The sequence below is a fragment of the Polynucleobacter sp. JS-Polo-80-F4 genome (assembly GCF_018881965.1).
Taxonomy (GTDB): Bacteria; Pseudomonadota; Gammaproteobacteria; order Burkholderiales; family Burkholderiaceae; genus Polynucleobacter.
The window spans coordinates 594546-652216 of record NZ_JACVPI010000001.1; the positions used below are offsets into that span (position 1 = coordinate 594546).

Annotated in this window: 59 protein-coding genes, 1 tRNA gene and 1 other RNA gene (2 of these 61 cut by a window edge); 27 read left to right on the top strand and 34 right to left on the bottom strand. The window is 45.8% G+C overall.

Annotated features, from left to right (window positions below):
• Positions 1-1416 carry the 5' portion of a M48 family metalloprotease gene (locus ICN20_RS02905; RefSeq protein ID WP_216238025.1) on the bottom strand. 285 nt of this gene lie to the left of the window's left edge, so 1416 of the gene's 1701 nt are visible here — the first part of the coding sequence; it begins with the start codon at positions 1414-1416; the stop codon falls past the left edge of the window.
• A 23-nt stretch (positions 1417-1439) separates the two neighbouring features.
• Here ICN20_RS02905 and moaC point away from each other — a divergent pair, with 23 nt between their 5' ends.
• Entirely contained in the window at positions 1440-1916 is a 477-nt protein-coding gene (gene moaC / locus ICN20_RS02910) for a cyclic pyranopterin monophosphate synthase MoaC (RefSeq protein ID WP_216238026.1), read from the top strand.
• Positions 1917-1981: 65 nt separating this feature from the next.
• Here moaC and ICN20_RS02915 read toward each other — a convergent pair whose 3' ends face one another.
• From ICN20_RS02915 to ICN20_RS02955, 9 genes are all read right to left on the bottom strand, one after another.
• A complete protein-coding gene (locus ICN20_RS02915) occupies positions 1982-2509 on the bottom strand; it encodes a pilin (RefSeq protein WP_216860180.1) in 528 nt (175 codons plus the stop codon).
• A 119-nt stretch (positions 2510-2628) separates the two neighbouring features.
• Positions 2629-3336 carry a TerC family protein gene (locus tag ICN20_RS02920; protein ID WP_216240184.1) on the bottom strand — a complete coding sequence of 236 codons (708 nt, stop codon included), beginning with the start codon at positions 3334-3336 and terminating at the stop codon, positions 2629-2631.
• Between the two features lie 97 nt (positions 3337-3433).
• Positions 3434-4327 (bottom strand): succinate--CoA ligase subunit alpha, encoded by an 894-nt coding sequence (gene sucD / locus ICN20_RS02925; RefSeq protein ID WP_215347738.1) that lies wholly within the window; start codon positions 4325-4327, stop codon positions 3434-3436.
• Between the two features lie 15 nt (positions 4328-4342).
• Complete coding sequence (gene sucC, locus ICN20_RS02930; RefSeq protein ID WP_216152419.1) at positions 4343-5512, bottom strand: ADP-forming succinate--CoA ligase subunit beta; 1170 nt, start codon at positions 5510-5512, stop codon at positions 4343-4345.
• A 188-nt stretch (positions 5513-5700) separates the two neighbouring features.
• A complete protein-coding gene (gene recX / locus ICN20_RS02935; protein ID WP_216238027.1) occupies positions 5701-6222 on the bottom strand; it encodes a recombination regulator RecX in 522 nt (173 codons plus the stop codon).
• 17 nt (positions 6223-6239) lie between these two features.
• Positions 6240-7325 (bottom strand): recombinase RecA, encoded by a 1086-nt coding sequence (recA, locus tag ICN20_RS02940; RefSeq protein ID WP_370623815.1) that lies wholly within the window; start codon positions 7323-7325, stop codon positions 6240-6242.
• A gap of 114 nt (positions 7326-7439) precedes the next feature.
• Complete coding sequence (locus tag ICN20_RS02945) at positions 7440-7982, bottom strand: DUF2878 domain-containing protein (RefSeq protein WP_216238028.1); 543 nt, start codon at positions 7980-7982, stop codon at positions 7440-7442.
• 52 nt (positions 7983-8034) lie between these two features.
• Positions 8035-8111: transfer RNA gene (locus tag ICN20_RS02950), tRNA-Met, on the bottom strand.
• Positions 8112-8189: 78 nt separating this feature from the next.
• Positions 8190-8624, bottom strand: a complete 435-nt coding sequence (locus tag ICN20_RS02955) for a hypothetical protein (protein WP_216238029.1) — start codon at positions 8622-8624, stop codon at positions 8190-8192.
• A 54-nt stretch (positions 8625-8678) separates the two neighbouring features.
• Between ICN20_RS02955 and ICN20_RS02960 the strand changes: the two genes are divergently transcribed.
• Positions 8679-9002, top strand: a complete 324-nt coding sequence (locus tag ICN20_RS02960; RefSeq protein WP_216238030.1) for a DUF6150 family protein — start codon at positions 8679-8681, stop codon at positions 9000-9002.
• A gap of 28 nt (positions 9003-9030) precedes the next feature.
• The gene (locus tag ICN20_RS02965) at positions 9031-9642 is read left to right on the top strand and encodes an MOSC domain-containing protein (RefSeq protein ID WP_216238031.1); all 612 of its coding nucleotides are present in this window, start codon (positions 9031-9033) and stop codon (positions 9640-9642) included.
• Between the two features lie 52 nt (positions 9643-9694).
• Here the strand turns inward: ICN20_RS02965 and ICN20_RS02970 are convergent, their stop codons facing one another.
• Together ICN20_RS02970 and ICN20_RS02975 are read right to left on the bottom strand one after the other, a co-directional pair.
• Positions 9695-11365 (bottom strand): MFS transporter, encoded by a 1671-nt coding sequence (locus ICN20_RS02970; RefSeq protein WP_216238032.1) that lies wholly within the window; start codon positions 11363-11365, stop codon positions 9695-9697.
• A 230-nt stretch (positions 11366-11595) separates the two neighbouring features.
• Positions 11596-12225 carry a trimeric intracellular cation channel family protein gene (locus ICN20_RS02975; protein ID WP_216238033.1) on the bottom strand — a complete coding sequence of 210 codons (630 nt, stop codon included), beginning with the start codon at positions 12223-12225 and terminating at the stop codon, positions 11596-11598.
• Between the two features lie 90 nt (positions 12226-12315).
• On the opposite strand from ICN20_RS02975, the gene maiA reads away from it, so the two are divergent.
• Positions 12316-12996, top strand: a complete 681-nt coding sequence (maiA, locus tag ICN20_RS02980) for a maleylacetoacetate isomerase (RefSeq protein WP_216238034.1) — start codon at positions 12316-12318, stop codon at positions 12994-12996.
• Here maiA and ICN20_RS02985 read toward each other — a convergent pair.
• The 3 genes from ICN20_RS02985 to ICN20_RS02995 are packed head-to-tail and all read right to left on the bottom strand — an operon-like array spanning position 12967 to position 15702.
• Positions 12967-13896: an AEC family transporter gene (locus ICN20_RS02985; protein WP_216238035.1), complete on the bottom strand. Its 930-nt coding sequence runs from the start codon at positions 13894-13896 to the stop codon at positions 12967-12969. The genes maiA and ICN20_RS02985 overlap by 30 nt on opposite strands.
• Positions 13897-13923: 27 nt before the next feature.
• Positions 13924-14448, bottom strand: a complete 525-nt coding sequence (locus ICN20_RS02990) for a gamma carbonic anhydrase family protein (RefSeq protein WP_216238036.1) — start codon at positions 14446-14448, stop codon at positions 13924-13926.
• A 51-nt stretch (positions 14449-14499) separates the two neighbouring features.
• Positions 14500-15702, bottom strand: coding sequence for an ammonium transporter (locus ICN20_RS02995; RefSeq protein WP_216238037.1), 1203 nt, complete (start codon positions 15700-15702; stop codon positions 14500-14502).
• A gap of 135 nt (positions 15703-15837) precedes the next feature.
• Between ICN20_RS02995 and ICN20_RS03000 the strand changes: the two genes are divergently transcribed.
• Entirely contained in the window at positions 15838-16200 is a 363-nt protein-coding gene (locus ICN20_RS03000) for a Rap1a/Tai family immunity protein (RefSeq protein ID WP_216238038.1), read from the top strand.
• Positions 16201-16247: 47 nt separating this feature from the next.
• Positions 16248-16535 (top strand): glycine zipper domain-containing protein, encoded by a 288-nt coding sequence (locus ICN20_RS03005; RefSeq protein WP_215360261.1) that lies wholly within the window; start codon positions 16248-16250, stop codon positions 16533-16535.
• 55 nt (positions 16536-16590) lie between these two features.
• Here ICN20_RS03005 and ICN20_RS03010 read toward each other — a convergent pair whose 3' ends face one another.
• Positions 16591-16980 carry an OsmC family protein gene (locus ICN20_RS03010; RefSeq protein WP_216238039.1) on the bottom strand — a complete coding sequence of 130 codons (390 nt, stop codon included), beginning with the start codon at positions 16978-16980 and terminating at the stop codon, positions 16591-16593.
• A gap of 47 nt (positions 16981-17027) precedes the next feature.
• A complete protein-coding gene (locus ICN20_RS03015; protein WP_216238040.1) occupies positions 17028-17438 on the bottom strand; it encodes a rhodanese-like domain-containing protein in 411 nt (136 codons plus the stop codon).
• 58 nt (positions 17439-17496) lie between these two features.
• On the opposite strand from ICN20_RS03015, the gene ICN20_RS03020 reads away from it, so the two are divergent.
• The 9 genes from ICN20_RS03020 to ICN20_RS03060 all read left to right on the top strand — a co-directional run bounded on the left by ICN20_RS03020 (position 17497) and on the right by ICN20_RS03060 (position 27484).
• On the top strand, positions 17497-18759 hold the full coding sequence (locus ICN20_RS03020; protein WP_216238041.1) for a putative Na+/H+ antiporter: 1263 nt from the start codon (positions 17497-17499) through the stop codon (positions 18757-18759).
• A 76-nt stretch (positions 18760-18835) separates the two neighbouring features.
• Positions 18836-20182: a tRNA (N6-isopentenyl adenosine(37)-C2)-methylthiotransferase MiaB gene (gene miaB, locus ICN20_RS03025; RefSeq protein ID WP_216238042.1), complete on the top strand. Its 1347-nt coding sequence runs from the start codon at positions 18836-18838 to the stop codon at positions 20180-20182.
• The gene (gene ybeY, locus ICN20_RS03030; RefSeq protein ID WP_216238043.1) at positions 20172-20645 is read left to right on the top strand and encodes an rRNA maturation RNase YbeY; all 474 of its coding nucleotides are present in this window, start codon (positions 20172-20174) and stop codon (positions 20643-20645) included. The genes miaB and ybeY overlap by 11 nt, the downstream gene beginning before the upstream one ends.
• 30 nt (positions 20646-20675) lie before the next feature.
• Positions 20676-21515: an HlyC/CorC family transporter gene (locus tag ICN20_RS03035; protein ID WP_216238044.1), complete on the top strand. Its 840-nt coding sequence runs from the start codon at positions 20676-20678 to the stop codon at positions 21513-21515.
• Between the two features lie 38 nt (positions 21516-21553).
• Positions 21554-23056 (top strand): apolipoprotein N-acyltransferase, encoded by a 1503-nt coding sequence (gene lnt / locus ICN20_RS03040; RefSeq protein ID WP_216238045.1) that lies wholly within the window; start codon positions 21554-21556, stop codon positions 23054-23056.
• A gap of 60 nt (positions 23057-23116) precedes the next feature.
• The gene (gene glyQ / locus ICN20_RS03045; RefSeq protein ID WP_068319536.1) at positions 23117-24007 is read left to right on the top strand and encodes a glycine--tRNA ligase subunit alpha; all 891 of its coding nucleotides are present in this window, start codon (positions 23117-23119) and stop codon (positions 24005-24007) included.
• Positions 24008-24034: 27 nt separating this feature from the next.
• Entirely contained in the window at positions 24035-26173 is a 2139-nt protein-coding gene (gene glyS / locus ICN20_RS03050) for a glycine--tRNA ligase subunit beta (RefSeq protein WP_216238046.1), read from the top strand.
• Entirely contained in the window at positions 26170-26742 is a 573-nt protein-coding gene (gmhB, locus tag ICN20_RS03055; protein WP_216238047.1) for a D-glycero-beta-D-manno-heptose 1,7-bisphosphate 7-phosphatase, read from the top strand. Before glyS ends, gmhB begins: the two co-directional genes overlap by 4 nt.
• Positions 26743-26749: 7 nt before the next feature.
• Complete coding sequence (locus ICN20_RS03060; protein ID WP_216238048.1) at positions 26750-27484, top strand: 1-acyl-sn-glycerol-3-phosphate acyltransferase; 735 nt, start codon at positions 26750-26752, stop codon at positions 27482-27484.
• Position 27485: 1 nt separating this feature from the next.
• On the opposite strand, the gene rsmA is transcribed toward ICN20_RS03060, so the two are convergent.
• From rsmA to ICN20_RS03080, 4 genes are read right to left on the bottom strand one after another with little or no spacing between them, the layout of a single operon-like run.
• Positions 27486-28262: a 16S rRNA (adenine(1518)-N(6)/adenine(1519)-N(6))-dimethyltransferase RsmA gene (gene rsmA, locus ICN20_RS03065; protein WP_216238049.1), complete on the bottom strand. Its 777-nt coding sequence runs from the start codon at positions 28260-28262 to the stop codon at positions 27486-27488.
• Positions 28263-28265: 3 nt separating this feature from the next.
• Complete coding sequence (pdxA, locus tag ICN20_RS03070) at positions 28266-29273, bottom strand: 4-hydroxythreonine-4-phosphate dehydrogenase PdxA (protein WP_216240186.1); 1008 nt, start codon at positions 29271-29273, stop codon at positions 28266-28268.
• Positions 29248-30693, bottom strand: coding sequence for a peptidylprolyl isomerase (locus tag ICN20_RS03075; protein WP_255534622.1), 1446 nt, complete (start codon positions 30691-30693; stop codon positions 29248-29250). Before ICN20_RS03075 ends, pdxA begins: the two co-directional genes overlap by 26 nt.
• A gap of 8 nt (positions 30694-30701) precedes the next feature.
• Positions 30702-33224: an LPS-assembly protein LptD gene (locus tag ICN20_RS03080; protein WP_216238051.1), complete on the bottom strand. Its 2523-nt coding sequence runs from the start codon at positions 33222-33224 to the stop codon at positions 30702-30704.
• Positions 33225-33257: 33 nt separating this feature from the next.
• On the opposite strand from ICN20_RS03080, the gene ICN20_RS03085 reads away from it, so the two are divergent.
• The 10 genes from ICN20_RS03085 to ruvB all read left to right on the top strand — a co-directional run bounded on the left by ICN20_RS03085 (position 33258) and on the right by ruvB (position 42866).
• Positions 33258-34259 carry an aminoglycoside phosphotransferase family protein gene (locus ICN20_RS03085; RefSeq protein WP_216238052.1) on the top strand — a complete coding sequence of 334 codons (1002 nt, stop codon included), beginning with the start codon at positions 33258-33260 and terminating at the stop codon, positions 34257-34259.
• A gap of 13 nt (positions 34260-34272) precedes the next feature.
• Entirely contained in the window at positions 34273-34989 is a 717-nt protein-coding gene (gene murU, locus ICN20_RS03090) for an N-acetylmuramate alpha-1-phosphate uridylyltransferase MurU (protein WP_216238053.1), read from the top strand.
• Positions 34982-36349 (top strand): Xaa-Pro aminopeptidase, encoded by a 1368-nt coding sequence (gene pepP, locus ICN20_RS03095; RefSeq protein WP_216238054.1) that lies wholly within the window; start codon positions 34982-34984, stop codon positions 36347-36349. The genes murU and pepP overlap by 8 nt, the downstream gene beginning before the upstream one ends.
• 15 nt (positions 36350-36364) lie before the next feature.
• Entirely contained in the window at positions 36365-37522 is a 1158-nt protein-coding gene (locus ICN20_RS03100) for an FAD-dependent monooxygenase (RefSeq protein ID WP_216238055.1), read from the top strand.
• 129 nt (positions 37523-37651) lie between these two features.
• Entirely contained in the window at positions 37652-38668 is a 1017-nt protein-coding gene (gene dusB / locus ICN20_RS03105; protein WP_216238056.1) for a tRNA dihydrouridine synthase DusB, read from the top strand.
• Positions 38669-38739: 71 nt separating this feature from the next.
• The gene (locus tag ICN20_RS03110) at positions 38740-38979 is read left to right on the top strand and encodes a helix-turn-helix domain-containing protein (protein ID WP_216238057.1); all 240 of its coding nucleotides are present in this window, start codon (positions 38740-38742) and stop codon (positions 38977-38979) included.
• A 55-nt stretch (positions 38980-39034) separates the two neighbouring features.
• Positions 39035-40615: a bifunctional phosphoribosylaminoimidazolecarboxamide formyltransferase/IMP cyclohydrolase gene (gene purH, locus ICN20_RS03115; protein ID WP_216238058.1), complete on the top strand. Its 1581-nt coding sequence runs from the start codon at positions 39035-39037 to the stop codon at positions 40613-40615.
• Between the two features lie 32 nt (positions 40616-40647).
• A complete protein-coding gene (ruvC, locus tag ICN20_RS03120; RefSeq protein ID WP_216238059.1) occupies positions 40648-41169 on the top strand; it encodes a crossover junction endodeoxyribonuclease RuvC in 522 nt (173 codons plus the stop codon).
• Between the two features lie 26 nt (positions 41170-41195).
• Positions 41196-41777 (top strand): Holliday junction branch migration protein RuvA, encoded by a 582-nt coding sequence (gene ruvA, locus ICN20_RS03125; protein ID WP_216238060.1) that lies wholly within the window; start codon positions 41196-41198, stop codon positions 41775-41777.
• Between the two features lie 18 nt (positions 41778-41795).
• Positions 41796-42866 carry a Holliday junction branch migration DNA helicase RuvB gene (gene ruvB, locus ICN20_RS03130; protein WP_216238061.1) on the top strand — a complete coding sequence of 357 codons (1071 nt, stop codon included), beginning with the start codon at positions 41796-41798 and terminating at the stop codon, positions 42864-42866.
• Here ruvB and tyrS read toward each other — a convergent pair.
• Positions 42863-44095, bottom strand: coding sequence for a tyrosine--tRNA ligase (gene tyrS / locus ICN20_RS03135; RefSeq protein ID WP_216238062.1), 1233 nt, complete (start codon positions 44093-44095; stop codon positions 42863-42865). The two genes, ruvB and tyrS, sit on opposite strands and share 4 nt — an antisense overlap.
• 76 nt (positions 44096-44171) lie before the next feature.
• On the opposite strand from tyrS, the gene ICN20_RS03140 reads away from it, so the two are divergent.
• Positions 44172-45299: an anhydro-N-acetylmuramic acid kinase gene (locus tag ICN20_RS03140; RefSeq protein ID WP_216238063.1), complete on the top strand. Its 1128-nt coding sequence runs from the start codon at positions 44172-44174 to the stop codon at positions 45297-45299.
• 26 nt (positions 45300-45325) lie between these two features.
• On the opposite strand, the gene erpA is transcribed toward ICN20_RS03140, so the two are convergent.
• The 4 genes from erpA to rplM form a co-directional block, all read right to left on the bottom strand.
• Positions 45326-45700, bottom strand: a complete 375-nt coding sequence (gene erpA, locus ICN20_RS03145; protein ID WP_068319574.1) for an iron-sulfur cluster insertion protein ErpA — start codon at positions 45698-45700, stop codon at positions 45326-45328.
• Between the two features lie 80 nt (positions 45701-45780).
• Positions 45781-46839 (bottom strand): N-acetyl-gamma-glutamyl-phosphate reductase, encoded by a 1059-nt coding sequence (gene argC, locus ICN20_RS03150; RefSeq protein ID WP_216238064.1) that lies wholly within the window; start codon positions 46837-46839, stop codon positions 45781-45783.
• 120 nt (positions 46840-46959) lie between these two features.
• Entirely contained in the window at positions 46960-47361 is a 402-nt protein-coding gene (rpsI, locus tag ICN20_RS03155) for a 30S ribosomal protein S9 (RefSeq protein ID WP_072582726.1), read from the bottom strand.
• Between the two features lie 9 nt (positions 47362-47370).
• A complete protein-coding gene (gene rplM, locus ICN20_RS03160; protein WP_011903721.1) occupies positions 47371-47799 on the bottom strand; it encodes a 50S ribosomal protein L13 in 429 nt (142 codons plus the stop codon).
• Positions 47800-48210: 411 nt separating this feature from the next.
• Between rplM and ICN20_RS03165 the strand changes: the two genes are divergently transcribed.
• Positions 48211-48633, top strand: a complete 423-nt coding sequence (locus ICN20_RS03165; protein ID WP_216238065.1) for an OsmC family protein — start codon at positions 48211-48213, stop codon at positions 48631-48633.
• Here ICN20_RS03165 and rnpB read toward each other — a convergent pair.
• The 8 genes from rnpB to ubiB form a co-directional block, all read right to left on the bottom strand.
• Positions 48634-48940, bottom strand: an RNA gene (rnpB, locus tag ICN20_RS03170) — RNase P RNA component class A.
• Between the two features lie 59 nt (positions 48941-48999).
• Positions 49000-50058 carry a dihydroorotase gene (pyrC, locus tag ICN20_RS03175; protein WP_216238066.1) on the bottom strand — a complete coding sequence of 353 codons (1059 nt, stop codon included), beginning with the start codon at positions 50056-50058 and terminating at the stop codon, positions 49000-49002.
• 1 nt (position 50059) lies between these two features.
• Positions 50060-51385 carry a glycerate kinase gene (locus ICN20_RS03180; RefSeq protein WP_255534625.1) on the bottom strand — a complete coding sequence of 442 codons (1326 nt, stop codon included), beginning with the start codon at positions 51383-51385 and terminating at the stop codon, positions 50060-50062.
• 36 nt (positions 51386-51421) lie between these two features.
• Positions 51422-53245 (bottom strand): ABC transporter ATP-binding protein/permease, encoded by a 1824-nt coding sequence (locus ICN20_RS03185; protein ID WP_216238067.1) that lies wholly within the window; start codon positions 53243-53245, stop codon positions 51422-51424.
• A 37-nt stretch (positions 53246-53282) separates the two neighbouring features.
• Positions 53283-53726, bottom strand: coding sequence for a dihydroneopterin triphosphate diphosphatase (gene nudB, locus ICN20_RS03190; RefSeq protein ID WP_216238068.1), 444 nt, complete (start codon positions 53724-53726; stop codon positions 53283-53285).
• Positions 53727-53748: 22 nt separating this feature from the next.
• Positions 53749-55548 carry an aspartate--tRNA ligase gene (gene aspS / locus ICN20_RS03195; RefSeq protein ID WP_216238069.1) on the bottom strand — a complete coding sequence of 600 codons (1800 nt, stop codon included), beginning with the start codon at positions 55546-55548 and terminating at the stop codon, positions 53749-53751.
• 16 nt (positions 55549-55564) lie between these two features.
• On the bottom strand, positions 55565-56218 hold the full coding sequence (locus ICN20_RS03200) for a DUF502 domain-containing protein (protein ID WP_216238070.1): 654 nt from the start codon (positions 56216-56218) through the stop codon (positions 55565-55567).
• A 52-nt stretch (positions 56219-56270) separates the two neighbouring features.
• On the bottom strand, positions 56271-57671 hold the 3' portion of the coding sequence (ubiB, locus tag ICN20_RS03205; protein WP_216238071.1) for a ubiquinone biosynthesis regulatory protein kinase UbiB. 186 nt of this gene lie beyond the right edge of the window; 1401 of the gene's 1587 nt are visible here — the last part of the coding sequence; the start codon falls outside the window, past its right edge — the gene reads right to left on this strand; its stop codon occupies positions 56271-56273.

Genomic DNA, 57671 nt, shown 5'->3' on the forward strand with positions numbered 1-57671 from the left:
TGTAATAGCATCATTAGTGCGGCCTAGCTTTAGTTCGGCATTAATCATGGCAGCGCCAGCGGCATAAGACTGGGGGTAGGCTCGCAAAGTAGCCTGGGCTATTTGTAACGCCTCTTCTCCTTTGCCTTTTGCCAATGCCAGTTCAGAGGCGGTGATATCCAGAGAAAGACTTTGTCTTTGGACTGGAGATCCAGGGGCACTTGCCTTCTGAGCTAGATTACGCGCTTGCTGCAAATCAATCTCTGCCTGGTCAATTTTTCCCTGGCGTTGCGCTATCAACGCAAGTCCGTAGAAACCTTCTAATTGCTTACCGATAGATTGCTGCTTACTGTAGCTCTCAAAAGTATTTTTCAAGTCATACATTCCACTAGAGGTACCTGATTGCTCCATGCGAGCTCGAGCTTTTATGAAATAAAACTCGACAGAGGTTGGGACATTACGCGACCCCACGGTCCTCGCTCTATCTTGCATATCCGCAATACGATCTGTTGTTAAGGGGTGGGTTCGAACATAGCCAGGCACCCCTTTATCCATGATCCCGGTAGCCTTTTGTAGGCGCTGGAAGAATCCTGGTGCACCATTTACATCGTATCCACTTGCATCCAGAATCTGAAATCCAATACGATCTGCTTCACGCTCCGCATCACGGGAATATGAGAGCTGGTTGTTGACTGCAACCGCTTGACCGCCCTGCATTAGACCGGCGGCGGCAGAAGGATTGCGGGAAGCTGCTAAAGCACCCAGGACCATACCTGCCAAAGCAATCATCATATTGGTAGTTTGCTTATCCATCTGACGTGCCAAATGCCGTTGCAATACGTGACCCGTCTCATGCCCCATTACTGAGGCAACCTCGGAATCAGAATCAGCACTCACAATCAGACCTGTATGAAAGCCAATAAATCCGCCAGGTAATGCAAACGCATTAATACTGCTATCTTTTACAGCGAAGACTTCAAAGTTATAAGCGCCACTTCCCTGCTCATTTGCGCCCCCAAGTTGCAACTTTTTAGCAGCCTGCAAAAGGCGACGTTCCATTTGATTTAAAAAATCATAGAGCGGTAAGTCATTCGAATAATCAGGATCTGGACGAATCTGGCGCATGATCATTTCGCCATACTTACGTTCATCCATTCTACTTAAGGCATCTCCGCCGGGATCACCCATGTCAGGCAAAATAATCGTTGGCTGACTCTGCATAGAGCTGCGTGTAGGCGCATTAGCGGGACGTGCATCGGGCGACTGCATTGCCCTGCCGATATTCTGAATAGCGGCTGAATTACCCTCCACAGATACATCCCCAGCGGGGGTGGCTGCATAAGCAGGAAATCCAGAGCAAGTCAGCCCGACCATCAGCTGAATGGCTAAAGCACGGTGCAATAAAGAGGTTTTTGTAACGGACTTTATATCTTGCATCTCTATATGGTAAAACTTATCCCATGAACAAACTAACTCATTTTGATGCGAGCGGGCAAGCCCACATGGTAAACGTTGGCGATAAGCCTAACACCCATCGCATAGCGATCGCCACTGGCAAAATCACCATGCTTCCCGAAACCTTCAAAATGGTAGGCGCAGGCACCCACAAAAAGGGTGATGTCCTGGGTATTGCCCGAATTGCAGGCATTCAGGCATCTAAAAGAACATCGGATCTAATTCCTTTATGCCATCCGTTGGCGCTGACTCACGTTAGCTTGGAATTCCAAACCAATTCTCCAGAAAGTAGCATTACCTGCCGAGTTAGAGCAGAAACTACAGGGCCGACTGGTGTCGAAATGGAAGCCCTCACCGCAGTCCAAGTAGCCCTACTCACAATTTACGACATGTGCAAAGCAGTGGACAGAGGAATGGTAATGGGTGATGTGCGGCTGCTAGAGAAGAGTGGCGGGAAGTCTGGAGAATGGAAGCAATCCTAAAGACCTCTAAATTCTTCAATAAAAAAGCTGCTTCATGGGCAGCTTTTTTATTGAAGACTAATTAATTACTTCACTATCCTGCACTCAGATGGCAATAACTGAGGAATTAAATTTGTCTCAGTAGACCTGCATGACCATCCACCTGCCCATGCTGCCCCTTCTGGTTTGGATAAATCAATAGGCCTAGGAGAATTGGCATCAGGCTCGTTTGTTGGCACCAAATGAAGTGTGTTTTTGCCTTCAGGCGCAACGCTCACCTGATAGTCAATCGCGATAGCGCCTGATGTGGTGATTTCAATTAACTTCACGCTACGAGTAGGAGTAAATGTAAAAGATCCATGCGTCGCTTCATCCATGGGGACGGTTCCACGACTTGCAAAAGCCTCCGTCACCGCAAGCTTGGCACTAGAGGATAAATTCATACCCTCAACCACCCGACTTCTGGCTATATAGTCCTGATACTGCGGCACTGCCACAGCAACCAAGATACCAATGATGGCCACAACGACCATCACCTCAATCAAGGTAAAGCCAGACTCTTGATTCACTTTCATATTTTGAGTGCCCTGAATATCCGTATCAATCTTGTGCATATCTTCTAATCCCCCAGTTGAAATACTCGATCATCCAATTTTTCGCAGACAGTCACAAGGAAGCGAGCAATAAAAAAGCCGGCATGTTCAGCCGGCTTTTCTGATTTGATGCGAAGAAATTACGCAGCTTCTTTATGGTTCTGCTTCTTTTTGAGATATGTGCCAACCAAAAGCACGATGGCAACCCCAATGCCCTCAAAAATCATGTGTGCATCTTCAAATGCTGCCTGCATAGAGTCCTTGATTGCTGGATCTTCAACCAACATGCCGCCTGCAAGTAGACCCAATAAACCGGCACCCAAAGTAATAATGATAGGGAAGCGATCCATTACCTTTAAGAGCAAAGCACTACCAAAAATAATCAACGGAATAGATAAACCCAAGCCAACGATGAGTAGTACCAAGCGAGTTTCTTCTGGTCCCTTTTGAGCAGCAGCCGCTACTGCTAAAACGTTGTCTAGACTCATTACTAAGTCAGCGACCAAGATCGTACGAATCGCACCCCAGATATTTGGATGGGCATGCATATCTTCTTCTTCACCACTATCCGCCAAAAGCTGAACACCGATATAAAGAAGCAATATGGCGCCGACAATCTTGAGATATGGCAGGGTCAATAACTGAACTGCAGTAATTGTAAGAACTACGCGCAAGATAATTGCCGCAGCACTACCCCAAAAAATAGCTTTTTTCTGCTGCACTGGCGGCAAGTTACGTGATGCGAGCGCAATCACAACTGCGTTATCACCCGACAACAAAATATTCGCAACAATAATTGATAAAAGAGCGGCCCAAAATGCTGGTCCTGAAAATACTGATAAATCCATCATGTCTCCTACGTTTTTTATGTTTTATTTTATTTTTACTAATACTTAATACTAAAAAAGGATGCTGTGTTAACAGCATCCTTTTCCTTGTCGCTATTTACAACATGGCTTTCAACAAAGCAGCCATTTCTGATGGGTTCTTTGTTACTTTGAAACCACACTCTTCCATAACGGCAAGTTTGGCATCTGCAGTATCAGCACCACCAGAGATCAAGGCACCTGCGTGACCCATACGCTTACCTGGAGGCGCTGTAACGCCGGCAATAAAGCCAACTACTGGCTTTTTCATATTGTCTTTGCACCAGCGAGCAGCTTCAGCCTCATCTGGACCACCGATTTCGCCAATCATGATCACAGCATCAGTCTCTGGATCTTCATTGAACATTCTCATGATGTCGATGTGCTTTAAGCCGTTGATCGGGTCGCCACCAATACCAACCGCTGTGGACTGACCTAAACCAATGGATGTCAACTGACCAACTGCTTCATAAGTCAATGTACCGGAACGGCTAACAACGCCAATACGGCCTTTCTTATGAATATGACCAGGCATGATGCCGATCTTGATTTCATCTGGAGTAATGATGCCTGGACAGTTAGGGCCTAACAATAAAGTCTTCTTGCCGCCAGCCGCTTCTTTAGCATGCATCTTGTTGCGCACTTCAAGCATGTCACGTACTGGAATGCCCTCAGTAATACAGATCACGAAGTCGAGGTCAGCTTCAACAGCTTCCCAAATCGCAGCAGCCGCACCAGGAGGCGGAACATAAATTACAGAAGTAGTTGCGCCAGTTTGCTGAGCAGCCTCTTTAACAGTTCCGTAAATTGGAATGTTAAAAATAGACTCGCCAGCTTTTTTAGGATTTACACCAGCAACAAAACAGTTTTTGCCGTTTGCATATTCCTGACATTTTTCAGTGTGGAACTGACCTGTCTTACCAGTAATACCTTGAGTAATGACTTTGGTGTTTTTATTGATCAAAATAGACATATCGAAATTCCTGAATTATTTGTTTTTGGCAACAGCAGCGACTACCTTGGTAGCAGCTTCAGCCATTGAATCGGCGCTAATAATTGGCAAACCAGAGTCAGCAAGAATCTTTTTACCTAACTCTTCGTTTGTGCCCTTCATACGCACAACCAAAGGTACTGTGAGGTTTACTGCTTTACATGCAGTAACAACACCGTCAGCAATCACGTCACAGCGCATAATGCCGCCGAAGATGTTCACCAGAATTGCTTCGACGCTCTTGTTTTTCAACATGATCTTGAATGCTTCAGTAACTTTTTCTGCTGTAGCACCACCACCAACGTCCAAGAAGTTTGCTGGCTCGCCGCCGAACAACTTAATAGTGTCCATGGTCGCCATTGCTAGACCTGCACCGTTCACTAAACAGCCAATATTGCCGTCCAATGAGATATAGGCTAGATCAAATTTTGATGCTTCGATTTCAGCAGCATCTTCTTCGTCGATATCGCGATAAGCAACGATTTCTGGATGACGGAACAATGCATTGGGATCAAAGTTGAACTTCGCGTCCAAAGCCTTGATCTTGCCGTTACCTTCAAGAATCAATGGGTTGATTTCGACTAATGAAGCATCGGTATCCCAATAAGTCTTGTACAGATTTTTAAATACATCACGCGCCATCGGAATAGACGCTTCAGGAACGCCAATGCCTTTAGCAACGATATCGCAATCTGCGTCTGTCAAGCCAATCATTGGATCAACAAATACTTTGATAATTTTTTCTGGATGAGATTCAGCAACTTCCTCAATATCCATGCCGCCTTCGCTGGAAGCCATGATCACATTCTTTTGTGTGCCACGGTCTGTAACGATACTGAAGTAGTACTCTTTTTTAATGTCAGCGCCATCTTCAATTAAGAGACGATTTACTTTTTGACCTTCTGGTCCAGTCTGATGCGTCTTGAGCTGCATGCCCAAAATTTCAGAAGCGTATTTCTTCACTTCATCCATGCTTCTAGCCAATTTCACGCCACCGCCTTTACCGCGACCACCAGCATGAATCTGTGCCTTGACAACCCATACAGGGCCACCGAGTTTTTCAGCAGCTTTCACAGCCTCATCAACACTGAATGCAGGAATGCCGTTAGGAACTGGCACATTAAATTGGCGAAGAAGTTCTTTGCCTTGGTACTCGTGAATTTTCATAATTACTCCGAAACGGTATCTTTTTTAGCAAGCATTGAGGATTAGTAAAACCGATGTTGCCTTAATCCCATGCTTACTCTAGAAATAGCTAAATTAGCCAAATTTGAATAAATGTGAACGGCTTGACCGACTCCTTAAGTCTATCATGCTGCAACGCCGCAAATTGCCTTTGCTGATCCGTAATTGCCCTAATCAGGACTCTGGCCACCGATCACCTTTGCGACCACTTCCGAGCCAAAACCCTTAGAAGCCAAAAATCGATACTGCCTAGCTTTCTCCTTTTGGTCCTGAGGTCGCACCCCGTATTTTCTAGTCCAAAGATCAAAGGCGCGCTGAAATTCAGTCTCTTTGAGGACCCCAAGAAGCTTGGCCGACTGCTTGGCGTCAACTCCCGCCCTATCGAGCTCATCGGCAATCTTTCGCATTCCGTAGCGCTCACTCCTGCGGCGAACGAGCGCTTCGGCAAAGCGCTCGTCCGATAACCAACCGCGAGCCTCAAAATCATCCAAAACAGCTTCAATTTGAGAATGCCTAGATTCCGGAGTTTGCTCCGCCTGCTCGCCGCCTAACTTACTCCACCTAGCCTCTGATTCAGCGAGCTTGGTAGCCAAGCCTTTGCGGCTATATTCCCGCTGCGACAAAAGGCGCAAAGCCCGAGCTTTGAGACTCGGGCTTTGTTTGACCTTCTTATTGCTACTTAATTCTGACATTGAATTATTCAACGCGGTTATTCGACTTCTTCTTCCTCGCTCAGCACATCAGTCACTACTGCTGAACCAGATTTAACACCTAATTTCTCACGAATTCTTGCTTCGATATCTTTAGCAATAGCAGGGTTCTCTTTCAAGAACTCACGGACATTATCTTTACCTTGACCAATACGATCACCGTTATAGCTATACCAAGAGCCTGACTTTTCAACGAGGTCAGCTTCAACACCCATATCAATAATTTCGCCTTCTCTAGAAATACCGGCACCGTACATGATGTCGAAAATCGCTTCGCGGAACGGAGGAGAAACTTTGTTCTTCACAACCTTCACACGGGTCTCATTACCAACGACCTCATCACCTTTTTTGATACTACCGATACGTCGGATATCTAAACGCATAGAAGCGTAGAACTTCAGAGCGTTACCACCAGTAGTAGTTTCTGGGGAACCAAACATCACACCAATCTTCATGCGAATCTGGTTAATGAAGATCACAGTAGTGTTGGTGCGCTTGATGGCACCAGTCAACTTACGCAAAGCTTGACTCATTAAACGAGCCTGTAAGCCCGGTAAAGAGTCGCCCATATCGCCTTCGATCTCAGCTCTTGGAACCAAAGCGGCAACTGAGTCAATGACGATTAGGTCAATCGAACCTGAACGCACTAATGCATCAGCGATTTCTAAAGCTTGCTCACCAGTGTCTGGTTGAGAGATCAATAAATTATTTACATCAACGCCAAGGCGTGATGCGTACTGCACATCCAAAGCGTGCTCTGCGTCGATAAACGCACAAGTACCGCCAAGCTTTTGCATTTCTGCAATTGCATGCAATGTCAAAGTAGTTTTTCCAGAAGATTCTGGTCCGTAGATTTCAATCACACGACCACGTGCAAGACCGCCAACTCCAAGAGCGATATCTAAACCGAGTGAACCACTGGATACCACCTGAATATCTTGACTAATTTCAGCATCGCCCAATCTCATGATTGAACCTTTGCCAAACTGTTTCTCAATTTGCGCCAGCGCTGCTGTGAGTGCTTTTTGCTTGTCTCCGCTCATTCCTTCAAATTCTGAAGAGGCTGATTGCTTTTTGTTATCCAAGGCCATTTTTAATTCCCTTTTCACTGTGTACTGGGCTTTTTCCCGAAGTTTTATCTACTGTGTAACAACTTAGGAGTTACTGTATATAAAAACAGTGGTCTTTGCAAGCGACTTTTAAACTGAATTTACAGATTCTTTACTAGGCTGGGCTTGATTAGCTCGGTCCCAGTAGAAAAAGAGGGGTATAGCCACCGCCCAGACCACTCCCACGAGAATAAAGCCGGTGATTTCGCTGCCAGGGACCCAAGATCCAGCCCCCATCCGAATACCTGCCTCGTAGGACATGGGGCCGGCAACACCCCCTAAAACAGCCCCTAAAACAGGTCTGCCGCGCAACCAAGTCAAGGAACCATTAACAGTAGTGGCAACCAGTACCCATAGGACCCACATCCAGAGCGGTGATAAAAACGGTGCAGGCCAATCATCCCGAAAATCGAGATAACCCAAATGCATGATGAGAGTGTCGGCCACCAAGCCAAAGATGAAGGCCTTGAACAAAAGACTGATTTCTGTTTTTGGTGTGGGTGAGCGCCAGGCGTGGAAGGCAATATAGGCCAGAGTGGCCACTACCGCCCAAAGCACTTGTTTATTGGCCGCGCCCAGCACACAGGCAAACCAACCAAGCTGGAAAATAACAAAGTTCCAAAATTTAGCCATCCCCAGCACCCTAAGAAAAAGGCCACTGCCGAGGGGCAATGGCCTTTAGATTTGGTGGCGAATCAGGGATTTGAACCCCGGACCTGCGGATTATGATTCCGTCGCTCTAACCAGCTGAGCTAATTCGCCGAACTCGCTATTGTAAATGATCAGAACCTATCTGTCTAAAGGAAACGGGGTTGCCACCCCCAAGCCCCAATTGAGCCCTCATTTAATCTGGAACGTACTAAGCGCCTCATCCCGGCCATAAAGCACATTAAATTCAATTTTCTTGGCTAAAAAGAGCTTTTTGAGTACTTCGTCCTTATTTTCAAAAACAATGGCTGTTTGCTCGGGGTAGCGGGAAAAGGGATCACTATTGACATCTACGGGCACCCCATCAATTTTGATTTGCTTAATGGAGCGCTTATAAAACTTATCAGGGCGTATAAAAATAAGGCGCTTTACATACTTATCCAATACGAGCTTTTGACCCTGCTCATTAGTCTTGTAGTAATAGATCAATTCTTCTTTGCCATTAGTTGTCATGTCACGCTCTTCGTCCCACTTGGCATAAACGCTCTGACTCACCATGACAGCAGAAATGAGCAGCGCCAATTGACTAAGTGCGACAACTATTTTCTTTTGAGAGAATTTCATCATGCATTCATATTATCCCAAGCCACAAGCAAAATGCAGAAGGCGTAATATTCCCAAATGATCAATCCATTTTTCTCGCGCCTTTTTATCTCAATATTATTGAGTCTCTGCACACCTCTTTGCGCCTCAGCAGCCCAAATCTTCGTCACCAATTACCCGTCAGAAGCCAATGCCAAAGTCTTCGTCACCAAATATCAATCAGAAGCTAATTGCATTGTGTACGACACACAATACCCCAGCGATAACGAGCCTGGTGTTTGGTTCTATACCAAATACAAAAGTGATGCACGTGCCGTGATTTACTACACCCAATACAAGTCCGAAGCTGACCTCATTGTGTACTTCACCAAGTACAAGAGTGATGCACGCTGCCGTTACTAATCAATATTTATAAGTCCCTCTCTATCCTATGAGACTTCTGTCAATATCAGCCGGTAAGGTAGCGCCTTTATTTGGCAATCATCATCCTGACTACAAGTCAGTTGCCTCTGCCATTCGCAAGAAAGTGGTGAGCGATCTAGAAAATCCTACTCCGGCTGAAATTACTATGCTTGGCGTTAAAGGCGATGAACAAGCAGACCTATCGGTACATGGCGGCATTGAAAAGGCAGTTTATGTTTATCCAGCAGAGCACTATCCCTTTTGGAATCAGCTGCTCACTCGCGAAACCAAGAAGCCAGTCGACCTTCAACATGGCGCCATCGGCGAGAACTTCACAATCGAAGGATTACTGGAAACAGAAGTATTTATTGGAGATCGACTGCAAATCGGAGAATTGGAATTTGCGGTTGTCAAACTCCGTGAGCCCTGCTTTAAATTTAATGCCGCTGTTGGCTACAAAGGTGCAAGCAAGGCAATGCTGCAATCTGGCTTTAGTGGTTGGTATTTGCGTGTTTTAAAAAGTGGGTTACTAAGTGCCGGCGGCGCAATTACTTTAATTCCAGGTGCAAGAGAAACCTCTATCGCCCAGCAAAATCAAAAGCTTTTAAATAATCGCAATCAAAAAGATTTGTGGGAATAAAAAAACCCGACCATTTCTGATCGGGTTTCTTATTTAATGCAGACAAAAAGACTTAGTCTTTTGCGTAGATATCTACGTCTTTGGTTTCTTTAACAAACAGTGTACCGATTACCAATGTCATCGCAGCGATGATGATTGGGTACCAGAGACCGTAGTAAATATTACCGTTTTGCGCTACCAAGGCGAAGGAGATCGTTGGCAACAAGCCACCGAACCAACCGTTACCAATATGGTATGGCAATGACATAGAGGTGTAACGAATGCGGGTTGGGAACATCTCAACCAACATCGCAGCAATTGGGCCATAAACCATGGTTACCAATAGCACCAAAATTACCAAGATACCAAGAACTGCAGGGTAGTTAATTGCAGCAGGATCAGCCTTTACAGGGTAACCAGCAGCATTCAACGCCTCACGAATTGCTTTCTTAAACTCAGCATCTTTTGCCTTAGCATCAGCAGGCTCAAGACCCTTAGCAGTGTAGCCAGTGATTTCTGTATCACCAATCTTCACAACCGCTGTACCACCTGCAGGACCAGCAATAGTGCTGTAGCTAGCAGAGTTTGAAGCCATCACTTGCTTTGCAATATCGCAAGAACTTGTGAACTTCGCTGTACCTGTTGGGTTGAACTGGAATGTACATTCATTCACATCAGCAGTAATTGTTGCTGGTGCAGTTGCCATCGCTTTTTCTAACGCTGGGTTAGCAAAGTGGGTTAAGCCATTGAACAAGGAAACTGGTGTGTTAGGGATGTACAAAATAATAGCAATCAACAAACCACCCATGATGATCACTTTACGGCCAATCTTGTCAGACCATGCACCGAAAATAACGAAGAATGGTGTACCAATTACCAATGAAGCAGCAATCAATAAGTTTGCAGACTTTGGATCCACCTTCAACACTTGTGTCAGGTAGAACAAAGCGTAGAACTGACCTGTGTACCAAACCACTGCCTGACCTGCAACCAGACCAAACAATGCCAAGATAACAATCTTCAAGTTCTTCCATTGACCGAATGACTCTGTCAAAGGTGCTTTAGACAATTTGCCTTCTTCTTTCATCTTCTTGAAAGCTGGTGATTCATTCATGGACAAACGAATCCATACAGAAATACCAAGCAATGCGATAGAAGCGATGAAAGGAACGCGCCAGCCCCAAACATCAAAGTCTGGACCAGTGAATTCACGTGTGAACAAAATCACGAGCAAGGAGAGGAACAAGCCAAGAGTAGCTGTTGTCTGAATCCACGCCGTGTATGCACCACGCTTACCATTAGGAGCATGTTCTGCAACATAAGTAGCAGCACCACCGTACTCACCACCCAAAGCTAAACCTTGAAGCATACGTAATGCGATCAAGATAACTGGGGCAGCAACGCCGATAGTTGCGTAGTTAGGCAGGATACCTACGATGAAGGTCGCACCGCCCATCAATAAGATGGTTACTAGGAAGGTGTACTTACGACCAATCAAATCGCCTAAGCGACCGAATACCAATGCGCCGAATGGGCGAACGATAAAACCAGCAGCAAAAGCTAACAAAGCGAAAATGAAGGCAGAGCCAGCATCTAAGCCTGAGAAAAACTGCTTGGCAATAACGGCAGCCAAAGAACCGTAAAGATAAAAGTCGTACCACTCAAAGACTGTACCTAATGAGGAAGCAAAAATAACTTTGCGCTCTTCAGGGGTCATTGGGGCTGCTTTAGTTGATGTTGACATCAGTAGCTCCTAACTATTTTTATTAAATAAAAAACAACGGATTGATTATGCTTTGAAAAAATTCAAAGAAATCCACTAGTTAGGGTAATTCCCCATCAAATAGGATCGGGGTTTTCCCGAGAAATGAGAAAACTAGAGGCAATTTCACAACAAGGACTAGCCCAGCGTCTAATGCGAGATCAGCGCCCTTATATAGTGGGCATAAAAACCCCTGCCACGAAAATGGGAAATTAGCGCGTTTTAGTAATAAACATTTTGGGTACGCGCAGATCCCAATAAATAGCTGCTGCGCGTAGTCCAAAAATTCCGAGCATGCAAATCACGGAGCCCTCAACTACATACTGAGGTAAGAAGTTCAATATCAGAACATAGGCACAACATCCCAGAGTTACTGGTATCGCATAAAGCTCATGCGACATGATGAGTGTTTTTCTGCCAGCCAGAACATCGCGCAATAATCCGCCACCGATTGCAGTAACAACACCCAAAATAACTGGCGCTACTGGTAGGCCATAACCCATACTCCACGCTTTATCAGCGCCTTGAATAGCAAAGAGTGCGGCACCAAAACCATCGATATACAGCATCCAGCGATAAATTTGTGGTTGAGTAAAGAAAGACTCTGCGAAGAAAGTGATGACACTTGCAGCAAGTGCAAGCCATACGTAAATTTGATTCTCAGACCAAAAAATTGGGGCCTCCAAAATGATGTCTCGAATCGTGCCGCCGCCAATAGCCGTAATCAGCCCGAGCACTAAAACACCAAAGAGATCTACGCCACGATCTGCAATCGCCAAGACTCCTGTCACCGCAAAGGCCATAGTGGCGATGATGCCAATCCAGAAATTAATATCTTCCATAGCATTGAGTCTAATGCACTTTGTATGAACGAAGACTTGAATAACCATCCTCAATATACTGTTAGCCATGAGATTAAATAAGGTGTTGATATGACCCCCAAGCTTTATAGCTTTTGGCGTAGCTCTGCCGCATTTCGTGTGCGTATTGCCCTCAACCTAAAAGACATGGATTACGAAGTCATTCCGGTGCATCTAAGTAAAAATGGTGGCGAGCAAATTGGAGAGGCTTACAGCAGTAAAAATCCGAATCGCCTAGTTCCCTTATTTGAGGATAGCGACAAAAGAATTCATCAATCCTTAGCAATCATTGAGTATCTAGAAGAAGTTGCCCCAGAACCAGCGCTCTTGCCAAAAAATGTAATTGATCGGGCATGGGTACGCGCAATTGCAATGGATATTGCCAGTGATATTCATCCCATCAATAATGTGCGGGTTTTAAGATACCTAATTAAAAAGTTAGGCATTAGTAATGAGGCGAAAGATGAGTGGTACCAGCATTGGGTCAACTTAGGATTAGAGGGTATTGAAAAGCAGTTAAGCCTTGATCGTCGAGTGGGAAAATTTTCCTTTGGCGATCAACCAGGCCTAATTGATGTTTGCTTAGTACCCCAGCTTTTTAATGCGCTTAGCGCAAAAGTAGATGTGCGCCCATTTCCCACTCTCATGCGAATATTTCATGAGTGCATGCAATTGCCTGCTTTTATTGATGCTTCCTGGGAAAAACAAATTGATGCAGAGGGATTAAACCCCGTTGCTCCACCACAGAAATAATGAGAGGGTGAGCAATGAACTCACCGTCGTAATTAATACCACTCTGGAAATAACGCTGCCGTCAGCTTTGTAATACTGTGCCAACATAAAAGGTCCTGTGCCAGTGGGAAGCGCACTCAAAATCACAATTGCGCTCACCCAAAGTCCCGGCAAATCCAAAATTGGTACTGCAATAATCCAGGCAATGATTGGCTGAACAATCAGTTTTGCCAAACTGATGCCCCAAGCCTGAGCTGGGGTAGCAGTGCTTTTTTGCATCAGAAATAAACCAATCGATACCAGTGCACATGGTGTCGATGCGGCAGCCAAGAATGCAATCACTTGCGCAATCGGATCATACAAAGTCAAGCCGCTAGCTGCCCACACTAAACCAGCAACAGGGGCAATTAATAATGGATTGGTACAAAGCGATTTGATGACGCTCCACACAATCTCATGCGATTTCTTGTGTGACAAGATGCCAATTTCAATGAGCACTGTCGCTAAAGCAAACATCACAAACACAATAAAGGTAGAAATAATGGCGGGAGCTAAACCATCTTGGCCAAGAGCGAGCACGCACAATGGGATACCCATATAACCAGTATTTGAATAAGAGGCGCTAAGACCATCAAAGCTGGCTGCTGCTAAATCTCGATTACATAGCCAGCTAATGAAAAGCACTACTGCAAACACAATCAAACAACTGAGAAAAAAGGCGGCGATGAAACCAGGCTGCCAAAGTGTTTCCCAACCGCTATTGGCGGCAAAGTTAAATAGTTGTGCAGGCAAGGCCAACCAAACAACAAAACGATTTAGCTCAATAGAAGCATTAATACCTAACTTACCGGTGCGCCCACCAATATAGCCAATCAAGATCAGCAAGAAGACTGGGAGAACTACATTAAATACGTAGAGCAAAATATTTAACCGGCAACAGTTTGAAGGTTAGGAAATTTTCTTCAGCGTCTTGACATAACGCTGTGCATTTTTGACATAACGTCCAGAGATCTCGTGGATACCAGCAATTTGCTCTGAGGTCAGCTCTTTAACTGCCTTGGCAGGCGTCCCCAAAATCATGGAGCCATCTGGAAATTCTTTTCCTTCAGTAACAAGCGCGCCCGCACCAACTAGAGAGTTTTTTCCAATCTTGGCACCATTCAAAATGACTGCGCCAATACCAATCAAACTACCGTCTCCAATCTGGCAACCATGCAACATCACTTGATGACCTACAGTGACATGCTTACCAATGATGAGTGGGAAACCCGGGTCTGTGTGCAGAACAGAAGCATCTTGCACATTACTGCCTTCCCCAATTTGAATGAGATCGTTATCGCCGCGGATAACTACCTTGGGCCAGATACTCGCATCTTGATGGAGCTCCACTTTGCCGATCACTTCTGCACTCTCGGCAACCCAAGCACCCTCAGCCAATTGCGGGGCATTTCCGTCTAGTTCAAATATAGCCATGACTCATTATAGGTATGAATCAGGCTATAGATAAACAACAAGATTAATGAATTACCAGTTAGGCTCGCGATCAGGCGTAGAAGAAATGCGGTGCACACTTAAGTCAGCGCCTTCAAATTCTTCTTCTTGCGACATCCGAATACCCAAGACAGCCTTCAAAGCGCCATACACAATAAAACCACCGACTAGCGCAATCCCAACGCCCAGAGCGCTACCAATCAACTGACCAGTAAAAGTAATGCCACCGATTCCGCCCAGCGCCTTGGTTCCAAAGATGCCTGCCGCTAATCCACCCCAGAGACCACATAAACCATGCAAAGGCCACACGCCAAGAACATCATCAATCTTCCAACGGTTTTGGACCAAGGTGAACATGTAAACAAACAAAGCACCAGCAACCAAGCCAACAAACAAAGCACCTAATGGATGCATCAAGTCTGAGCCTGCGCACACAGCCACCAAACCAGCAAGCGGGCCGTTGTAAGTAAAACCAGGATCGTTGCGACCAACTACCCAAGCCGCCAATGTTCCACCAACCATGGCCATCAATGAGTTCATCGCAACTAAGCCACTGATCTTGTCGATGGTTTGCGCACTCATCACATTGAAGCCAAACCAACCTACCGCCAAAATCCAAGCACCTAAAGCTAAGAAAGGAATGCTTGAAGGTGGGTGAGCAGAGATTTGACCTTCTTTTGTATAGCGACCACGACGAGCACCCAACAGAATGACTGCAGGCAAGGCAATCCAACCACCTACCGCATGAACCACTATCGATCCAGCAAAGTCATGAAACTCTTCACCTGTAAATTCTTTGATCCAAGCTTGAATACCATAATGCTGATTCCAAGCAATACCTTCAAAGAAGGGGTACACAAAACCGACCAACACAAAAGTAGCAATCAGCTGCGGATTAAATTTAGCGCGCTCTGCAATGCCGCCAGAAATAATTGCAGGGATAGCTGCAGCAAAAGTCAGTAAGAAGAAAAACTTCACCAACTCATAACCATTCTTCTCTGCCAGAAACTCTGCACCAGAGAAAAAGTTCACACCATAAGCAATGCTGTAACCAATGAAGAAGTACGCAATCGTTGAGACTGCAAAATCCACCAAGATTTTGACCAAAGCATTTACTTGGTTTTTCTTGCGTACGGTTCCTAGCTCTAAGAATGCAAATCCTGCGTGCATAGCCAGAACCATAATGGCGCCGAGCAAGATGAATAATGCATCGCTACCTGACTTCAAAGTTTCCATGAAATTTCCCCTCTTATTTTTTGCATCATTATGGGGAATTAAAAAGCCAAAAAAGGGCATATTGCACTTTTTTAGTGCATATATAAGCATTTAGATGGTTTATTATCACTTTTACATACACCTAAGGGAGAACCCATGAAAAAATTCCTCATTGCATTAGCCGCTTTAGCTTCATTTTCCGGCCTTGCCCAATCACAAGAAACCATCAAAGTATTGAGCACTGAAGAACTCGCGAACGTTTGCAAGCTCCCTGCAAGCCCAGAATCACGTAGCTTTTGTATTGGCTTTACAACTGCTGTGTATGAAACCTATTTAGCTACACGTCACCCGCAACGCGCAAAGCCATTTATTTGCGTTAAGCAACCAGCGCCAGCGCGCGATGAAGTTATTGGCGATTTTGTGAAATTTGCACAAAGCAATCCGCAAGTTGCTGACAAGCCGGCATCCGGTGTTTTCTTGGGCTTCTTAGCATCACGCTTCCCTTGCGCCAGAAAATAATCTAAGCAACTTAGCTAAAACAATACTCATTTAAAGGATCAGTTGAGATGAAAAAAATTATCGCAATTACTGCAGCAACTTTAGCAATCGCTGGTTGCTCAAATATGAGCAACACAGAACAACGCACACTTTCAGGCGCAGGCATTGGCGCAGCAGCTGGTGCTGTTGGCACTGCAATCTTCCACGGCAATCCTATCTGGGGTGCAGTTGGTGGTGCGGCTGTTGGCGCAGCATCTGGCTATGTCTATGATGCATACAAGAAAAATGAAGGCGCAAATTACAACGCTGGCTATAACGCTGGAAAAAATAATCAGCCAGCGCAAGCACCAAACTAAGCTTCATCACTTGGCCCAATAAGGCCGTAACGCAGCAACACGAACCCAGCTCGTATTAATTTACCAGCTGGGTTTTTATTTGGATTTGACCCGCTAAGGCTTTGTGTATTGGGCACTTATCTGCAATCTCTAGCAGGCGCTCTTTTTCTTCTGCGCTTAAATTTCCTTGCAGCTGAATCTCACGAGAGAACGTTTCAACATCATCAGCCCTCTCAATAGCTACAGTCACAATCGCATTCTCTAATTTCATTTCCTTACGACCTGCGTACATCTTTAAAGTCATCGATGTACAAGCAGCCAAAGCGGCGCCAAGATACTCATGGGGGCTAGGGCCAGTGCCAGAGCCGCCTTTAGAAACTTCTGCATCCGCTAAAAAATGCAAATCACCAGCAGTCAATTTCTGCTGAAGTGGGCCTTGGCCAAACTGCGAGACTACTTTTCTCATAATGATCCTAAAAAAATTATTTCAATGGCTTAAATGACAGGGTGACTTTAACCGGAATGGGATTTGCCTGCTTTTTCTGAAGTGGGTAATTGCGCTTTTTTCCATGCACTAAAGCCTCCTTGCAAATGACAAATATTGGGCACACCCATTCTCTGCAAGGTTTGCGTGGCTAATGCCGAACGCCATGCGGAGGCGCAATATAAGACCAATCTTTTCCCTTCACCAAAGACAGGCTTGTAATAAGGACTATCCGGATCAACCCAAAACTCCAACATTCCCCTAGGAGCATGCAATGCATTGGGAATCATGCCCTCTCGCTCTAATTCACGAACATCACGAATATCCACAAAAACCACATTTGAGTCGGTTAATAATTCCTGTGCCTTTTCCACCGATAGCGTCTCAATTTCAGACATTGCCACCTGAATGAGCTCTTGATATCCAATCTTCAATTTCATCAAAATCTCCTAAATTAACAATGCCAAAATGTTCTCAGGCACCTGCTACCATTCTGCTATGAACTTTACCCCCACAGAACTTGTCGCAAGCTTTATTTTTGCAATTGCTGTTTTGCATACCTTTTGCACGGGCTATTTTGAATCCATCGCTAAAAAATCGCCACGACATGCCGGCCTATGGCACCTCCTTGGCGAAGTAGAGATTGTTTTTGGTTTTTGGGCAGCCATCTTGGTCATTTTTATTTCTTTTTTCGATGACTTAAGTACTGCCAAAGATTTTTTAAATAAACGCAATTACACAGAACCACTTTTTGTCTTTGCCATCATGATTGTGGCTGGTACCAAGCCTGTTCTTTCTTTTTCTACCCAAATTTTGCATGCGCTAGCCAATGTTCTGCAAAAGGTATTCCGCATCCGAAGCGCTCCCGCCTTGTATTTTTTAACCCTTGGGGCTACGCCACTCCTAGGCTCTTTAATTACCGAGCCTGCAGCGATGACTCTGGCTGCTTTTTTATTACGTGACTTAGTTTATCGCCATCAATGCTCTAAAGCACTTCTGTTTGGAACCCTGGGAGTTTTATTTGTAAACATTTCTATTGGGGGCACACTCACCAACTTTGCGGCTCCGCCTGTACTCATGGTGGCTTCCACCTGGGGGTGGAGTTCAGCATTTATGTTTAGTAACTTTGGCCTAGAGTCATGTATTGCGATTTTCATCAACGCACTTGCAGCAACTCTTCTATTTCATCGTCAACTGATTGAACCGAATGACAATAACAAGGAAGTCAAGATTCCATTGGCAGTGATCTTGATGCATTTGTTATTCTTGTTTGGAGTAGTTTTCTTTGCACACGATCCAGTCATTTTTATGTGGATTCTGCTGTTCTTTATTGGATACACCACAGCCTATCCTAAATATCAAAGTCCCCTGATTCTGAAAGAGGCGCTCTTAGTTGGATTCTTCTTGGGTGGCTTAGTTGTATTAGGTGCTTTGCAAGGCTGGTGGCTTCAGCCTATTCTTGAAATGATGAGTCCGACGGCAGTCTTTTATGGCAGCCTTGTTCTCACTGCTTTCACTGACAATGCTGCGCTCACCTATCTAGGCTCGCTAGTGACCGGAACATCACCAGAGTTCAAATTGGCCCTAGTGGGTGGTGCAGTTGCGGGTGGCGGCCTAACAGTGATTGCCAATGCCCCTAACCCAGCAGGTATTGCAATCTTACGCAGCTACTTTCCCGGACACACGGTTTCAGCGCTGTATTTACTAGTTGCAGCTATTCCACCCACAATCGTGGCTATTCTGGCTTACAGGCTTATATAAGTACAACATCGGCCCGAGCACGCCTTAGGCAGTAAAATCTGAGCTTCGCCCCCAGCTATAAACCTGAGAACGGCATATGAAAAAGCTCTATATCAAAACCTTTGGCTGTCAAATGAACGAGTACGACTCGGGAAAAATGGCAGACCTCCTCCATGCTGATGAAGGCATGGTCATGACAGATCGACCTGAAGATGCCGATGTCGTCCTTCTGAATACCTGCTCCATACGTGAAAAAGCCGAAGACAAAGTATTTTCCGATCTTGGTCGATTACGCGAGCTCAAGAAAAAAAATCCTGACTTACTTATTGGAGTTGGTGGATGCGTAGCTAGTCAAGAAGGCCAGCAGATTGTCAGTCGAGCTCCTTATGTTGATGTCGTGTTTGGACCTCAGACACTCCATCGCCTATCTGATCTCATTGCAGAGCGACGCAAAACCGGCATCTCACAAGTAGATATCTCTTTTCCAGAGATTGAAAAGTTTGATCATCTGCCAGTCTCACGCCAAACCCGTGGTTCGGCTTATGTTTCGATTATGGAAGGTTGCTCCAAATATTGCAGCTATTGTGTTGTGCCCTACACACGTGGTGAAGAAGTCTCGAGACCGTTTGATGATGTTCTTACTGAAGTAGCTGGACTTGCCAGCAAAGGTGTAAAAGAAATTGTTCTGCTTGGTCAAAACGTCAATGCCTATTTAGGCAAGATGGGTGACACCGAAGAGATTGCTGACTTTGCTTTACTCATTGAATATATTGCTGAAATTCCTGGGGTTGAGCGCATTCGCTTTACAACTAGTCATCCCAAAGAATTTACGCAACGTCTCATCGATGTATACGCCAAAGTGCCTAAGCTTGTGAGTCACCTGCATCTGCCCGTACAGCACGGTTCAGACACCATGCTATCTGCGATGAAGCGTGGCTATACAGCCTTAGAATTCAAAAGCATTATCCGCAAGATGCGTGCCGTTCGACCTGATCTAACCTTATCGAGTGATTTCATAGTGGGCTTCCCAGGTGAAACTGAGGCTGACTTTGAAAAGTTACTCAAGATGGTGAAAGAGTTGAATTTTGATAACAGCTTTTGCTTTATCTTTAGCCCGCGCCCAGGAACACCCGCAGCCAATCTCTCCGATGACACGCCCCATGAAGTCAAGCTGAAGCGCCTCCAGACTTTATTAGCGCTAGTTGAAGAACAAGCGAATGCAATTAGTCAAAAAATGTTGGGCAATACGGAAAAAGTATTAATCGAAGGCCTCGCAAAGGATGGTATTAATTTACAGGGCCGAGCTGAAAACAATCGCGTGATTCATTTCGCAGCACCTGATCAAGATATTGAAAATCTTATCGGTCAGATGGTGGATATTCGCATCACGGAGGTACTCAATTACACCCTCAGAGGTGAAATGGTAGAGACACATGTCCACTAAAGACCTAAAGACTCCTCTCAAACTGACAATTGATCTGCAGTATGCGAGCCCTGCGATTGAATCCGCCGTTAGTAATGCAGCCTCCTCCGCCCTCATTAAGAAATGGGTTAAGAGTGCTACGCCCTTTAGTGGCTTGATTACCCTTCGCTTTGTTAATGCATCAGAAGGTAAAAAGTTGAATATGGCTTTTCGTAAAAAAGATTACGCCACCAACGTCCTCACTTTTCCTTATGAGCTTTCAAAAAAAGTTTTGGTGGCCGATATTATTTTTTGCCTACCAGTACTTCAAAAAGAAGCCAGGGAACAAGGTAAGCCATTGAAAGCCCATCTGGCCCATTTGATTGTGCACGGCTGTCTTCATGCCCAAGGGCTCGATCATGAAGTTTCGCGTGATGCCAAAAAAATGGAGTCGCTGGAAATCCAAATTCTCCAAGAATTGGGCTTTACTAACCCCTATTCTTGATTTGCCATATTTCTAAGCTATTCTTGCTATATGCCTGACCCCAATAAATCCCTTTTAGACCGCTTGGCTGACTTTTTAAGTCCGGGGCCAACAGAACCCAGTGAACGACGTCAAGAACTGATTGAAACCCTGCGCGAGGCTCAATCTGAAGGGTTAATTGATGCCGATGCTCTCTCAATGATTGAAGGGGTTTTTCAAGTCGGGCAATTATGTGCCCGCGATATCCTTGTGCCTCGCGCCCAAATTGACTGGATTGATATTGGTCGGTCACTTCCTGAAATTATTCAAAGTGTGATCACAGCGGCGCACTCGCGCTTTCCGGTATTTGAAGGCAGCAAAGATAATGTCATTGGTATTTTGTTGGCTAAAGATTTATTGCGTCACGCCACTGAGAAAGACTTTCAAGTGCGAGATTGGTTACGACCAGCCGTCTTTATTCCAGAATCTAAACGTCTCAGCGTCTTATTGCGTGACTTTAAAGATAATCGCAATCACTTAGCTATAGTGGTAGATGAATACAGTGGCGTAGCTGGAATTATTACTATCGAAGATGTGCTTGAACAAATCGTGGGCGATATTGAAGATGAGCATGATGTTGATGAAGAGGCTGACAACCTGATTGCTCTGGATAATGGTGATATCCGCGTGAAGGGCATTACTGAGCTCGAACAATTTAATGAAACACTTGGCACCCATTTTGAAGTTGAAGATATCGAAACAGTTGCAGGCCTGGTTATTCAACACTTAGGCCGCGTCCCCAAGATGGGTGAACTGATTGAGATTGATGGCATTGAATTTGAAATACAGCGCGCCGATCCAAGACAAATTCATATTCTGCTTGCGCGGCAAACCAATAAAAAACCAGACTGAGATTTATATTGTTTGATCAGCACTCTTATCGTCCGCGTATGAGCGTCAAAATCTTTTCAGTCTTTATTTTGTTTGCATTAGGGGCCGCCCTTGCCGCTATTGCCGAACTTCCTTATGGCGGCTGGATTCAAATTCCTGTTTTAAGTCTTCTCTGGTGGCGCCTTGATTCCCAATATCCAGCATCCCTAAAAAAACAATTCGCCCTGGGCCTCTCATTTGGCATTGGCTATTTTATTGTTGGTCTTTGGTGGCTTTATATTAGCCTGCATGATGTTGGTGGCATGAATGCACTTCTTGCTTGTATGGGTGTATTTCTTCTATCAGCGTATGTAGCCATTTATTTTTCTTTAGCTACATTAGCAATTCCGCTCTTTAAAAAGAATCGCTTATCCGGCCTGCTTTTAGCGTCAAGCTGGGTGCTTGCAGAATTTCTGCGTGGCTATATCTTTACTGGATTTCCATGGATGGGTTTTGCAGAAACCCAATTTAATGGCCCCTTTGCTCCTATAGCCCCTTTCTTTGGTGGACTAGCTTGTACCTTTTTAGCGGTATGGGCTTCCTGGGAAATTTATCAACTTCGCAAGCACGTAGTTTTTAGCCTCTTTTTAATTGCAATTGCAATTACTGCCTCACAACTTGCTGGTTTATTTACATTCACAAAACCCACTGGAGAGCCTATTAGTGTTCGGCTCATTCAAGGCAATTTTGAGCAAAGTCTAAAATTTAATCCCCAGGCTATTGGTCGACAGATTGATTTCTACGCAGGTGAAATCACTAAAGAAGCAGCCAATCTCATCATCATTCCTGAGACCGCTTTTCCATGGCCACTTCCTAATTTGCCGATAGGCTTATTTGATTACTTGCAAAACTTTTCTAATAAAAGTAGTAGCAATCTCCTGCTTGGCTTAATTGGTGAAGTACCTGGAGAAGCCGGCATGCAGTACTCAAATCGCGCAACTGGACTCTCTCCCGATGCGGCACCCTATCAATACGATAAAGCCCATCTCGTTCCCTTCGGAGAATTCATCCCTCCAGGCTTTCAGTGGTTCGTCAAAGCATTTCATGTGCCTATGAGTGACTTTGCTAGAGGAAGATTGGATCAAGCACCATTTACGATTGTGCGTAAGGACCAAGACGATATTCATGCCGCCATCACAATTTGCTATGAAGATGTCTTTGGTGGCGAACTGACATCTCGTATTCAACACAGTGATAAGTCAGTCAACTTGCTCATCAATATGACCAATCTTGCTTGGTTTGGTGAATCTCAAGCATCTAGCCAGCAACTGAGACTTTCGCAACTGAGATCTTTAGAAACTGGTTTGCCCGCATTGCGTGCAACCAATACAGGTATTACTTCGGTTCTCGGCCCCAATGGCCAAGTGCTCAAAGCACTCCCAGAATTTACCCAAGCTACGCTCACCACTCAAGTACAAGCCTATTCTGGCAAAACACCTTATGTAATTTGGGGCAATTTACCGATTTTGGGTATTTCTTGCCTACTCTTGCTCTGGGGCTTGATTCGTTACAGACGTTTTTAAGCATTTTTTAACTCTTGAGTGCCCCAGCCATGTAAAATCAATGGCTTAGCCAGGTTAATCATGCTTACTTTTCAGCAAATCATTCTCAAACTTCAAGATTATTGGGACCAACAAGGTTGTGCCCTATTGCAACCTATCGACCTCGAGGTTGGTGCCGGTACATCCCATACTGCAACCTTCCTTCGTGCAATTGGTCCTGAGCCATGGAAAGCAGCCTATGTGCAGCCATCCCGCCGACCAAAAGATGGTCGTTATGGCGAGAACCCAAATCGTTTGCAGCACTACTACCAATATCAGGTAGTACTAAAGCCTGCCCCAGAAAATATTCTGGATTTATATTTAGGCTCCTTGGCTGCTTTAGGCCTAGACCTCAAAGAAAATGATGTTCGCTTTGTAGAAGATGACTGGGAAAACCCAACGCTAGGTGCTTGGGGTCTTGGTTGGGAAGTTTGGCTTAACGGTATGGAAGTCACTCAGTTCACTTACTTCCAGCAAGTAGGTGGCTTAGATTGCAAACCGGTTCTTGGTGAGATCACCTACGGTATTGAACGTTTGGCAATGTATATCCAAAACTGCTCCAACGTATATGACTTGGTTTGGGCTGACGGCATTTCTTATGGTGATGTATATCACCAGAACGAAGTTGAGCAATCTTGCTACAACTTTGAACACTCCAATACTGATTTATTGTTTGCTAACTTTACAAACTATGAAAGTGAAGCCAAGCGCTTGATGGAAGTTCCATTAGCATTACCCGCTTACGAAATGGTTCTAAAAGCAGCCCACACGTTTAACCTGTTGGATGCTCGTGGCGCCATCTCGGTTACTGAGCGTGCAGCCTATATCGGCCGCATTCGCAATCTTTCTCGCGCGGTTGCTCAAGCCTACTTTGAGTCCAGAGAAAAGCTGGGCTTTCCAATGTGTCAACGTCAAGCTAAAGCTCAGGCTTAAGCACATCGAGATTTCCGCATTCCATCTATGAGTACATCCAATTCAAACCCCCAATCAGCAACATTATTGATTGAGGTATTTACCGAAGAGCTACCGCCAAAGTCATTACGTCGCTTAGGCGATGCGTTTAGCGAAGGTATCTTTGCAGCCCTCAAATCTGCAGGCTTAGCCTCCGATTCATCTACAGTAACTGGTTTTGCTACGCCACGCAGATTAGCGGTTCAAGTCAGCAATGTATTGGATCAAGCGCCGGACTTTCCTGTACGTGAAAAATTACTTCCTACCAGCATTGCATTTGATGCTGAAGGTAAAGCCACTCCACCCCTACTCAAAAAATTAGGTGCACTTGGGTATGGAGATGTTGATCTTGCCACCTTAGAAAAATCGGGCGAAGGCAAGAATGAAGCTCTGTATCTCAATGTAATTGCTAAAGGCGCTGCCCTTGAGCAAACAGCACAAACTGCCCTTGAGCAAACATTAAATAAGCTGCCCATTGCAAAAATGATGCACTATCAAGTGCTACAGAAGAGTGGTCAATTGGCTGACGTTCAATTTGCTCGTCCAGCTCACCGCATCATTGCACTTCACGGTGGAAATACCCTAAACATCAGCGCCTTAGGTATCGATGCAGCCAATCAAACCGAGGGGCATCGCTTCCTGGCTCCCGGCAATGTCACGATCAGCAGCGCTGATCAGTATGAGGCAGACCTGCAATCCAAGGCAAAGATTATTCCTAGTTTTAATCAACGTCGCGCGCAGATTGAAGCAGCGCTATTAAAAGCTGCTGGAGATGATTTGGTGTTGATGCCAGATAGTCTTGTAGATGAAGTAACAGCCCTCGTTGAGTGGCCTGCTATCTACGAGTGTCATTTTGATCAAGAGTTCTTGGAAGTGCCTCAAGAATGCTTGATTTTGACAATGCAAACCAATCAAAAGTATTTTGCATTAACTGATAAACAGGGGAAATTACGCAATCGCTTTTTGATTGTTTCTAATATTGAAACTAATAAACCAGATGCCATCATTTCTGGTAATGAACGCGTTGTGCGCCCACGTCTATCTGATGCACGCTTCTTCTTTCAACAAGATCAAAAACGTCCACTAGCCTCCCGCGTAGCAGATTTAGGCAAGGTGGTGTATCACAATCAACTAGGCAATCAACTGGATCGCACTAAGCGTGTTCAAGGCCTTGCAGTAGGCATTGCTAAGAAACTAGGCGCCGATGAAAAGCTCGCTTCACGTGCAGCGGAAATTGCCAAAACAGACTTGTTAACCGATATGGTTGGTGAGTTTCCAGAATTACAGGGAATCATGGGGCGCTATTACGCGAACCACGATGGTGAGAATGCAGATGTCGCTAACGCCTGTAGCGAACACTATATGCCGCGCTTTGCAGGCGATACTCTCCCGCAAACTCAAACCGGCACAATCTTAGCGATTGCTGACAAACTGGAAACCTTGGTTGGCATCTGGGGTGTTGGACTTGCCCCTACTGGCGATAAAGACCCCTACGCATTACGCCGCCATGCCTTAGGTATTTGTCGCTTACTCTTAGAAAAAAATCTTTCACTCAATTTACCGCAATTAATTGAGTTAGCTCGCGCACAATTCCCGCAAGCCGATGTACAAGAAAAAGCAAAAGCTGCAGACATCTACGCTTTCATTATTGATCGCCTGCGCGCTTATTTGCGCGACCAGTCCGTTGCTGGCAAAGCCTTTACTAGTGCGGAAATTGATGCCGTCCTGAGCCAAGACCCAGCGCAAATTAATGACTTAATTGAGCGTCTGACTGCCTTACGTGAATTTAATGCTCTCGCAGAAGCAGCCCAACTCGCTGCTGCCAATAAACGCATTAGCAATATCTTGAAAAAGACGACCACTGCTATTCCTGCGGCATGTTCAGCCAAATTACTACAAATTCCAGCAGAGGCCGCATTGCATCAAGCATTAGAAGCGGTCACCCCGGCACTCAATACAGCTTATGAAAAACGTCAATTTGTTGAACTCCTAAGAGCGCTTGTCGCCTTGAGTGGACCTATTGATCAATTCTTTGCCGATGTGATGGTCATGGATCCCAATCCCGAGCTACGCGATAACCGCTTAGCCCTCCTGCAACAACTTCACCAGAAAATGAATCTCGTTGCCGATCTCGGCAAATTAGCATGAGCACCAGCTCCTCTAAATTAATCATTCTTGATCGCGATGGCGTGATCAACGAAGATAGCGATGATTATGTGAAGTCAGTTGACGAATGGATCCCCCTTCCTGGAAGTCTGGAAGCCATTGCCTTACTCAATCAAGCGGGCTATCACATTGCAATAGCAACCAATCAATCCGGTCTCTCAAGGGGCTACTTCACTATCAGTGACTTGCATGCCATGCATAGCAAGATGGATACCCTGCTTAAGCCATTGGGCGGCCGTATCGATAGCATCTTTTTTTGCCCTCATCAGGATGCGCATCAGTGTGATTGCCGTAAGCCTGCCCCTGGCATGATGAAAGAAATTGCTTTGCGCTACAAGAAGACGGATAGCGCAAAGCCGCTGACAGGTGTTCCTATAGTGGGTGATTCTTTGCGCGACCTCGAGGCTGGGGTATCTTTGGGCGCCACGCCACATCTAGTGTTAACCGGCAAGGGAGAAAAAACCCTCGAAAAAGGAAAACTTCCAGAGGGTACACAAATTCATGCTGATCTTTTGGCATTTGCAAATGCACTTTTAGAAAATAAGGTCTAGACCAATCGTGAAATTGATTCGCTCCATCCTCTTTGCCCTATTTTTAGTGATATTCACGCCTATTTGGTCCGTGCTATGCATGTTGGCCTTTCCATTCCTAAGCCCAGAAAACCGCTACACCTTTATTGGACTCTGGAACAAAATCGTGATTGCCCTACTAAAGCCACTGTGCGGGATTCATTATGAAATCCGCGGCATGGAAAACATGCAAGCAGTACTTAATGAGCGCATCATCATTCTCAGCAAACATCAGTCTGCTTACGAAACCATTGCATATATTGCATTGCTACCCAAACAACTCTGCTTTGTCTTTAAGCGCGAATTACTCTGGATCCCATTTTTTGGCTGGGCCTTAGCTTTGCTGAAGATGATCCACATTAATCGCTCCAATAAGCAAACTGCAGCCCATTCTGTAGCCACCCAAGGCCGTAAACGCTTAAGTGAGGGGAAGTGGATCATGCTCTTTCCGGAAGGAACCAGAACACCTATCGGCTCAAATAAGCCCTATCGCAAAGGTGGAGCTCGACTTGCTAGTGCGACTGATGCCTTAGTGATTCCGATTGCGCACAATGCTGGCCGCTGCTGGCCAAAGAATAGCTTCATCAAGGAGCCCGGCACAGTCATTTTCTCAATTGGACCAGCAATTAGTTCCGCGAATAAGTCAGCGGAAGAGCTTCAGAAAGAAGTAGAGGGTTGGATTGAAGCTGAAATGCGGGTGATTGACCCTAGCGCTTACAAATAAATTACGAGGCGAGAACTTTCGCCCACTCGATATAGCGATCAACAGAAATATCTTGAGCTCTTGCTTTGAGCTCTGTCTCAGTCAAGTTCAATCGATCTGCAAAAGCATTCAAGTTAGTACGTAACATTTTTCTTCTTTGAGAAAAAGCTGCAGCAACCACTTTCTCCAAAGAGCTCCATTGCGCATTAGATAAAGCGAAGTCTCTTCTCGGAATCATTCGTACAACAGCTGAGTTCACTTTGGGCTGAGGATCAAATGCTTCTGGCGGAACCTCTAATACCAGCTCCATGTCGTATCGAGCCTGAAGCATCACAGATAGGCGACTGAATTCAGAGCCTCCCGCCTTTGCTACCATCCGCTCCACTACCTCTGCTTGCAACATAAACACCTGCTCATCAATATGACTTGCAGCCGATACCAAATGAAACAATAGTGGTGAGGAGATGTTGTAGGGCAAATTACCGACCACCTTACATAAGCCTTGCTTGGCAGCGCGATTCTGAGCCCATGCCAAAAAATCAAATTTGAGCGCATCCCCTTCGATGACTGTGAGGCCCTTGAGGTTTTTCTCATTCCAAAAAGCCACCAAATCTCGGTCAATCTCCAAAAGGTCTAAGTGATCAAGATTACTTAGCAAGGGGAGCGTTAATGCACCAAGGCCAGGGCCAATCTCAATAACATGCATATCTGAACTGGGATTGATAAGCGCAACAATGGAATAGATTATTCCGTTGTCCTGCAGAAAATTTTGGCCAAAGCGTTTACGTGCGCGATGCATTTACTAGCCTTGCTTTCGTTGATTAAGCGCTAACTCATAAGCTAGGCACAAAGCCTCAAGCATGCTACCCGAGTCGGCAATACCTTTACCAGCAATATCCAAAGCAGTTCCATGATCTACGGAAGTACGGATGATAGGCAATCCCAAAGTGACGTTTACCCCATTACCAAATGTAACAAATTTAAATGGTGCCAAACCTTGATCGTGATACATGGCGATGAAAGCATCTACTTGCGCAACAGATTCAGGATCAAACATCGTATCGCCTGGATAAGGGCCAGAAACGTGAATTCCCATCTGTTTGGCGGCTTCGATTGCAGGCGAAATAATGTCAATTTCTTCGCAGCCTAAATACCCAGACTCTCCTGCATGAGGATTTAAGCCTGCCACCCGAATGAGGGGCTTGGCGATTCCAAATTTTGTCTGCAAATCTTGGTTAACGATTTGAATTATTTCCAATATCAAGTCATAGCTCAGCGCTTGCGAAACATTCTTCAGGGGAAGATGCGTGGTAGCGAGAGCAACGCGTAAATCTCTAGGTGCCTTAAGTCCTAAGAAGCCACTAGGCAATGGTGCGCATAACATCATCACCACACGGGGAACCTTGCAACGCTGTGCAAGATACTCCGTATGTCCTGTAAAGGGGGTCCCAGCATCATTAATAATGCTTTTCTGAAGTGGGGCAGTCACCATCGCATCAAAGCGCCCTTGAAGGCAGCCATCAATCGCTTGATCTAGTAAGTGAATAACGTAATGCGCATTATTCGAATCCAGAGCCCCCAAGACTACAGGTGCCCCAAGCCCAACAGACTGAATCTGCAATCGACTGGACAAATCTGGGCTGAGATTTTTTGGCAGCGCCAATAAATGATCATTGCCTAGCAATGTGACTTGAGCATCAGAATGCTTACGTAGAAACTCCAACGAAGCCGCTAAAGAAACTTCTGGTCCGATACCGGCTGGTTCGCCGGTACTTACAACGAGATTAACGAGGTGCGCTGGTTGCTGCATCATCCACGTTCAGAATTTTGACAGTTGCGTTATCACGCAGTTCACGCATCCACTCTTGATAAGCTTGATCGAACTTTCTTTCGCGTATTGCTGCTCGTGCAAATTGACGTTGCTTCTCAACAGTAAGTTGACCTTCGCGACGATCCAATACCTGTATCAAATGCCAACCAAACTCAGTTTTAACGGGGTTACTCACTTCACCAATTTGCAAGCGATTCATTGCCTGTTCGAACTCTGGGACTAAATCTCCAGGACTCATCCAACCCAATTCACCACCATTGGGTGCTGACCCATCTTCAGAGTATTTTTTTGCAAGCTCTGCAAAATCAGCAGTTTTGACGCGCACTTGATCCCGATAGCCTTGTAAGCGCCTCTCAGCATCCTGGTCGCTCAAGCCAGCACGACTTCTGAGCAAAATATGGCGAGATAAGGTTTGCGTAATAGGAATATTTTGGGGGGTCGTTGAGCCAGAATCTGCAGCGGTAGCTTGTTGAGGTGACGGACTCGCCCCTGCAGCACGTCGATCTAAAACCTTGAGCACATGGTATCCGGCCGGGCTCTTCACAACAGTACTAGCAACTTGCCCACCACCAGTATTACGAACAGCCTCATAAAACAACTGCGGTAAACGGTCAGGAGTGCGGTAGCCCAAATCTTGAAACTTAATTTTTGGATTGTCTTTAGCGGCCATTGCCCCTAATTGCAAGAAATCAACATCGCCACGGGCATCACGCAATAAAGCATCGGCCTTCTTCTTGGCTTCAGCTTGAGCACCAGCTCCTGCAGCTACATCCACGGGAATAAAGATTTGAGCTACGTCAATCTCCTCTGGCTCACCTTTAGCAGCTGGAGATGATCTTGGTGCCCCACCAGAATTCATGGCTCTAGTACGTTCGGCAATGAAGTTATCTATTTCAGCATCAGATATCTTTAACTTACCCTCAACCTCGCGCTCTCGATAGCGACTGACGATGACATCGTCGCGCAACATCTCTTTGTAGCGCTCAAATGTACTTCCAGTAGCGATTACTTTAGCTTTGAATTCTGCATAACTTAATTTGTTCTTAGCAGCAATGTCACCAATAATTTTGTCTAACTCTTTATTGGTAACTCTGACCCCTTCTTGATCGGCATTTTGTAGTTGAATTTTTTCTAAAATCAAACGGTCCAAAATTACCTGGCGTACCGACCCATCTTCAGGTAGTTTTACGCCTTGTTTTTTAAGTGCAGCAATTCGGTCATCAATTTCCTTACGCGTTACATATCCTGTATTGACCACTGCTGCGACACCATCAATATTCCGAATCTTACTTTCTGCAGTTGCAGTTGTCTTTGCTGAATCTTGAGCAAATGAGGTGTTCGCAAATAGCCCAAAGCCAAGGAAAATGGCGGAAATACTAATTTGTTTAAAGCGATTCATACAAAGCATTATTGATAGTTCTCGTATGTTGAAGGTGGTATAGGCTTAGAGGTAGGCATATATCCAGGAACATTTAGCTTCATGATATCAACTGGATTGCTTCCAGCGCTACCAAAGCCCTTAAATTCCACTTGGAAGAGTACCTGGGTGGTGGTTATTTGGGAAGTATTCAAAACTTGAGAATAAGCCCCTCGGAAGGTCCAGCAATCTCTGCTCCATTCGAGGGCTACCAAGGTATTCAAGGTCTTAGTAGTCAAGGCATCGTAGCCCCAGCGGCCTAAAACAGAAATTTCCCGTGTAATTGGCCATTGACCAGAGATATTGTATTGATCTGTTGTGGTGGATGCAGGCACGAATGCTTGGTTATTTTGAATTGATGCCTGCACTGGCGGTGACCAAACATTGCGATAGCCGAAATTTAAACTTCTACCTTGAGTCGGACGCCAACTACCACCAACAGTGGTTTGCACAAAACGATTAAGCTGAGTGTTGTACTGACCGAAAACATCTGCACTGAAATTACCAAGCAGACGCACAGAGCCTGAGCCCAAAGTATCTGAATAAGTTGTGGGATTCAAAATTGTGCCGTTCAAACCAACCCGCTGTCCAGTGAACTGCTGCTTTTGAGCAAGGGTCACATTAGCGCGCTCCGCTCCGGTATTGGCCTCAATCATGCGACTTGTTAAACCAAGCGTGGCAGCATTGGCATCTGCAATACGGTCGTTACCAATAAAAGTATTTTCACTAAAGATTTGGGAAACGCCAAAGCCCGCATCCGCCGTATCAAATATTGGCGTCTGCGCCTGACTCTGATAAGGCGTGTAAACATAAAAAGCGCGAGGCTCCATAGTTAGCAACATATCGCGACCAAAGAAACCTTTTAATTCTGAGGCATCTCTTTCGAAGGCTAATGCAGAATCCAAGCTAAAGGTTGGAATGGTGAATCCTTGTGCAACTGGCGCTCCACCTGTTACGAATGGAGTGGCGTTATACATGTTTGATTGAAAACTGACTTTTGGCGTGATGTAGTAGCCTGGGGTCACTTGCGGTAAAGCCATAGCGCCTTTAACAACCGTCCTGTCCGCTTGGCTATAAACACCTGGGGCAGTAGACGATAAGTTTCCAGCAATGTTGTAAGAGAACCTTGTGTAATCAGCAGAAAAAGTGGTTGCCGGCCCTGTTGGCAAGGTAACGTACTTGCCACTAGTATCTGCGACTGCTGGAGTTAGTCGATTGTTATATGAGGCGGTAATGTTTGGCAATACGTTGTATGGCGCCTGAACTATATTAGTAGGATCCGGTTGCAAAGTTTGAAATGTTAATGCCCGGGCTGACACCATCCAATTGCTTAAACTTCCTGTCAGCCCTTTAGTAGTACCCACCTCCTGACGAAACTGACTTGTGACAGCCCCTGCGATACTCTGCGAAAAATCAGTTGGATATAAATTATCTGAAACACGAGCTAGGTTTGCATAACCTGACCATGAGCCTGGCATTGGAATACCGCCAGGGCCTGTGCCCCCACTAAACACTTGTCGTTGTTGCCAGTCATATTTCCAGCGACTAGTACCGGTTTTTTTATCGTACGACATATATTCACCCATCGCAGTTCCAGAATAGAGGGTATCCAAGAAGCGATATTGAGCGCCAAGCATTGCACCGCGATGATTCATATAGCGAGGCAATAAAAGTAGGTCACGATTAGGGGCAATATTGACATAGTACGGCTGCGTAATATCAAGGCCGTTATTAGAGTTGTAACCAACTACTGGGGCAAGTAAGCCCGTACGACGTTGTCCACCAGTGGGCGCTGTGAAATAAGGAACATATGCAATGGGTACATCGAAGAAGCGCATTACACCGTGCGTTCCAACCATTTCTTTTTGTTCATTATCAATTTCTATAGTACTGGCTGAAAAATACCAATCCATATTTTGCGGAGTACATGTGGTGTAGGTGGCTTTATCAAACACAAAGACATCAGCATTTTCAATCGTTAATTTTTTTGCAGTGCCATTGCCGCCGTTGTCTCTTAATTCATAGGCGGCTGGTTCCATGGAACCTTCGCGCGCATCCACTTTAAAAGTTCCCTTAGGCCCTTTAAAAGTTACATTTCCCTTGGAGAGCTCCGCATTCCCCAATAAATCAGCAACGTCAGTGTCGGGGTTATAAGTAATTTCATCTGCCTTAATAACGCCACCGTTACGACGAATTTGGGCTCGTCCTTTTAAATGCATATCGCGATCAACGACTCCATTAATGGAATCGCTTGAAGTAAAGGTTAAGGCCTCTCCATCATTAATGGGTTTGCCAACCCGAAGCTGATCATCCAACTTTAAAACAGTAACATTACCTCTATCTGGCATCAAAACGGTATTGGAATTAGCTTGTGCATTTGCAGGCAAAGGAGCGGGCGCTTGAGCACGTCCGCAGAGGGCAAATTGAAGCAATGCAACCCCCATCATTACGCGCAGGGTTACATGCAAAAAAAGAGGGGCGCAAAGGCCGGCGCGACGGCGATAATGACTCATAGATCCAGACCCGCCTTATTATACGAATCGACCATGACTGACTCACGCTTAAACACCCTCCGCAACTGGCTAAAAGCCCTGGAAGCTAGCTGGCAATTAGATCTCGACTCCCTGGCGCCAGCCTCAGCTGATGCCAGCTTTCGGCGCTATTTCCGAATTGAGTCCAAAAAGCCCAATTTTGGGACTTTGATCGTCATGGATGCCCCACCCCAACATGAGCCACTGGACGAGTTCATTAAGGTCGATTTATTACTCTCAGAGGCAGGCTTAAATGTGCCAAAAATCCTCGAGCAAAACCTTGCTGAAGGCTTCTTGCTATTAAATGATTTAGGGACCAAAACCTACCTTGCTGAACTCAATAACGAGTCAGCCGATCATCTCTATCAAGATGCAACACATGCATTGGTTCTGATGCAATTGGCGAGCAAGCCAAATGTGTTGCCAAATTATGATGAAGCATTATTACAGCGTGAGTTAGATTTATTTCCTGAATGGTATTTAAAGAAACATCTCAATACTGAACTAAACGAACAACAAATAGAGCAATTAAAAAAATCGTTTGAGCTCATTATCGAAAATAATTTAGCCCAAGCTAGAGTCTATGTTCATCGTGATTACCATTCTCGCAACTTAATGGTGACTGGAAACAATAATCCTGGAGTCATTGACTTTCAGGACGCGGTATACGGGCCTATTACTTATGATGCCTCTTCATTGTGGCGTGATGCTTACATAGCATGGCCAGAAGAACGCGTCATTGATTGGGTGATTAAGTTTTGGGAAGAGGGCCGTAAGGCCGGCCTGCCAATGCCAAATGATTTTGGACAGTTCTATCGAGATTTTGAATGGATGGGCTTACAACGCCATCTTAAGGTTCTAGGTATATTTGCAAGACTCTTTCATCGCGATGGTAAAGATGGTTACCTTAAGGACATTCCACTTGTTTTGGAATATGCGATTGCAACAGCGAATCGCTATATTGAATTAAAACCGTTAGCCAGAATTCTAGAATCCACGCGCACCAATAAAGAATGATTAGTAACTCCTGATGAGTAAAAGCGATCTGATTCCTTGTTTTTTGCTTGCTGCTGGCAGAGGTGAGCGCATGCGCCCCCTTACGGATGATTTACCGAAGCCCCTACTCTGTATTCAGAATAAATCTTTATTAGCATGGCATTTAGAAGCATTAGCAAGGGCTCGTATTCAAGATGTCGTTATTAACCATGCTTGGTTAGGCGAAAAAATTGAGGGGGCCCTAGGGAATGGTCAGCAATTTGGTCTTCGCATTCAATATTCCCCTGAGGGAAGTGCACTGGAGACGGCCGGTGGAATTTGTAAGGCGCTACCCATCATTGCGCCAGACGACTACCTCTTGGTCATTAATGGCGATGTATTTAGCCCGAACTTACCGATTACCCAGCTTTTAGAAACCGTATCCAAAATGCGCATGGACCCCAGTAAGCCCTTGGCTCACTTATTGATGGTCCCAAACCCTATCCAGCATCCCGAAGGAGATTTTTACCTCCAAGGCACTGCAGTTAACAACACCGAGTCCATTGGAGCAGAAAAACTCACCTTCTCTGGAATTGGGATTTATCACAAAGACCTCTTCAAAGACCTAGAATTTGGAGTCCCAGCCAAGCTCGCGCCCCTATTGAGAGCTGCGATGGCACAAAATAAAGTGTCTGGTGAAAAATATCTCGGTCCATGGCACGATGTAGGCACACCACAACGCTTACAAGAGCTTAATGCAGCATATGAATAAAACGAACATTTATCAGCTTCGTAGAACCAAATTAGCAGAACAAATCCTTGCCAAAACTGGCGGAGGAATTGCCATCATCTCAACAGCTCCTGAGCTTGCTCGTAATCGTGACAGTGAATTTCCTTATCGCCACGATAGTGACTTTTATTACTTGACTGGTTTTGAAGAGCCTGGCGCAACACTGGTGATGAAAGTTACAGGCAATGGTAAAAATTGCCAGCTTCAATCCCACTTGTTTTGCAGACCCAAAGATCCAGAGCGTGAAATCTGGGATGGCATTCGCCTTGGGCCAGAAGCAGCACCAGAAGCTTTGGGGATTGAATATGCGCACAGCAATAAAGAACTAGACCAAAAACTCAGTGACTTGTTAGCCGATGAAGATGCAGTGTATATACGCCTTGCTGAAAGCGCTGAAGCCGATAGGCGTTTGCGTCACTGGATGAAACAAGTAAGAGCACAAGCACGCTCTGGAATAAACCCACCATCAGAGTTTCATGATGTGGAGGCGCTGATTCATGAAATGCGTTTATTCAAGGATGCGCAAGAGATTGACATCATGCGTCGCGCTGCAGCCATCTCTGCTCGCGCCCATATCCGCGCTATGCAAGTCTGTAAACCCGGTATGCGTGAATATCATCTTGAAGCCGAATTACTTCATGAGTTCCGTAACAGTGGTTCGCAAAGCGTTGCCTATAACAGCATTGTTGCTGGTGGTGCAAATTCTTGCATTCTTCACTATCGTGCCGGCTCGACTGAATTACGCAGTGGTGAGCTTTGCCTGATTGATGCCGGTTGCGAACTTGATGGTTATGCTTCAGATATCACGAGAACCTTTCCAGTTAACGGAAAATTTACTGGACCACAACGTGCCCTATATGACATCACCTTAGCTGCGCAAGAGGCCGCGATAGCAATGACTCGGCCTGGCAATACATTTATGCAGCCGCATGAGGCAGCACTGAAAGTGCTTACTCAAGGTCTTCTAGATGAAAAGCTTCTCAAACTCACAGAGCTAGGTTCTTTGGAAAATGCCATCGAGACTGGAGCCTATCGTCGCTTCTATATGCACCGTACTTCTCACTGGTTAGGTATGGATGTACATGATGTAGGTTCTTATCGTGAAGCTAGCCAGGATGCAACCGGCGAAGAAAAGCCATGGCGCATTCTCAAGAGCGGCATGGTGATTACGGTGGAGCCCGGCCTCTATGTCAGGCCCGCAAACGACGTAGACGAGAAGTTCTGGAATATCGGTATTCGCATAGAAGATGATGCTGTTATTAGTGATTCAGGATGTGAGTTAATTTCTCGTGGCGCGCCTGTCAAAGCAGATGAGATTGAAGCGCTCATGAAAAACGCATAGAGATATACAAATAAAATGAGTGTATCTACTTGCGATATCTTGATTCAGGGCGGCGGTCCAGTTGGACTTGCTTGCGCTGCATGGACCTTGCAGAAATTCCCTGAAGCAAAGCTTGTTTTGCTTGATCGTAACTCCAGCAATGATGATGATTTAGTAAGTGCCGATAGTAGGGGCATTGCTCTCTCGCACGGTAGCAAGCTTTTGCTTGATACGATTAACGCTTGGCCAAAAGACTTTGCCCAAATTCATCGCGTGCATGTTTCGCAGGCGGGTCGCTTTGGCCGCGCACTCATGACGCGAGAAGAGCTCAAGCAAGATGCATTAGGACACATCATTCGTTATCGCGATATTCACATCACCCTGCGCCAAGCCCTACGAGTCATTCAAGCGAAGTGCCCTAATTTTGTTTGGGAGCATATACAAAAGGATACTCAAGAGAGTCAGATCCAGGCCAAATGTATTGTGCATGCTGAAGGTGGTTTATTTAAGACACAAGATTGGGTCGAGTCTGGCAAAGACTATGGCCAGTCAGCCCTTGTAGGCTTAGTTGAGGTTGAAAATGCGGAACCTCATCAAGCTTGGGAACGCTTTACTAGCGAAGGCCCCTTGGCAGTTTTGCCAAGCCACTACGGCTCTAATATTTTGAATCTGGTTTGGTGCGGCTCACCAGAATCATCGCAACGTCGTCTGGAACTTAGTGATGACAATTTCTTAATTGAACTGCAGGCAGAATTTGGTTCGCGTATTGGACGTTTTCTAAAAATTCAAGATCGTCGCTTGTATGAGCTTGGTTTGAACTATCGCAAAGAAATTACCAACGGTAATGAAGTTTGGATTGGCAATGCTGCGCAAACTTTGCATCCAGTAGCGGGCCAAGGTTTGAATCTGGGTTTGCGTGATGCTTTTTTACTTGCAGAGAAGTTAGTTGAGGTGTTTTCTGGATCCATAGAGGAACACTCTCCAGCAAACATACACAATGCACTTCAAAGTTATGCCCAAAGTCGCAAGGTTGATAGAACAACCACTATTGGTCTTACCGACTTCATGGCTAGAGTATTTACCTCCAATCTAGCCCCAATTGTGATGGCTCGTGGATTGGCTTTATCGGCCCTCCAGTGGCTTCCGCCTGTCAAAACAGCCTTAGCTCGCCAGATGATGTTTGGTAGGCGCTAAAGCCCTTAAATCACGCTCAAAATTTAAGCATTCTCCGTTTGATCTGTAATAAGCAATCTGCCTAAAAAATAGGCAAATAAAGGCCTGAATGTGCTAAAGTGTCATGCTTTCCGCCCAAGCACCCTTTAGATGAATATCGGCCCTCACATCCTCGCAAATAAGTTATTTGTAGCCCCTATGGCTGGGGTAACGGACCGCCCATTTAGACAGCTTTGCAAGAAGTTGGGTGCAGGTTATGCCGTCTCTGAAATGGTGGCCTCCAATGCCCTGCTTTGGAAAAGTGAAAAGACTCAGCGTCGCGCCAACCATGTTGGTGAATTCAAACCCATTGCAGTCCAAATCGCAGGAGCTGATCCAGCGATGATGGCAGCTGCAGCAAAAATCAACGTCGATCACGGCGCCCAGATTATTGATATCAATATGGGTTGCCCAGCAAAGAAAGTTTGCAATGTTGCAGCTGGCTCCGCATTACTGCGCGATGAGCCTTTAGTGCAGCAAATCCTAGAAGCAGTTGTAAATGCTGTTGGAATTGGACCAGATGCAGTACCGGTGACTTTAAAGATTCGGACAGGCTGGGATCGCGAGCACAAGAATGCCATTGAGATTGCGCGTCTTGCAGAAAAATCCGGCATCTCCATGCTTACCGTTCATGGTCGCACTAGGGCTGACCTATATCACGGTGAGGCGGAGTATGAAACGATTACCGCAGTAAAAAATAATGTACACATCCCAGTAGTGGCTAACGGCGATATCACCAGCCCAGAAAAAGCAGAGCAAGTTTTAAAGATCACTGGTGCTGATGCCATCATGATTGGTCGCGCCGCTCAAGGCCGTCCTTGGATCTTTCGTGAGATCAATCACTATCTCGAAACGGGTGGCAAGCTACCAACCCCGGAGATCAATGAGATTCAGTCCATCATGAATGCACACCTCTTGGATCACTATGAATTCTATGGTGAGCATATTGGCCTGCGTACTGCCCGCAAACATATTGGCTGGTACTGCAAGGGCTTGCGTGATTCACATGCTTTTCGCCAGCGCATGAATACCGCCGACGACTGTAAGACCCAACTTCAAATGGTCAATGACTTTTTTGACGAAATGAAATCCCATTCTGACCGCTTGTTATTTTTGGAAGCGGCATAGTTCTGACTTAATTGAGCTGCCTAGTTTTATTTTCTTGTTTTATTTTATAGTTTTTGTATTGATAGATTGTTATGACCAATAAGCACCCGATTACCGAATGTATTGAAACCCAATTGCAGGGTTACCTGCAGGATCTAAAAGGAACAGCGCCGACTGATATTTATCAAATGGTATTGGCTGTGGTTGAAAAACCGATGCTGGAATTAGTAATGCAGCATGCCAAGCAAAACCAATCGTTAGCAGCTCAATATCTGGGCATCAATCGCAATACTCTGCATAAGAAGCTTGTTGAGCATCAACTGCTGAAGTAATCACAAACATCACTAATAATAACAAAGCCATTTTTTAAATTAATCTTCGAAAACTATGATCCGTACAGCCCTCCTCTCCGTCTCCGATAAAAATGGCATCGTGCCTTTTGCTAAAGCCCTCCATGAGCAAGGCATTAAGCTCATTTCTACTGGTGGCACAGCAAAACTCTTGGCTGAAAACAATCTGCCAGTAGTTGAGGTTTCTTCTTTAACGAAATTTCCTGAGATGTTGGATGGTCGCGTAAAAACCCTCCACCCAATGGTGCATGGCGGCCTGTTGGCTCGTAGAGATTTTCCAGAGCATATGGCAGCCCTGAAAGAACATGGCATCGACACAATCGATATGCTCGTCATTAACCTATACCCCTTCAATGAAACAGTTGCTAAAGAAAGCTGCTCATTTGAAGATGCCGTTGAGAACATTGATATTGGTGGGCCAGCAATGTTGCGTGCTGCCGCAAAGAATCATCAAGACGTTACTGTATTGATTTCACCAGAAGATTACGCTCCCGTATTAGATGAAATGAAAGCCAATAACAATGTGGTTTCTTACAAGACCAATTTAGCTTTGGCGAAAAAAGTATTTGCACATACCGCTCAATACGATGGTGCGATTGCTAACTATCTCTCAGCCTTAGGTGATGACTTAGATCACAAAGCCCGCTCTGCTTATCCAGAAACATTACATCTCGCCTTTGAGAAGGTGCAAGAGATGCGTTATGGCGAGAACCCACACCAATCTGCAGCGTTCTACAAAGATATCTATCCAGTAGACGGCGCGCTAGCCAATTACAAACAGTTACAAGGGAAAGAGCTTTCCTATAACAATATTGCGGATGCTGATTCTGCCTGGGAATGCGTTAAGAGTTTTACTGGGAATGCCGGTGGCGCTGCAGCTTGCGTCATCATCAAGCACGCGAACCCTTGTGGCGTTGCTGTTGGTGCTACAGCGCTTGAGGCTTATCAAAAAGCCTTTAAGACTGACCCTAGTTCAGCGTTTGGCGGCATTATTGCTTTTAACGTTCCCTGTGACGGTGCTGCAGCTGAAGCTATCTCCAAGCAATTCGTAGAAGTATTGATTGCCCCTAGTTTTAGTGATGAAGCTAAAGCGATCTTTGCTGCGAAACAAAATGTACGTCTACTAGAGATTCCACTGGGTACCGCCTTTAATACTTTTGATTTCAAGCGTGTTGGCGGTGGCTTGCTCGTGCAATCTCCTGATGCTAAAAATGTTCTCGAGAGTGAAATGCGCGTTGTCAGCAAGCGTCTGCCAACTCCAAGCGAGATGCACGACATGATGTTTGCATGGCGTGTTGCCAAGTTTGTTAAATCCAATGCGATTGTCTACTGCGCAAATGGTATGACACTCGGAATCGGCGCTGGCCAAATGAGCCGCGTAGACTCCGCACGTATGGCCAGCATCAAGGCTGAGAACGCTGGCTTAAGTCTTCAGGGTTCAGCAGTAGCAAGTGATGCATTCTTTCCGTTCCGCGATGGCCTAGATGTCGTTGTGAATGGTGGCGCAAGCTGCGCAATTCAACCAGGCGGTAGCATGCGTGATGATGAAATCATTGCTGCAGCAAATGAACATGGCATTGCCATGATCTTTACCGGCACACGTCACTTCCGTCACTAAGCAATAGAAGAAGACGGAAATAAAAAGCTGCTATGCGCTGGATAGGAATCGACCCAGGTTTACGGATCACCGGTTTTGGTGTTATCGATGTCGATGGCCAAAAACTGACTTACGTAGCCTCGGGGACGATTGAAAGTGGCGATCCAGCCAAAGGCTTGCCTGAGCGCTTAGGCGCTCTCTATGCAGGCGTTAAAGAGGTTCTAGAGACCTATCGCCCAGAGTCTGCGGCGATTGAAGAGGTCTTCTTAAACGTCAACCCTCGTTCCACGCTAATGTTGGGTCAGGCACGGGGTGCTGTCATTGCTGCCCTAGTATCTGAAAAACTCCCTGTGGCAGAGTACAGCGCCTTAAGAGTGAAGCAGTCCATTGTTGGCACTGGTAGAGCAGCCAAGCCTCAGGTCCAGGAAATGGTAAAGCGCCTACTTAAACTTAATCGCGCACCAGGAACAGACGCGTCTGATGCCTTAGGGGTAGCCATCTGCGCTGCGCATCATGCCCAGATTCCGAAAGCAATTACCGCTACTCTTGTACCCAAAAAGAGTAGCAAGAAATAACAATACAAACAGGTTAAGATCTTTACATGATTGGTCGCATTCAAGGTACTCTCGTTTCAGTTCATCCTCCTCGTCTCTTGGTCGATTGCCAAGGTATTGGTTATGAAGTTGATGTACCGATGAGCACTTTGTATCAATTGCCACAAGCAGGTCAAAAGATCACCTTACTCACGCACTTCCAAGTTCGCGAAGATGCACAACAACTCTTTGGATTTGCAACTGAGACTGAGCGTGAGGCATTTAGACAGCTCATCAAGATTAGTGGTGTTGGTTCCCGCACAGCTTTAGCAGTACTTTCTGGGATGAGTGTCAATGAGCTGGCCCAAGCCATTGCACTTCAAGAAGCAGGACGCCTCACCCAAGTACCTGGAATTGGCAAGAAAACTGCTGAACGTCTCTGTCTAGAGCTCAAAGGCAAGCTAGCTCCAGACCTTGGTATTGCTGGTGGCAAACCACAAGCGATTGAAGCGAGCAGCGAAGTATTGCAAGCACTCTTGGCATTAGGCTATTCAGAGAAAGAAGCCCTTCTCGCCCTCAAGCAAATCCCTCCCGACACCTCGGTATCCGATGGTATCCGCATGGGATTGAAGTACCTTTCTAAGCCATAAAACCACTACACTTGCAGCATGGCAATACATACAGACGACCTCAGCTCAATTCCTGAAGATTTACCGGAGAATAACGACCGCATTGTGAGTGGTTCAGCCGGCAATGCCGAAGCCGTCTTTGAGAGAGCCCTCCGTCCTAAACAACTCGATGAGTACGTTGGCCAAACTAAAGCGCGTGCTCAATTAGAGATTTTTATTAGCGCTACCAGAGCGCGCCAAGAAGCCCTAGATCACGTCCTATTGTTTGGGCCTCCCGGTCTTGGTAAAACCACTTTAGCCCACATTATTGCCAGAGAGCTTGGTGTGAACTTACGTCAAACCAGTGGCCCCGTCCTTGACAGGCCAGGTGATCTTGCTGCCTTGCTCACCAATTTAGAAGAAAACGATGTTCTCTTTATTGATGAGATTCATCGCTTATCTCCAGTTGTAGAAGAAATTTTGTACCCAGCACTTGAAGACTACAGCCTAGACATTATGATCGGCGAAGGTCCTGCAGCACGCAGTGTAAAAATTGATCTCAAGCCTTTCACACTCATTGGTGCAACTACTCGCGCCGGTATGCTGACCAACCCATTGCGCGATCGCTTTGGCATTGTGGCCAGACTTGAGTTCTACACCACAGAAGAACTCACCAAAATCATTAATCGCTCTGCCAGCTTACTCAAGGCTGATATTGATCCAGAAGGGTCAGTTGAAATTGCAAAGCGCGCTCGTGGCACGCCTCGTATTGCTAACCGCTTACTCCGCCGAGTACGTGACTACGCAGAAGTCAAAGGTAATGGGACGATTACTAAAGCTATGGCGGATGCTGCGCTCAAGATGCTGGATGTGGATCCGAGCGGCTTTGATGTGATGGATAGAAAACTTTTAGAAGCCATCTTGCACAAGTTTGATGGTGGCCCAGTAGGTATTGATAACTTGGCAGCAGCTATCGGTGAAGAGCGCGACACGATTGAAGATGTTCTTGAGCCATACCTAATTCAACAAGGCTATCTACAAAGAACCTCAAGAGGCAGAGTGGCAACCCGCCAAGCTTATGAGCACTTTGGATTAACACCGCCAAGCGGCAGTACTAGCTTAGATATTTAAGCTAGGGTCACTTTCGCAAACTTACGTTTACCTACTTGTACTACGTAAGTTCCAGCCTCAACCTTTAATTGTTTATCAGCAACGGTTGCGCCATCAATCTTTACGCCGTTTTGCTCAATATTGCGCATCGCTTCAGATGTCGATGGGGCAAGACCTGCGGCCTTCAATAAATTCGCGATTGCCATAGGGGCGCCAGAGAGGGTCAGCTCCGGAATGTCATCAGGTACACCGCCCTTAGCGCGATGGTTAAAGTCTTCTAAAGCTTTTTCTGCAGCGGCTTGCGAGTGAAAGCGTGCAACGATTTCTTGCGCGAGCAGGACTTTGCAATCTTTTGGATTACGCCCGGCAGCAACTTCTTGCTTCATCAAATCAATCTCAGCCATTGGCCTAAATGACAGCAATGTGAAGTAATCCCACATCAAATCGTCAGAGATGCTCAAGAGTTTGCCAAACATATCACCCGCTGGCTCGCTGATGCCAATGTAATTACCTTTGGACTTACTCATCTTCTCAACACCATCCAGACCAACAAGGAGTGGCATTGTCAAAATACATTGAGGCTCTTGGCCATACTCGCGTTGGAGTTCACGGCCAACCAGAAGATTGAACTTCTGATCTGTACCGCCAAGCTCTAAGTCACTCTTGAGTGCAACAGAGTCATAGCCCTGCATCAATGGGTATAAAAACTCATGAATCGAAATCGGCACACCATTGCGATAGCGCTTAGTAAAGTCATCACGCTCTAACATACGAGCAACAGTATGTTTAGCAGCTAACTGAATCATTCCGCGCGCGCCCAATGGATCACACCATTCACTGTTGTAACGTACTTCAGTTTTAGAGGGATCGAGGACCATGCTCGCTTGGCGATAGTATGTTTCTGCGTTGACAGCAATCTCTTCTGCGGTCAATGGAGGACGGGTAGCATTACGGCCTGATGGATCACCAATCATGCTGGTGAAGTCGCCGATCAAGAAAATAACGGTATGGCCTAAATCCTGTAGCTGACGCAACTTATTCAAAACAACGGTATGACCCAGATGAATATCAGGAGCCGTAGGATCTAAACCTAACTTAATCCGCAGTGGCGTCTTAGTAGCCTGGCTGCGAGCAAGTTTCTGAACCCAATCTGCCTCAACCAATAGCTCATCACAGCCACGTTTGGTGACTTCGAGCGCTGCAAAGACTTCAGGGGTCAAAGGATATTTTTGTTCTGGTTTAGCCGTCATGCTGATTCGGATTGCTGATTCAGTTAAATTAGTAGTTAAATTGCTAAAGCATAATTGTCGCATTCCTGAGAGCTACATGAACAAACCCCATTCCCTCTATATCGGCCTGATGTCTGGTACCAGCCTAGACGGGATAGATGCCGTTCTAGCCAAGATAGGACCCAATGGAGAAACTGGCGCCTTAGACGCTGTTAGCACCCCTTTCTCACCAGAGCTTCGTAAAGCCTTATCTGAGCTCCAAAGCCCTGGTCCAAATGAGCTCCATCGGGAAAAACAAGCAGGTAATGCCTTGGCCTTGGCTTATGCAGAAGCCATCCATCAATTGCTCAAGAAAACTAAGCTCCAGCCCTCAGATATCACCGCCATCGGAGCACATGGTCAGACCATTCGCCACCAACCCCATTTGGGTGACATGGCATACACACATCAAACCCTGAATTCTGCTCTCTTGGCGGAAAAGACTGGGATCGATGTTATTGCTGACTTTAGAAGTCGGGATCTCGCTGCTGGTGGACATGGTGCACCTTTAGTTCCAGCCTTTCATGCACAGCAGTTTGTGGAAGATCAAAATTTAGCCATTCTCAATATTGGTGGCATCGCCAATCTCACCTTACTTCCTAAGAGTGGCGAAGTCACTGGTTTTGATTGTGGTCCAGGCAATATGCTGATGGACGCCTGGATACATGAACATCAAGGCAATACATTTGATGAGAATGGTGCCTGGGCTTTACAAGGCAAAGTGAATGAAACATTGCTGACAAAAATGTTAACCGATTCTTTCTTTACTAAAGCCCCACCCAAGAGTACCGGCAGAGATGACTTTCATCTTCAATGGTTGCAAGAAAAATTAGGTAGTGAAAACTATCTTTGTGAAGATGTACAAGCTACCTTGCTTCATCTAACAGCGCACACAGCCTTAGAGTCTTTGGCACGCTATGCCCCGCAAACCCAGAAGCTGATTGTCTGTGGTGGTGGTGCCCGAAATAATGCTTTGATGAATTTATTTAAAGCGAAGTCGGATCATTTCTTCAAACAGCCATTAGAAATTACGACTAGTGATTCTGCCGGCATTGATCCGCAACTTGTGGAAGGTCTTGCCTTTGCATGGCTTGCGTGGGCTCATAAAGAAAAACGGCCAGCAAATTTGCCAGCCGTTACGGGAGCGAGGGGTCCTAGAATTCTAGGTGCCTGCTATCCTGCCTAATTAAATATTAATTAAATTCTTTTTAATTAAGCAGAGAAAGAAGATCCGCAACCACAAGTAGTTTGCGCATTTGGATTCTTAATCACAAACTGTGATCCATTGATGTCTTCTTTGTAATCAATCTCAGCACCAACTAAATATTGGAAGCTCATTGAATCTACTAATAAAGTAACGCCGTTCTTTTCAAAGAGGGTGTCATCTTCATTTACAGCATCATCAAATGTGAAGCCGTACTGAAATCCAGAGCAACCGCCACCTTGCACGAATACGCGCAACTTCAATTCTGGGTTACCTTCTTCAGCAATCAAGTCTGCCACTTTCGCAGCAGCGCTATCCGTGAACACCAATGGGGTTGGTGGCTCGGCTAAATCTTGTGCAGGTTGTGTAGCTAATTCAGTCATGATTTACTCCCAATTCAAAAGGCAATAGCTTATTTTAGGCTTTTAATGGCCAGTTTGCTGAAGGGGTATTCCTTATGAAATTAAGGAGATACAGCAATCTGGGTAAGGCCTGTAGTCTCCGGGAAGCCAAACATGAGGTTCATGCACTGGACTCCCTGACCTGAAGCACCCTTTACCAAGTTGTCTTCCACCACCAAAATAACTAAAGTGTCACCACCGCCTGGACGATGAATCGCAATCCGGATGCCATTGCTACCCCGTACAGAGCGTGTTTCTGGGTGACTACCTGCCGGCATCACATCCACAAAAGACTCATCTTTGTAGAAGTCCTCATAAAGCTTTTGGTAATCCACCTCTATACCTGCGTCAGTCAAACGCACATACAAGGTCGAATGAATACCTCTAATCATCGGCGTTAAATGCGGCACAAAGGTTAGCCCAATTTGATCATGGCCAGCAATTGCTTTTAAGCCCTGCTCGATCTCAGGAAGATGACGGTGGCCTTTGACGCTATACGCCTTGAAGTTATCACTTGCCTCAGATAAGAGCGTACCAATTTCTGCTTTACGTCCAGCACCGGAAGTTCCTGACTTCGAGTCAGAAATAATATGGCTACCATCGATCAGTTGCTTACCACCAGTTGATTTAGGCGTCAGCAATGGTGCAAGACCAAGCTGCACTGAAGTTGGGTAGCAACCTGCTAAACCAACTACGCGCGCCTTCTTGATGGCATCACGATTGATCTCTGGCAAGCCATAAACTGCCTCAGCCAAAATTTCTGGGCAGCTATGTTCCATGCCATACCATTTGGCAAATTCTTTCACATCTTTAAGGCGGAAGTCTGCGGCAAGATCCAAAATCTTGACGTTGTTAGCCAGTAATTCTTTTGCTTGCGCCATGGCAACGCCATGTGGGGTTGCAAAGAACACAACATCGCATTCATTTAGCTTGGCCTCATCAGGCGTTGTAAATTTCAGAGAAACACGGCCACGTAAAGATGGGAACATGTCAGCAACTGGCATGCCAGCTTCTGTACGAGAAGTAATTGCAGTGAGCTCTACCTCAGGATGCTGTGCTAATAAACGCAACAGCTCCACTCCGGTATATCCAGTGCCACCTACGATGCCAACTTTAATCATGCCATTCTCCAAAATACTGACCGTGAGAAGTTTCTTTTAAAACTCCTGAATACCTCAATTGTAGAAACAAAAAGGGCCGCTTGCGCGACCCTTTCGATAAAACTTGAGCGACTGAAAGAATTAGCGCTTGCTGAACTGCTTACGACGACGCGCGCCGTGCAGACCAACCTTTTTACGCTCAACTTCACGAGCATCGCGAGTTACCAAGCCTGCTTTAGACAGGGCTGGCTTCAAAGCGTTGTCGTAGTCGATCAATGCACGAGTAACACCGTGACGAACTGCGCCAGCTTGGCCAGTTTCACCGCCACCAGAAACGTTTACTTTGATATCAAAGGTCGTTAAGTGGGCTGTGAGAGCCAAAGGCTGACGAGCGATCATGCGTGATGTTTCACGAGCAAAATATGCATCGATAGGCTTACCATTAACAATGATTTCGCCTTTGCCAGATTTAATAAATACACGCGCCACAGAACTCTTGCGACGACCAGTACCGTAATTCCAATTTCCGTAATTAATAGCCATTTGGTTTCCTTAAATCTCTAACGCTTTTGGCTGTTGAGCCGCATGCGGATGATTGGCGTCGCCGTAGACTTTTAATTTCTTAATCATGGCGTAGCCTAGTGGGCCTTTTGGCAACATACCCTTCACAGCCTTCTCCAAAGCGCGACCTGGGAAACGGTCTTGCATCTTGTCGAAGTTAGTCGAGCTAATACCACCTGGGTATCCGCTGTGACGGTAATAAATTTTGTTCAAGCCTTTTGTGCCTGTGACACGGAGCTTAGAAGAATTGATAACGACAATAAAGTCGCCAGTATCAACGTGTGGGGTGTATTCAGGCTTGTGCTTGCCGCGTAGACGGAGTGCCACTTCACTGGCGACACGACCGAGGACTTTGTCCGTAGCGTCAATCACGAACCATTCATGCACTACCTCATGGGATTTTGCAGAAAAAGTTTTCATGATTTCTCAAATTGTTATGGTCAAAAAAAATTACCCCAACCAAACTACGTCCACCTTGGCCCTGCTTATGTTTGCAAGCTCGCAGATTCTGCAATTTAACTGGTACAACAAATTACCGCTGACCGGCTCGGTAATTCAGTAAAGCCTTGAATTGTAACCTAAAAAAAACCCAGGAACGAGTCCTGGGTTGGAATCCACCTATGTTTGGGTGGAGGAGACACTGGGAGGTAAGTCGCAGTCTTATACAAGACTGACTACCAATGTGGTTATTCTACACAAGGATCATGGTGCAACGCAAGAATATTGACCGAAATCAATATATTTATGTTGCTGTGCAGCAACTTAATTTCCCTTAGAATAGGTAAACTATTGATAATATTGATTAATTTATTAAGTTAGGGGTCACTAATAATGGAATGTCGAGTAAGTTGGTTGGGTAATGGCGGAATGGCTTTTTCTGCAGAAACAGGCAGCGGCCACCTCGTGAACATGGATGGCGCCCCTGAAGCGGGTGGCAGAAACCTCGCCCCAAGACCAATGGAGCTCCTTTTAGCTGGCGCAGGTGGTTGCTCAGCCTTTGATGTGGTTTTAATCCTACAGAGGGCCCGTCAGGCCATTAGCGGCTGTGAAGTGGCACTCCAAGCCGAAAGAGCCACGGAAGACCCTAAAGTCTTCACCAAGATCAATTTGCACTTCATTGTTAAGGGCAAAGGTCTAGACCAGGCAAAGGTAGATCGCGCCGTTAAGCTCTCTCATGAAAAGTATTGCTCAGCGACCACCATGTTGGCTAAAACCGCAGAACTGACTTACAGCGTCGAAATCATTTCAGAATAAGTGCAGAGTCAATCGATAAGCCGGATTCTGTCGCCTAGATTTGCATCTAGGGGCAATCATTCCTCTAGGCCGTTAGTTACCTAACGGCTCAAGCTCCCTACCCGCAGACTCAGCGGGACGCCTCATCGCCTGCTTACTTGGGATTGCTCCAGGTGGAGGTTACCGCGTTTCACCGTAACTAAATACGCTCGTCTCTGTGGCCCTATTCCTCACGTCGCCGTGGATGGCCGTTAGCCATCACCCTTCCCTATGGAGTCCGGACTTTCCTCCCCCTCAATAAAGAGGCGGCGATTGCCCAATTGACTCTGCGACTGCAGTCTAACGCAGTCAGGAGAATTTGGCTAAGAAACGAATGATTTGAGTTTTTTAAACGAGTGACCAGGCGATGGTTTCGCCGGCACGCAATGGAACAATAGTGGCATCACCCAATGGCAATTCAGCAGGGATATTTTGCGGCTGCTTTACCAAAGTAATTGTTTTGGTATTACGTGGCAATGAATAAAAGTCTGGGCCAAAGAAACTAGCAAAGCCTTCTAGCTTATCTAACTTGTCAACACTCTCAAATGCTTCAGCATATAAACCTAAGGCATTAAAGGCGCTATAGCAACCAGCACAACCGCAGACAGCCTCCTTGGCACCCTTAGCATGCGGCGCACTGTCAGTACCCAAAAAGAAGCGAGAGTTACCACTAGTAGCAGCCTCTAATAAAGCAACACGATGCTCTTCACGCTTTAAAACTGGCAAGCAATAATTATGCGGACGAATACCACCGGCAAAAATCGCATTGCGATTCATCAATAAATGTTGTGGGGTAATCGTTGCTGCAATGGTATTTTTTCCACCCGTCACTGCATCACGCACATAGTGAGCAGCTTGTTTAGTGGTGATGTGCTCGAACACAATCTTGAGCTCCGGAAATTTTTTGCGTAAGGGCTCTAATACTGCATCAATAAATACTGCCTCACGATCAAAGATATCGATATCCGCATGCGTCACTTCACCGTGCACAAGCAAGGGCATTCCGACTGCTTGCATCGCTTCTAATGCAGCATAGCAATGCTTGAGGTCACTGACACCTGCATCACTATTGGTCGTTGCTCCTGCAGGATATAGCTTAAAACCGACAATGCCTGCGGCCTTGGCCTTGCGCACTTCATCGGCAGAGGTATTGTCGGTGAGATACAGCGTCATCAAAGGTGTAAAGCTAGTTATGCCTAAAGTATTCAGGTTTGCCTGAATACGCTCTTGATAAGCCTTAGCTAAATCTACTGTTGTAACAGGGGGCTTCAGGTTTGGCATGATGATGGCACGTGCAAATTGACGCGCAGTATCTGCCAGAACATCTTTCATCACTTCACCATCACGAATATGTAAATGCCAATCGTCTGGTTGAATCAATTGAATTTGAGTAGGGCTATTGGACATATTATTTTTCTAGCAAGATGATGCGGAAATCATTCACATTAGTAAGTGTAGGGCCAGTTTCCACTAAAGCGCCTAATTCTGCAAAAAAGCCATAACAATCATGTGCCAATAAGAACGGCTCTGCTGCAAGACCTCTGATTTGACTGGCTTCACGCACGCCTTCATCAAACCAAGCTCCCGCATTTTTTTCACTACCATCAATTCCATCGGTATCGGCTGCAAGAGCTGCAATATTGGACAAATCAGAACTAGCGGTAAATAGGGAGAGTAAATATTCGCTACAGCGGCCACCACGTCCTTTAATACCCGCCGGAATAGTGACAGTGCATTCACCACCAGAAATCAAGGCGAGCGGTTTATCAAACCCCTTCGCCAAATAGTCACGAACTAAGGCAGCCTGTTCAATACCAACCTCTCGCGCCTCTCCAGTAATCGTATCGCCCAAAATAATGGGTTCGTAACCTTGAGTGCGAATGTAGTCGGCAGAAGCCTCTAAGCTTCTGTAAGCAGTTGCAATCACATGATTCACTACTTGCGCATCCACCAAATCAGCATCTTTCAGAGTCTCAGGCTTTTCTCCAGCCAAACCTTGCTTGAGATGATTTAATACTGCCCCCGGAATAGAAGGCTCATCTAAATCATATTTTTCTAAAATATGGAGTGCGTCTAAATAGGTAGAGTAATCAGCAGCGCAGGGACCGCTAGCGATATCTGCAGGCGAATCTCCTGTGACATCAGAAATTAATAGCGCCTCTACTCGTGCGCCACGCGCAATCGCAACCCTAGCTAGGTTGCCGCCTAAGATTGCAGATAAATGTTTACGTACTACATTCATTTCTTCAATAGGTGCCCCACTTCGTAAGAGTGCCTCTGTGGTCCTACGCATGTCATCAATAGAAATACCTTCTTGCGGCAAGGTAAGCAAGCTTGAGCCTCCACCAGATACCAAAGCAATCAATACGTCACCCTGCTTCAGGGTGTTTGTTAGCGCTAAGACTTCTTTAGCTCCATCCATACCGGCCTGATCAGGCACCGGATGCCCTGCTTCAACAATTTTGATATGACTTGTTGGCGAGTTGTGCCCGTAACGCGTAAGCACAACCCCATCTAATTTCACTTGCGGCCAATACGCCTTTGCATAAGCCTCTAACGCGCTAGCCATTGAAGCACTGGCCTTACCTGCACCCACAATCAAACATCTTGCCTTAGGCTCCTGCCCCTTTGGAAATATCTTTGCTAAGTATTGAGGAACAATGACTTGCGGATCCGCCACAGCAACTGCAGCAGCAAAAGCATTTTTAAGCATTGTTTCTGTATTTACTGACATAGAGGGCGAAGAAATAATCTGAGTGATCAAGCTATTCTAATCAAGGGCGGCACGTTCTTGCATTTGCCACATTTCAGCATATTTACCTTGATGCGCAAGCAGCTCCATATGGGTCCCTCGCTCAACAATCTGTCCGTGATCCATGACCAATATTTGATCCGCATGAATAATGGTTGAAAGACGATGGGCAATGATGAGGGTTGTACGATTCTTAGCCAAACCGAGCAGCTCGTCCTGAAAAGCACGTTCCGTTTTCGAATCTAACGCTGAGGTAGCTTCATCAAAAATCAACATGGCAGGCTTCTTCAGCAGTGTTCTAGCAATCGCTACGCGCTGCTTCTCACCGCCCGAGAGCTTTAAGCCCCGCTCTCCCACCTGGGTGTCATACCCATCAGGTAAGCGCCTAATGAAGCTGTCGATTTGGGCTGCCCTAGCAGCCTCTTGCACCTCTTCAATGGTTGCTGAGGGATCGCCATAGGCAATGTTGTAGCCAATCGTATCGTTAAATAGCACGGTGTCCTGCGGAACAATGCCAATTGCCTTGCGCAAACTAGCCTGTGTCACATCCCGAATATTCTGTCCATCAATTAGGATTGCTCCCGTTTGCACATCGTAGAAACGGAACAATAATCTGGCTAAAGTACTCTTACCTGCGCCACTTTGACCCACTACCGCTGTAATAGTTCCCGCAGGAATATTAAAACTGACATCGCGCAAAATTTCACGCTTAGCTTCATAGTGAAACGACACATGCTCAAATCGCACATCAGGACCATGGCCATGATTTTGAACTTGCAGTAGTTTTGCATCAGGAGAATCGGCAATTTCTTTATCGGTATTGAGCAAAGAGAACATGCGATCCATATCAGTCAGAGACTGCTTAATTTCACGATAAATTACACCCAAGAAATTGAGCGGTATATAAAGCTGAATCATTAAGGTATTGACCAGAACCAAATCACCCAAGGTCATCGTGCCATTGACGACACCTACCGTAGCGCGCCATAGAATAAGCATTAGACCAATTGCAATAATGATCTGTTGACCAAGATTCAGGAAGGCTAAGGTCTTTTGTGACTTGACTGCAGCCGCTTGATAGCGGAGTAAATTTTCATCGTAACGGCTGGCCTCAAATGCTTCGTTACCAAAATACTTCACTGTCTCAAAGTTCAATAGTGAATCAATTGCCTTTTGATTTGCCTTTGAATCCATATCATTCATGGTTCGGCGGTAATGGGTGCGCCACTCTGTCACCACTACTGTGAAAGCGATATAAAAGACTAAAGCAATGAATGTAATTGCGGCAAACCAAATATCGTACGAATAGGCTAGGTAGCCCAACACCAAACAAAACTCAATTAATGTCGGTAGGATGCTATAGAGCGAGTATGAAATCAGCGACTGAATGCCGCGTGTACCACGCTCGATGTCTCGGCTCACTCCACCCGTCTGACGCGCTAGATGAAAGCTTAGCGCTAAAGAATGCAAATGCTCAAATACTTGTAGCGCTACTTTGCGAACAGCGTTCTGAGTTACCTTAGCAAACAATGCTTCACGTAGCTCTGTAAACACAGACGCAGAAATTCTTAATAAACCATAGGCAAGAATAATTCCCAAAGGCACTATCAGAAGAGCTTGAGGGGAGCTGGCCTTGATGTCTAAAGAGTCTATTAACTCTTTCATGACAATCGGAATACCCAAATTGGCAACCTTGGCGGCAACTAGGCAGCTCAGGGCAATCAATACCCGAAAGCGATACTCCAGCAGATAAGGAAGGAGATCGCGAATAACACGCCAATCACTCCGCCCTGGTGTTTTTGAATCTGCACTACCGTGATGATGCCCTGATGAATGTCTCATCGCCCTATCTTATTCCTAATTCACTATTTAACTGAGCTTAGTTTGTAGAAAACAATTTCAGAATAGCCTCGCCGTTGCTGGGAGAAAAACATTTTTTTACCGCCTCTTTATATGGCAGCCACTCATAAGCTACATGCTCTCTAGGAGATAGTTTGATTGGGGTATTTTCAGGGACCTCTAGCGCAAACCAGTGTTCAGTATTTCGAGTGACTCCAGTGGCATAACGAAAACGCCACTCGGGGTAGATTTCATATTCGATCTGGTGATGTAGATTCTGTAATGCACCTGTTGGCAGCTGATCAACAGCAATGCCTGTTTCTTCAAAAACTTCACGGGCGGCTGCTAAGGCCAAATCTTCATCCGGTGCATCAAGACTGCCGGTGACTGATTGCCAAAAGCCCGCACGATCTGCCCGCTCTATTAATAAAACATCCCTATTCGATTTATAGATAACTACTAAAACCGAAATAGGGATTTTCAAAATAGGTGCTACTTAAGTTACTTTAAGCGGCAGGTGTGGCTTGACGCAAACGGATATGCAACTCACGCAACTGGCGCTCATCGACTGGGCTAGGAGCCTGAGTTAACAAGCATTGTGCACGTTGTGTTTTAGGGAAGGCAATCACATCACGAATCGACTCAGCACCAGTCATCATCGTCACAATACGATCAAGGCCAAATGCGATGCCACCGTGCGGAGGCGCACCATATTGAAGGGCATCCAACAAGAAACCAAACTTCGCTTGTGCTTCTTCCGCATCAATCTTCAATGCACGGAAAACTTGGCTTTGAACTGCTTCTTGGTGAATACGAACAGAGCCACCACCAATTTCACTACCATTTAGCACCATGTCATACGCTTTAGCCAAGCACTTACCTGGATCGGATTCCAGATACTTCATGTGCTCGTCCTTAGGGCTGGTGAATGGATGATGACAAGCAACCCAACGGGCCTCGCCTTCATCGTAGTCAAACATTGGGAAATCAACTACCCACAATGGCTTCCAACCTTCAGTAAAGAGACCGTGCGCTTTACCCCAAGCAGAGTGGCCAATGCGTAAACGTAAATTACCAATTGCATCGTTTACTACTTTTTCTTTATCTGCACCGAAGAAAATAATGTCGCCATCTTTTGCACCAGTGCGCTTCAAGATGCCTTCGATGGCAGCGTCATGCAAATTCTTGACAATTGGTGACTGCAATCCATTGCGGCCTTCAGCAACCGAATTAACCTTGATCCAAGCCAAACCTTTAGCACCATAGATGCTCACGAATTGGGTGTAGTCATCAATTTCGCTACGGCTGATTTCAGCACCACCAGGTACGCATAGACCCACTACACGCCCACCGTCTTGGTTGGCGGCTCCTGAAAATACTTTGAAATCAACGTCTTTCATTAAATCCGTTAACTCGGTGAATTCAAAATTCACACGTAAATCCGGCTTATCAGAGCCAAAACGCGCCATACCTTCGGAATAAGGCATGGTTGGGAATGGGTTAGGCAACTCAACGCTCATCGTCTTCTTGAAAATATGACGAATCATGTTTTCAAACAAATCACGAATTTCTAACTCACTTAAGAAAGCAGTTTCACAGTCGATCTGAGTAAATTCAGGTTGGCGATCTGCACGCAAATCTTCGTCGCGGAAACATTTGGTAATTTGATAGTAACGATCAAAGCCAGCCACCATTAACAACTGTTTAAACAATTGTGGCGACTGCGGCAATGCAAAGAACTGACCATCATGTACACGGGATGGCACCAAATAATCACGCGCGCCTTCTGGAGTGCTCTTTGTCAACATTGGTGTTTCGATATCAATAAAGCCAGCGTCATCTAAATAGCGACGGCATTCCATTGCGACGTTGTAACGCAAACGCAAATTCTTTTGCATTTGTGGACGACGAAGATCTAGTACACGATGAGTCAGACGAGTAGTCTCAGATAAATTCTCATCATCAATTTGAAATGGTGGAGTGACTGAAGCATTCAGAATCACTAAGCTATGGCAGAGAATCTCCACTTTTCCGCTAACCAAGTCGACGTTCTCAGTACCAGCAGGGCGTGCACGAACAAGGCCTTTGATCTGAATACAGAACTCGCTGCGCACTTGCTCAGCCAGCGCAAACATTTCAGGACGATCAGGATCGCAAACAACCTGCACAAAACCTTCGCGGTCACGCAGGTCAATAAAGATAACGCCTCCATGGTCACGGCGGCGATTAACCCATCCGGAGAGTGTGACTTCTTGACCAATCAGTGAATCGGTTACCTGGCCGCAGGTATGGCTTCGCATCGACATAACAATTTCCTATAAATCAAAAATGGTGTGGCAACTGAGATGCAGTTGGACCACTAGAACTATTAGGGGGAACAGAGCCCATTGAAACAATATGTTTCAAAGCCTCTTCCACACTCATCTCTAATTCAATCGTTTGTGCACGCGGCACAATCATGAAAAAACCAGAGGTTGGGTTTGGGGTTGTTGGCAAGAATACGTTGACGTAATCTTCGCCTAATTTAGCAGTCACCTCTTTGGCAGGTGTACCTGTTTGAAAAGCAATCACCCAAGAATCTGCATGGGGATAACGAATGAGTAAGGCTTTGCTAAAAGCTTGGCCGCTACCAGAAAATAAAGTGGATGAAACTTGCTGAACGCTAGAGTAAATCGAACGCACAACTGGAATACGATTGATTTGCTTATTCCACATCCGTACCCACCACTGGCCGGCAAAGCTAATCGCTACTAAACCAGTGAGCATAATGACGGCGATCACGATCAGGATGCCAACGCCAGGAAGGTCGCGGAAATGCTGCACATCTACAGCTGCATCGTGAGGAAGCACCATGATGATGGCATGCATCACCGATCCAAAAACACCGTCGAGCAGACCCAAGCCCCAAGCAATCACCCAAATAGTGATCGACAATGGTGCCCAAACGAGGATGCCAGCAATAAAGTATTTTTTCATGTGTTCTGCCTAACCCGCTATTTTAGCGGGTTAGCAGCCAATCAGCGAGAGACTAATAAATGCCTAGGCTGATGATCAAAATTCCGGCCAAAAACCCGCCGGCAAAGAGCAAAGCGCCCGCCAAAAGGCGATGCGTACGCCTTTCCTGAAGTAAAAGGGCCTTTAAGACCTCCAATTCGCCAGTTTGGTCTTTTATTGGCTGCCTCCCTTGGATCAGACTATCCGCAATCAAGCGGGGCAACGTAGGCAGAATTTTGGCCCATGTAGGCGCCTCCTCCTTCAGGCCATCAATGAGGCCGCGCCAACCCAACTGCTTACTGACCCATTTTTCGAGAATTGGCTTAGCCGTTTTCCAGAGATCCAGGTCAGGATCCAACTGACGGGCTAGTCCCTCGACATTGAGGAGGGTTTTTTGCAATAAAGTGAGTTGGGGCTGAATTTCCACCTTAAAGCGGCGTGATGTTTGGAACAAACGCATGAGCACGATGCCCAGGGAAATTTCCTTCAGAGGACGATCGAAATACGGTTCACACACTGAGCGTACCGCACCCTCTAATTCTTCAACGCGAGTATTCGCTGGAACCCAACCCGATTCAATATGTAACTCAGCAACGCGACGGTAGTCACGATTAAAAAATGCTAAGAAATTGAGTGCTAAATAATTTTTATCTGACTCACTCAATGCACCAACAATTCCAAAGTCGAGTGAAATAAAGCGACCGAATGTTTCTGGCTCCAAGCTAATCATGATGTTGCCAGGATGCATATCCGCATGAAAGAAACCATACTCGAATACTTGAGTAAAGAAGATTTCTACACCATCAGAGGCCAACTTTTTAAAGTCAACGCCTGCTTCTCTTAACGCCGCAGTTTTACCAATAGAGATGCCATACATCCTCTCCATAACAATCACATTGGTATGGCATAAATCCCAGTACATCTCGGGAATCATCAGCTTTTGAGAATCCGCAAATTGTCTGCGTAGCTGGCTACCATTTGCAGCTTCACGCATGAGATCTAACTCATCATGTAAATGCCTATCAAACTCTGCGACGTTCTCGCGTGGCTTTAATCGACGACCATCCTCGGAAATCTTTTCTACGACTCTAGCCAAGTCATACATCAGCGCTATATCACCATCAATCACCGGTAGAATGCCTGGACGTAAGACTTTAATAGCTACGGCGCGACCTTCCCACTCAGGGTGCTTTTCTGTTCCACGCAAGACGCCAAAGTGCACTTGCGCAACTGAAGCACTGGCAACAGGAGTTGCATCAAAACTAAGGAAGACTTCCTCGATCGGCTGCCCTAAATCCTTTTCAATTAAGCGACGTGACTCTTCGTTTGAGAATGGAGGTACCTGATCTTGTAATTTTGCTAATTCATTGGCAATGTCTTCAGGCAACAAATCGCGACGGGTAGAAAGCACTTGACCGAACTTCACAAAAATAGG

Coding starts and splice junctions, on each gene's coding strand:
- pepP (WP_216238054.1), top strand. CDS start 34,982: ATGAATAAAACGAACATTTATCAGCTTCGTAGAACCAAATTAGCAGAA.
- ICN20_RS03015 (WP_216238040.1), bottom strand. CDS start 17,438: ATGAAATTGAAGATTGGATATCAAGAGCTCATTCAGGTGGCAATGTCT.
- pyrC (WP_216238066.1), bottom strand. CDS start 50,058: ATGTCCAATAGCCCTACTCAAATTCAATTGATTCAACCAGACGATTGG.
- tyrS (WP_216238062.1), bottom strand. CDS start 44,095: ATGACGGCTAAACCAGAACAAAAATATCCTTTGACCCCTGAAGTCTTT.
- ICN20_RS02955 (WP_216238029.1), bottom strand. CDS start 8,624: ATGATGAAATTCTCTCAAAAGAAAATAGTTGTCGCACTTAGTCAATTG.
- ICN20_RS03085 (WP_216238052.1), top strand. CDS start 33,258: ATGACTGACTCACGCTTAAACACCCTCCGCAACTGGCTAAAAGCCCTG.
- ruvB (WP_216238061.1), top strand. CDS start 41,796: ATGGCAATACATACAGACGACCTCAGCTCAATTCCTGAAGATTTACCG.
- ICN20_RS03035 (WP_216238044.1), top strand. CDS start 20,676: ATGCCTGACCCCAATAAATCCCTTTTAGACCGCTTGGCTGACTTTTTA.
- ICN20_RS03100 (WP_216238055.1), top strand. CDS start 36,365: ATGAGTGTATCTACTTGCGATATCTTGATTCAGGGCGGCGGTCCAGTT.
- ICN20_RS03200 (WP_216238070.1), bottom strand. CDS start 56,218: ATGAAAAAATACTTTATTGCTGGCATCCTCGTTTGGGCACCATTGTCG.
- pdxA (WP_216240186.1), bottom strand. CDS start 29,273: ATGCAGCAACCAGCGCACCTCGTTAATCTCGTTGTAAGTACCGGCGAA.
- ybeY (WP_216238043.1), top strand. CDS start 20,172: ATGTCCACTAAAGACCTAAAGACTCCTCTCAAACTGACAATTGATCTG.
- ICN20_RS03165 (WP_216238065.1), top strand. CDS start 48,211: ATGGAATGTCGAGTAAGTTGGTTGGGTAATGGCGGAATGGCTTTTTCT.
- ICN20_RS03010 (WP_216238039.1), bottom strand. CDS start 16,980: ATGAGAAAAGTAGTCTCGCAGTTTGGCCAAGGCCCACTTCAGCAGAAA.
- ICN20_RS02915 (WP_216860180.1), bottom strand. CDS start 2,509: ATGCACAAGATTGATACGGATATTCAGGGCACTCAAAATATGAAAGTG.
- rplM (WP_011903721.1), bottom strand. CDS start 47,799: ATGAAAACTTTTTCTGCAAAATCCCATGAGGTAGTGCATGAATGGTTC.
- rsmA (WP_216238049.1), bottom strand. CDS start 28,262: ATGCATCGCGCACGTAAACGCTTTGGCCAAAATTTTCTGCAGGACAAC.
- miaB (WP_216238042.1), top strand. CDS start 18,836: ATGAAAAAGCTCTATATCAAAACCTTTGGCTGTCAAATGAACGAGTAC.
- lnt (WP_216238045.1), top strand. CDS start 21,554: ATGAGCGTCAAAATCTTTTCAGTCTTTATTTTGTTTGCATTAGGGGCC.
- glyS (WP_216238046.1), top strand. CDS start 24,035: ATGAGTACATCCAATTCAAACCCCCAATCAGCAACATTATTGATTGAG.
- aspS (WP_216238069.1), bottom strand. CDS start 55,548: ATGTCGATGCGAAGCCATACCTGCGGCCAGGTAACCGATTCACTGATT.
- ICN20_RS03000 (WP_216238038.1), top strand. CDS start 15,838: ATGAAAAAATTCCTCATTGCATTAGCCGCTTTAGCTTCATTTTCCGGC.
- ICN20_RS03080 (WP_216238051.1), bottom strand. CDS start 33,224: ATGAGTCATTATCGCCGTCGCGCCGGCCTTTGCGCCCCTCTTTTTTTG.
- moaC (WP_216238026.1), top strand. CDS start 1,440: ATGAACAAACTAACTCATTTTGATGCGAGCGGGCAAGCCCACATGGTA.
- erpA (WP_068319574.1), bottom strand. CDS start 45,700: ATGACTGAATTAGCTACACAACCTGCACAAGATTTAGCCGAGCCACCA.
- ICN20_RS02960 (WP_216238030.1), top strand. CDS start 8,679: ATGATCAATCCATTTTTCTCGCGCCTTTTTATCTCAATATTATTGAGT.
- sucD (WP_215347738.1), bottom strand. CDS start 4,327: ATGTCTATTTTGATCAATAAAAACACCAAAGTCATTACTCAAGGTATT.
- ICN20_RS03020 (WP_216238041.1), top strand. CDS start 17,497: ATGAACTTTACCCCCACAGAACTTGTCGCAAGCTTTATTTTTGCAATT.
- ruvC (WP_216238059.1), top strand. CDS start 40,648: ATGCGCTGGATAGGAATCGACCCAGGTTTACGGATCACCGGTTTTGGT.
- ICN20_RS02990 (WP_216238036.1), bottom strand. CDS start 14,448: ATGGCTATATTTGAACTAGACGGAAATGCCCCGCAATTGGCTGAGGGT.
- argC (WP_216238064.1), bottom strand. CDS start 46,839: ATGATTAAAGTTGGCATCGTAGGTGGCACTGGATATACCGGAGTGGAG.
- ICN20_RS02920 (WP_216240184.1), bottom strand. CDS start 3,336: ATGGATTTATCAGTATTTTCAGGACCAGCATTTTGGGCCGCTCTTTTA.
- ICN20_RS02970 (WP_216238032.1), bottom strand. CDS start 11,365: ATGTCAACATCAACTAAAGCAGCCCCAATGACCCCTGAAGAGCGCAAA.
- ICN20_RS03005 (WP_215360261.1), top strand. CDS start 16,248: ATGAAAAAAATTATCGCAATTACTGCAGCAACTTTAGCAATCGCTGGT.
- ICN20_RS02995 (WP_216238037.1), bottom strand. CDS start 15,702: ATGGAAACTTTGAAGTCAGGTAGCGATGCATTATTCATCTTGCTCGGC.
- rpsI (WP_072582726.1), bottom strand. CDS start 47,361: ATGGCTATTAATTACGGAAATTGGAATTACGGTACTGGTCGTCGCAAG.
- purH (WP_216238058.1), top strand. CDS start 39,035: ATGATCCGTACAGCCCTCCTCTCCGTCTCCGATAAAAATGGCATCGTG.
- glyQ (WP_068319536.1), top strand. CDS start 23,117: ATGCTTACTTTTCAGCAAATCATTCTCAAACTTCAAGATTATTGGGAC.
- ICN20_RS02965 (WP_216238031.1), top strand. CDS start 9,031: ATGAGACTTCTGTCAATATCAGCCGGTAAGGTAGCGCCTTTATTTGGC.
- ICN20_RS03110 (WP_216238057.1), top strand. CDS start 38,740: ATGACCAATAAGCACCCGATTACCGAATGTATTGAAACCCAATTGCAG.
- ICN20_RS03180 (WP_255534625.1), bottom strand. CDS start 51,385: ATGTCAGTAAATACAGAAACAATGCTTAAAAATGCTTTTGCTGCTGCA.
- ICN20_RS02975 (WP_216238033.1), bottom strand. CDS start 12,225: ATGGAAGATATTAATTTCTGGATTGGCATCATCGCCACTATGGCCTTT.
- gmhB (WP_216238047.1), top strand. CDS start 26,170: ATGAGCACCAGCTCCTCTAAATTAATCATTCTTGATCGCGATGGCGTG.
- maiA (WP_216238034.1), top strand. CDS start 12,316: ATGACCCCCAAGCTTTATAGCTTTTGGCGTAGCTCTGCCGCATTTCGT.
- ICN20_RS03075 (WP_255534622.1), bottom strand. CDS start 30,693: ATGAATCGCTTTAAACAAATTAGTATTTCCGCCATTTTCCTTGGCTTT.
- sucC (WP_216152419.1), bottom strand. CDS start 5,512: ATGAAAATTCACGAGTACCAAGGCAAAGAACTTCTTCGCCAATTTAAT.
- ICN20_RS03185 (WP_216238067.1), bottom strand. CDS start 53,245: ATGAGACATTCATCAGGGCATCATCACGGTAGTGCAGATTCAAAAACA.
- murU (WP_216238053.1), top strand. CDS start 34,273: ATGAGTAAAAGCGATCTGATTCCTTGTTTTTTGCTTGCTGCTGGCAGA.
- ruvA (WP_216238060.1), top strand. CDS start 41,196: ATGATTGGTCGCATTCAAGGTACTCTCGTTTCAGTTCATCCTCCTCGT.
- dusB (WP_216238056.1), top strand. CDS start 37,652: ATGAATATCGGCCCTCACATCCTCGCAAATAAGTTATTTGTAGCCCCT.
- ICN20_RS03140 (WP_216238063.1), top strand. CDS start 44,172: ATGAACAAACCCCATTCCCTCTATATCGGCCTGATGTCTGGTACCAGC.
- recX (WP_216238027.1), bottom strand. CDS start 6,222: ATGTCAGAATTAAGTAGCAATAAGAAGGTCAAACAAAGCCCGAGTCTC.
- ICN20_RS02945 (WP_216238028.1), bottom strand. CDS start 7,982: ATGGCTAAATTTTGGAACTTTGTTATTTTCCAGCTTGGTTGGTTTGCC.